General features: G+C 42.9%; 60 protein-coding genes (2 of these 60 running past the window's edge). 23 read left to right on the forward strand and 37 right to left on the reverse strand.

Going from position 1 to position 56418, the window contains the following annotated elements; genetic code table 11:
- A protein-coding gene (locus PO830_RS00545; protein ID WP_272851576.1) for an NAD-dependent succinate-semialdehyde dehydrogenase crosses the window boundary here: on the reverse strand, positions 1-59 show its 5' end (the start). The gene continues 1300 nt to the left of window position 1, outside the view; only the first 59 of its 1359 coding nucleotides appear in the window; its start codon is at positions 57-59; the stop codon falls past the left edge of the window.
- Between the two features lie 159 nt (positions 60-218).
- Here PO830_RS00545 and PO830_RS00550 point away from each other — a divergent pair, with 159 nt between their 5' ends.
- The gene (locus tag PO830_RS00550) at positions 219-626 is read left to right on the forward strand and encodes a glyoxalase (protein WP_272851577.1); all 408 of its coding nucleotides are present in this window, start codon (positions 219-221) and stop codon (positions 624-626) included.
- On the opposite strand, the gene PO830_RS00555 is transcribed toward PO830_RS00550, so the two are convergent.
- Positions 623-1300, reverse strand: a complete 678-nt coding sequence (locus PO830_RS00555) for a DUF2461 domain-containing protein (protein WP_272851578.1) — start codon at positions 1298-1300, stop codon at positions 623-625. The two genes, PO830_RS00550 and PO830_RS00555, sit on opposite strands and share 4 nt — an antisense overlap.
- Before the next feature lie 76 nt (positions 1301-1376).
- On the opposite strand from PO830_RS00555, the gene PO830_RS00560 reads away from it, so the two are divergent.
- Positions 1377-1805, forward strand: a complete 429-nt coding sequence (locus PO830_RS00560; protein WP_272851579.1) for a hypothetical protein — start codon at positions 1377-1379, stop codon at positions 1803-1805.
- Positions 1806-1812: 7 nt separating this feature from the next.
- On the opposite strand, the gene corA is transcribed toward PO830_RS00560, so the two are convergent.
- The 9 genes from corA to hisG are packed head-to-tail and all read right to left on the reverse strand — an operon-like array spanning position 1813 to position 9931.
- Positions 1813-2901, reverse strand: a complete 1089-nt coding sequence (gene corA, locus PO830_RS00565) for a magnesium/cobalt transporter CorA (RefSeq protein ID WP_272851580.1) — start codon at positions 2899-2901, stop codon at positions 1813-1815.
- A gap of 47 nt (positions 2902-2948) precedes the next feature.
- On the reverse strand, positions 2949-3551 hold the full coding sequence (gene hisIE / locus PO830_RS00570; RefSeq protein WP_272851581.1) for a bifunctional phosphoribosyl-AMP cyclohydrolase/phosphoribosyl-ATP diphosphatase HisIE: 603 nt from the start codon (positions 3549-3551) through the stop codon (positions 2949-2951).
- A gap of 9 nt (positions 3552-3560) precedes the next feature.
- Positions 3561-4316 (reverse strand): imidazole glycerol phosphate synthase subunit HisF, encoded by a 756-nt coding sequence (gene hisF, locus PO830_RS00575; protein WP_272851582.1) that lies wholly within the window; start codon positions 4314-4316, stop codon positions 3561-3563.
- Complete coding sequence (gene hisA, locus PO830_RS00580; protein WP_272851583.1) at positions 4306-5034, reverse strand: 1-(5-phosphoribosyl)-5-[(5-phosphoribosylamino)methylideneamino]imidazole-4-carboxamide isomerase; 729 nt, start codon at positions 5032-5034, stop codon at positions 4306-4308. Before hisA ends, hisF begins: the two co-directional genes overlap by 11 nt.
- On the reverse strand, positions 5031-5615 hold the full coding sequence (gene hisH, locus PO830_RS00585) for an imidazole glycerol phosphate synthase subunit HisH (protein WP_272851584.1): 585 nt from the start codon (positions 5613-5615) through the stop codon (positions 5031-5033). The genes hisA and hisH overlap by 4 nt, the downstream gene beginning before the upstream one ends.
- Positions 5612-6745 (reverse strand): bifunctional histidinol-phosphatase/imidazoleglycerol-phosphate dehydratase HisB, encoded by a 1134-nt coding sequence (gene hisB, locus PO830_RS00590; RefSeq protein ID WP_272851585.1) that lies wholly within the window; start codon positions 6743-6745, stop codon positions 5612-5614. The genes hisH and hisB overlap by 4 nt, the downstream gene beginning before the upstream one ends.
- Positions 6742-7794, reverse strand: coding sequence for a histidinol-phosphate transaminase (gene hisC / locus PO830_RS00595; protein ID WP_272851586.1), 1053 nt, complete (start codon positions 7792-7794; stop codon positions 6742-6744). Before hisC ends, hisB begins: the two co-directional genes overlap by 4 nt.
- Positions 7781-9067: a histidinol dehydrogenase gene (hisD, locus tag PO830_RS00600; protein ID WP_272851587.1), complete on the reverse strand. Its 1287-nt coding sequence runs from the start codon at positions 9065-9067 to the stop codon at positions 7781-7783. Before hisD ends, hisC begins: the two co-directional genes overlap by 14 nt.
- Before the next feature lie 9 nt (positions 9068-9076).
- Entirely contained in the window at positions 9077-9931 is an 855-nt protein-coding gene (gene hisG, locus PO830_RS00605) for an ATP phosphoribosyltransferase (RefSeq protein WP_272851588.1), read from the reverse strand.
- Positions 9932-10213: 282 nt separating this feature from the next.
- On the opposite strand from hisG, the gene PO830_RS00610 reads away from it, so the two are divergent.
- From PO830_RS00610 to PO830_RS00620, 3 genes are read left to right on the forward strand one after another with little or no spacing between them, the layout of a single operon-like run.
- Positions 10214-11170, forward strand: coding sequence for an OmpA family protein (locus PO830_RS00610; protein ID WP_272851589.1), 957 nt, complete (start codon positions 10214-10216; stop codon positions 11168-11170).
- Positions 11163-11759, forward strand: coding sequence for a hypothetical protein (locus PO830_RS00615; RefSeq protein ID WP_272851590.1), 597 nt, complete (start codon positions 11163-11165; stop codon positions 11757-11759). Before PO830_RS00610 ends, PO830_RS00615 begins: the two co-directional genes overlap by 8 nt.
- 1 nt (position 11760) lies before the next feature.
- Positions 11761-13512 carry a sodium:solute symporter family protein gene (locus tag PO830_RS00620; protein ID WP_272851591.1) on the forward strand — a complete coding sequence of 584 codons (1752 nt, stop codon included), beginning with the start codon at positions 11761-11763 and terminating at the stop codon, positions 13510-13512.
- A gap of 51 nt (positions 13513-13563) precedes the next feature.
- Here PO830_RS00620 and PO830_RS00625 read toward each other — a convergent pair whose 3' ends face one another.
- From PO830_RS00625 to PO830_RS00675, 11 genes are all read right to left on the reverse strand, one after another.
- Positions 13564-14379, reverse strand: coding sequence for a prohibitin family protein (locus PO830_RS00625; RefSeq protein ID WP_272851592.1), 816 nt, complete (start codon positions 14377-14379; stop codon positions 13564-13566).
- 16 nt (positions 14380-14395) lie between these two features.
- Positions 14396-16429: a vWA domain-containing protein gene (locus PO830_RS00630; protein ID WP_272851593.1), complete on the reverse strand. Its 2034-nt coding sequence runs from the start codon at positions 16427-16429 to the stop codon at positions 14396-14398.
- A 3-nt stretch (positions 16430-16432) separates the two neighbouring features.
- A complete protein-coding gene (gene fabG, locus PO830_RS00635) occupies positions 16433-17179 on the reverse strand; it encodes a 3-oxoacyl-[acyl-carrier-protein] reductase (RefSeq protein WP_272851594.1) in 747 nt (248 codons plus the stop codon).
- Positions 17180-17255: 76 nt separating this feature from the next.
- Positions 17256-18131 (reverse strand): succinate--CoA ligase subunit alpha, encoded by an 876-nt coding sequence (sucD, locus tag PO830_RS00640; protein WP_272851595.1) that lies wholly within the window; start codon positions 18129-18131, stop codon positions 17256-17258.
- Between the two features lie 92 nt (positions 18132-18223).
- Entirely contained in the window at positions 18224-18637 is a 414-nt protein-coding gene (locus PO830_RS00645; protein ID WP_272851596.1) for a nuclear transport factor 2 family protein, read from the reverse strand.
- On the reverse strand, positions 18630-19571 hold the full coding sequence (locus PO830_RS00650) for a UDP-3-O-(3-hydroxymyristoyl)glucosamine N-acyltransferase (RefSeq protein ID WP_272851597.1): 942 nt from the start codon (positions 19569-19571) through the stop codon (positions 18630-18632). The genes PO830_RS00645 and PO830_RS00650 overlap by 8 nt, the downstream gene beginning before the upstream one ends.
- An 88-nt stretch (positions 19572-19659) precedes the next feature.
- The gene (gene efp / locus PO830_RS00655) at positions 19660-20226 is read right to left on the reverse strand and encodes an elongation factor P (protein WP_272851598.1); all 567 of its coding nucleotides are present in this window, start codon (positions 20224-20226) and stop codon (positions 19660-19662) included.
- A 15-nt stretch (positions 20227-20241) separates the two neighbouring features.
- Positions 20242-21024: an acyl-ACP--UDP-N-acetylglucosamine O-acyltransferase gene (lpxA, locus tag PO830_RS00660; RefSeq protein WP_272851599.1), complete on the reverse strand. Its 783-nt coding sequence runs from the start codon at positions 21022-21024 to the stop codon at positions 20242-20244.
- The gene (locus PO830_RS00665; RefSeq protein ID WP_272851600.1) at positions 21025-22434 is read right to left on the reverse strand and encodes a bifunctional UDP-3-O-[3-hydroxymyristoyl] N-acetylglucosamine deacetylase/3-hydroxyacyl-ACP dehydratase; all 1410 of its coding nucleotides are present in this window, start codon (positions 22432-22434) and stop codon (positions 21025-21027) included. It abuts the gene before it with no gap.
- Positions 22427-23455, reverse strand: coding sequence for a UDP-3-O-(3-hydroxymyristoyl)glucosamine N-acyltransferase (gene lpxD, locus PO830_RS00670; protein WP_272851601.1), 1029 nt, complete (start codon positions 23453-23455; stop codon positions 22427-22429). The genes PO830_RS00665 and lpxD overlap by 8 nt, the downstream gene beginning before the upstream one ends.
- A gap of 37 nt (positions 23456-23492) precedes the next feature.
- Positions 23493-24719 (reverse strand): HD domain-containing protein, encoded by a 1227-nt coding sequence (locus tag PO830_RS00675; RefSeq protein ID WP_272851602.1) that lies wholly within the window; start codon positions 24717-24719, stop codon positions 23493-23495.
- Between the two features lie 99 nt (positions 24720-24818).
- On the opposite strand from PO830_RS00675, the gene porX reads away from it, so the two are divergent.
- The 5 genes from porX to PO830_RS00700 all read left to right on the forward strand — a co-directional run bounded on the left by porX (position 24819) and on the right by PO830_RS00700 (position 29329).
- A complete protein-coding gene (gene porX / locus PO830_RS00680; RefSeq protein WP_272851603.1) occupies positions 24819-26366 on the forward strand; it encodes a T9SS response regulator signal transducer PorX in 1548 nt (515 codons plus the stop codon).
- Positions 26367-26458: 92 nt separating this feature from the next.
- Positions 26459-26872: a tRNA (adenosine(37)-N6)-threonylcarbamoyltransferase complex ATPase subunit type 1 TsaE gene (gene tsaE, locus PO830_RS00685; RefSeq protein ID WP_272851604.1), complete on the forward strand. Its 414-nt coding sequence runs from the start codon at positions 26459-26461 to the stop codon at positions 26870-26872.
- 266 nt (positions 26873-27138) lie between these two features.
- Positions 27139-27654 carry a hypothetical protein gene (locus PO830_RS00690; protein ID WP_272851605.1) on the forward strand — a complete coding sequence of 172 codons (516 nt, stop codon included), beginning with the start codon at positions 27139-27141 and terminating at the stop codon, positions 27652-27654.
- Positions 27655-27707: 53 nt separating this feature from the next.
- On the forward strand, positions 27708-28907 hold the full coding sequence (locus PO830_RS00695) for an alanine dehydrogenase (protein ID WP_272851606.1): 1200 nt from the start codon (positions 27708-27710) through the stop codon (positions 28905-28907).
- Between the two features lie 41 nt (positions 28908-28948).
- Positions 28949-29329 carry a hypothetical protein gene (locus PO830_RS00700; RefSeq protein ID WP_272851607.1) on the forward strand — a complete coding sequence of 127 codons (381 nt, stop codon included), beginning with the start codon at positions 28949-28951 and terminating at the stop codon, positions 29327-29329.
- Here PO830_RS00700 and PO830_RS00705 read toward each other — a convergent pair.
- Entirely contained in the window at positions 29326-31032 is a 1707-nt protein-coding gene (locus PO830_RS00705) for a helix-turn-helix domain-containing protein (protein WP_272851608.1), read from the reverse strand. The genes PO830_RS00700 and PO830_RS00705 overlap by 4 nt on opposite strands.
- A 231-nt stretch (positions 31033-31263) precedes the next feature.
- Entirely contained in the window at positions 31264-32439 is a 1176-nt protein-coding gene (locus PO830_RS00710) for a proline dehydrogenase family protein (protein ID WP_272851609.1), read from the reverse strand.
- 68 nt (positions 32440-32507) lie between these two features.
- Between PO830_RS00710 and aroB the strand changes: the two genes are divergently transcribed.
- Together aroB and PO830_RS00720 are read left to right on the forward strand one after the other, a co-directional pair.
- Positions 32508-33584: a 3-dehydroquinate synthase gene (gene aroB, locus PO830_RS00715; protein ID WP_272851610.1), complete on the forward strand. Its 1077-nt coding sequence runs from the start codon at positions 32508-32510 to the stop codon at positions 33582-33584.
- A 56-nt stretch (positions 33585-33640) separates the two neighbouring features.
- Positions 33641-34000: a hypothetical protein gene (locus PO830_RS00720; RefSeq protein WP_272851611.1), complete on the forward strand. Its 360-nt coding sequence runs from the start codon at positions 33641-33643 to the stop codon at positions 33998-34000.
- Positions 34001-34049: 49 nt separating this feature from the next.
- Here PO830_RS00720 and PO830_RS00725 read toward each other — a convergent pair whose 3' ends face one another.
- The 4 genes from PO830_RS00725 to PO830_RS00740 all read right to left on the reverse strand — a co-directional run bounded on the left by PO830_RS00725 (position 34050) and on the right by PO830_RS00740 (position 36932).
- Positions 34050-34598, reverse strand: coding sequence for a type 1 glutamine amidotransferase domain-containing protein (locus PO830_RS00725; RefSeq protein ID WP_272851612.1), 549 nt, complete (start codon positions 34596-34598; stop codon positions 34050-34052).
- 123 nt (positions 34599-34721) lie between these two features.
- Complete coding sequence (locus PO830_RS00730) at positions 34722-35237, reverse strand: DinB family protein (protein WP_272851613.1); 516 nt, start codon at positions 35235-35237, stop codon at positions 34722-34724.
- A gap of 16 nt (positions 35238-35253) precedes the next feature.
- A complete protein-coding gene (locus tag PO830_RS00735) occupies positions 35254-35736 on the reverse strand; it encodes an Lrp/AsnC family transcriptional regulator (protein ID WP_272851614.1) in 483 nt (160 codons plus the stop codon).
- Positions 35737-35786: 50 nt separating this feature from the next.
- Entirely contained in the window at positions 35787-36932 is a 1146-nt protein-coding gene (locus PO830_RS00740; RefSeq protein WP_272851615.1) for a M14 family zinc carboxypeptidase, read from the reverse strand.
- Between the two features lie 280 nt (positions 36933-37212).
- Here PO830_RS00740 and PO830_RS00745 point away from each other — a divergent pair, with 280 nt between their 5' ends.
- Genes PO830_RS00745 through PO830_RS00765 form a run of 5 tightly spaced genes read left to right on the forward strand, consistent with a single transcriptional unit; the run spans position 37213 to position 40755 of the window.
- A complete protein-coding gene (locus PO830_RS00745; RefSeq protein ID WP_272851616.1) occupies positions 37213-37635 on the forward strand; it encodes a helix-turn-helix domain-containing protein in 423 nt (140 codons plus the stop codon).
- 42 nt (positions 37636-37677) lie between these two features.
- On the forward strand, positions 37678-38067 hold the full coding sequence (locus PO830_RS00750) for a DNA topoisomerase IV (protein WP_272851617.1): 390 nt from the start codon (positions 37678-37680) through the stop codon (positions 38065-38067).
- Positions 38068-38097: 30 nt separating this feature from the next.
- Positions 38098-38940 carry a TerC family protein gene (locus tag PO830_RS00755; RefSeq protein WP_272851618.1) on the forward strand — a complete coding sequence of 281 codons (843 nt, stop codon included), beginning with the start codon at positions 38098-38100 and terminating at the stop codon, positions 38938-38940.
- A 1-nt stretch (position 38941) separates the two neighbouring features.
- Entirely contained in the window at positions 38942-39142 is a 201-nt protein-coding gene (locus PO830_RS00760; RefSeq protein ID WP_272851619.1) for a hypothetical protein, read from the forward strand.
- Positions 39139-40755, forward strand: a complete 1617-nt coding sequence (locus PO830_RS00765; RefSeq protein ID WP_272851620.1) for a carboxylesterase/lipase family protein — start codon at positions 39139-39141, stop codon at positions 40753-40755. Before PO830_RS00760 ends, PO830_RS00765 begins: the two co-directional genes overlap by 4 nt.
- Positions 40756-40761: 6 nt before the next feature.
- Here the strand turns inward: PO830_RS00765 and mscL are convergent, their stop codons facing one another.
- From mscL to PO830_RS00780, 3 genes are read right to left on the reverse strand one after another with little or no spacing between them, the layout of a single operon-like run.
- The gene (gene mscL, locus PO830_RS00770) at positions 40762-41193 is read right to left on the reverse strand and encodes a large-conductance mechanosensitive channel protein MscL (RefSeq protein WP_272851621.1); all 432 of its coding nucleotides are present in this window, start codon (positions 41191-41193) and stop codon (positions 40762-40764) included.
- Positions 41194-41198: 5 nt separating this feature from the next.
- Positions 41199-43862, reverse strand: a complete 2664-nt coding sequence (locus PO830_RS00775) for a DNA gyrase/topoisomerase IV subunit A (protein ID WP_272852010.1) — start codon at positions 43860-43862, stop codon at positions 41199-41201.
- Positions 43863-43904: 42 nt separating this feature from the next.
- Positions 43905-45755, reverse strand: a complete 1851-nt coding sequence (locus PO830_RS00780) for a DNA topoisomerase IV subunit B (protein ID WP_272851622.1) — start codon at positions 45753-45755, stop codon at positions 43905-43907.
- Positions 45756-45961: 206 nt separating this feature from the next.
- On the opposite strand from PO830_RS00780, the gene PO830_RS00785 reads away from it, so the two are divergent.
- Entirely contained in the window at positions 45962-46825 is an 864-nt protein-coding gene (locus tag PO830_RS00785) for a phosphatase PAP2 family protein (protein ID WP_272851623.1), read from the forward strand.
- Here PO830_RS00785 and PO830_RS00790 read toward each other — a convergent pair.
- The 3 genes from PO830_RS00790 to ychF form a co-directional block, all read right to left on the reverse strand.
- Positions 46822-48267 (reverse strand): hypothetical protein, encoded by a 1446-nt coding sequence (locus tag PO830_RS00790; RefSeq protein WP_272851624.1) that lies wholly within the window; start codon positions 48265-48267, stop codon positions 46822-46824. The genes PO830_RS00785 and PO830_RS00790 overlap by 4 nt on opposite strands.
- A complete protein-coding gene (locus PO830_RS00795) occupies positions 48236-48991 on the reverse strand; it encodes a glycosyltransferase family 2 protein (RefSeq protein ID WP_272851625.1) in 756 nt (251 codons plus the stop codon). The genes PO830_RS00790 and PO830_RS00795 overlap by 32 nt, the downstream gene beginning before the upstream one ends.
- 77 nt (positions 48992-49068) lie before the next feature.
- Positions 49069-50163 carry a redox-regulated ATPase YchF gene (gene ychF / locus PO830_RS00800; RefSeq protein WP_272851626.1) on the reverse strand — a complete coding sequence of 365 codons (1095 nt, stop codon included), beginning with the start codon at positions 50161-50163 and terminating at the stop codon, positions 49069-49071.
- 127 nt (positions 50164-50290) lie between these two features.
- Between ychF and PO830_RS00805 the strand changes: the two genes are divergently transcribed.
- Positions 50291-50689 (forward strand): hypothetical protein, encoded by a 399-nt coding sequence (locus PO830_RS00805; RefSeq protein WP_272851627.1) that lies wholly within the window; start codon positions 50291-50293, stop codon positions 50687-50689.
- 26 nt (positions 50690-50715) lie between these two features.
- On the opposite strand, the gene PO830_RS00810 is transcribed toward PO830_RS00805, so the two are convergent.
- Positions 50716-51513: an alpha/beta hydrolase gene (locus PO830_RS00810; RefSeq protein WP_272851628.1), complete on the reverse strand. Its 798-nt coding sequence runs from the start codon at positions 51511-51513 to the stop codon at positions 50716-50718.
- Positions 51510-52373, reverse strand: a complete 864-nt coding sequence (locus PO830_RS00815) for an alpha/beta hydrolase (RefSeq protein ID WP_272851629.1) — start codon at positions 52371-52373, stop codon at positions 51510-51512. Before PO830_RS00815 ends, PO830_RS00810 begins: the two co-directional genes overlap by 4 nt.
- A 216-nt stretch (positions 52374-52589) precedes the next feature.
- Between PO830_RS00815 and PO830_RS00820 the strand changes: the two genes are divergently transcribed.
- On the forward strand, positions 52590-53138 hold the full coding sequence (locus PO830_RS00820; RefSeq protein ID WP_272851630.1) for a hypothetical protein: 549 nt from the start codon (positions 52590-52592) through the stop codon (positions 53136-53138).
- Positions 53139-53198: 60 nt separating this feature from the next.
- Here PO830_RS00820 and PO830_RS00825 read toward each other — a convergent pair whose 3' ends face one another.
- Positions 53199-53549, reverse strand: a complete 351-nt coding sequence (locus PO830_RS00825; RefSeq protein WP_272851631.1) for a 4Fe-4S dicluster domain-containing protein — start codon at positions 53547-53549, stop codon at positions 53199-53201.
- Between the two features lie 60 nt (positions 53550-53609).
- Between PO830_RS00825 and PO830_RS00830 the strand changes: the two genes are divergently transcribed.
- The 3 genes from PO830_RS00830 to PO830_RS00840 all read left to right on the forward strand — a co-directional run.
- Positions 53610-54674 (forward strand): acyl-CoA reductase, encoded by a 1065-nt coding sequence (locus tag PO830_RS00830; RefSeq protein ID WP_272851632.1) that lies wholly within the window; start codon positions 53610-53612, stop codon positions 54672-54674.
- 145 nt (positions 54675-54819) lie between these two features.
- Positions 54820-55887 carry a 3-phosphoserine/phosphohydroxythreonine transaminase gene (gene serC, locus PO830_RS00835; protein WP_272851633.1) on the forward strand — a complete coding sequence of 356 codons (1068 nt, stop codon included), beginning with the start codon at positions 54820-54822 and terminating at the stop codon, positions 55885-55887.
- A gap of 9 nt (positions 55888-55896) precedes the next feature.
- Positions 55897-56418, forward strand: partial view of a D-2-hydroxyacid dehydrogenase gene (locus tag PO830_RS00840; RefSeq protein ID WP_272851634.1) — the 5' portion only. 429 nt of this gene lie beyond the right edge of the window; the window shows 522 of its 951 coding nt (coding positions 1-522); its start codon is at positions 55897-55899; its stop codon lies off the right edge, out of view.

Consider the following 56418-nt stretch of genomic DNA (forward strand, 5'->3'; position numbering starts at 1 on the left):
AGTTTGTAGTCGGTTATTTTAGAACCGGTGTATGGATTAATGGAAGTTACGGAAGCCATAGTTGCTGTTTTCTTTTCAAAGTAATTAAAGTATAAGGAACATCGAAGCGATTAAGAATAGTTTAACGGCTGACATTGTTGATAGTCTTGTGCATAACTATCGGCATATTCGGAAGCAAGGGGTAAGCAATTTTATACCTTTAGTCAAACCCACTCATTATGGATTCCAGAGATACTGTTTTACGACAACTACGTCCCGACATTCCATCTGCACAAATTTTTGACAGCATGTCTTCTGAAGAGCGCTTTCAGAATGAAACCTTGCGCCCTATTGCCAAGCTACAAAACGATTTGTTGATAGAAGTCTTTCGGAATTATGTTCGGAAACACAAGAATGTTTTTTATGATCTTTCCATTGAAAAGCGCATGGATTACATTGAAAATGCCATACACAAGGACATGAAATTCAGAAACTCCCTCAAAGGCATCATTATTGGACAATTCACGCTCCCTGAGTATTGCAATTACATCGAAAATTCATCGGCGCTAAACAAACGCATGATGAATATTGTCAAGGAGCGGCTAAAAAGCAATGTTCAACTACTAGAATACGCTTACGCTCATTAATCTAGAAGCGATTCGCCATTGAGATTTGTGGTTAATACCATGCTCATGTAATCAAAGAAAGGTTGTAGCAACCTGAAGTATTCGACTACCCTATCTTGAAATTTTGGAGCCATTACCGCTTCGTCGGTAAACGAATGAGATACAAAGTAGCTCCGATGCCTAATAAGGTCTATGTTCGAAGCATCCTTTTGAAACCCTTTTGGTGCTGTCTTTACGGGGTCACGGGCTACAAACCCGTCAAATATTTTCGAAAAATCAGGCTGAGCAAGAATCGCTCGAATAGGAGCCGCATCCATCTCAAATTCTTTGCGAATGCGAAGCAAATCGGCTGGCTCTGGCTTAAAAAATCCGCCTGCGAGTCCGCTGTTTCCCGGTTCGATACGCAAATAGTAACTTCCTCGACGCGCTTCCCCTGCTCGTATAAAGCGAACACTTCGGTGCGCATTGTAAGGTGCCTTATTCTTACTGAAGCGAACGTCGCGATTGATTCGGAACAATTTGGTTTTCGCGATCCTATCGGTTTCATTGAGCCGTGCTTCGATTTCGGCATAGAATCGCTTTAGCAGCTTCTCGTTCGCTTTGTATTGTGACCGGTGTTCTTCCATCCAGTCGCGATGGTTGTTTTCTTTTAATTCCTTCAGAAATAGAAAGATATCAGGGGGTATCTGGGTCATGAGATATATTTGACATAAAGATACAGTTAAAAATTTTCCTTACATTTAAAACAACAACCAATCAATTCTCTTTCTTATGACCACCACAAAACCCAACACTGCTTTCTGGATTATTGCCGTAGTCGCTATTCTTTGGAATATTATGGGCATTTTTCAATACCTGGCGCCCATCCTATTACCAGAGATGGTTAATGAAGCCTATGGTACCGAAGAACTGGCCATTTACAATGCCTTGCCCTCCTGGTATCAGATCGTTTTCGCCATTGCGGTATTTTCGGGATTTTTAGGTTCGTTACTGCTCATAGCGCGAAAAAAGGCAGCCAAACCACTATTCTTATTGTCACTTGTGGCGGTACTTGTACAGATGGGATATTGGCTTTTCGCAACGGATATCATGGAATTACACGGTATTCAGGCGGCGATCATGCCCCTGATTGTGATCACCATTTCAATATTCCTCTACTTTTATAGTAAGGGAGCCCTGCAAAAAGGATGGTTGCGATAAGCGGGTATTATAACCATTTCTTTCTTTTGAAATACCAGACCAACAGCAGGAACACCAAGATCATAGCCCCCCAAAGGTAAAAGTATCCGTATTTGAGTTGAAGCTCGGGTATGTACTCGAAGTTCATACCGTAGATACCGGCCAAAAAGGTAAGTGGAATAAAGATCGTGGCCATAATGGTTAACACCTTCATCACTTCGTTCATGCGATTGCTAATGGTGGTCATGTACATATCCATCAGTCCCCAGATCATTTCGCGATAGATATCAACACTTTCAGAAACTTGAATGATATGGTCATAGAGGTCGCGAATATAGTTCTGTGTACGCGATTCAATAAGGGCTGTTTCGGTCTTTTCAATGCGATTAATGACTTCACGCAGCGGTACAATCGCTCTGCGAATACGAAGGATTTCCTTTTTCAACTCTTGGATATCCTGCGTAATATCTTCTTCTATTTTATCTTCGAAAAGCTGATCTTCGAGAAATTCTATTTTTTCGCTGAGCGTTTCGATCACACTAAAATAATTATCGACAACCGCATCCAGGATCGCAAACATCAGGTAGTCTGATCCTGCGTTTCGCACACGACCTTTTCCACTTTCAATGCGCTCTCGTAGGGAGTCGAATACATCTCCATCGGCCTCTTGAAAGGTGAGTACATAATCATGCCCCATCACCATGCTCACGTGTTCATTGATCAATTGATTGTCTTCCCCGTAATGCAACATCTTAAAGACGATGAAGAGATACGCTTCAAATTCATCCATTTTAGGACGTTGGTTGGTGGTAACAATATCTTCCTGAATAAGCGGATGCAGTTGATAATGCTCTCCCAGGGTTTCAATATTATGGGTATTGTTGAGACCGTTGACATTGATCCAGGTGACGTGATCGGTACCTTTAAATTGAAAGGCATCTTCGATCTTTTCAGAATGAACTAAATCGTATTGATCTTTTGAATAATCAATGATCTCTAAGGTGGTAACCGCATTCTCTTTCTTCCCGGTATAGGAAACCGTTCCCGGCGCCAAATTTTTGGTAGTTGTCTTTTTTTTACGCTGAAAAGGACGCGTTTTTCTTCTTCGTTTCGCCATATCGCAAATTCTCTCTTCTAAAAATAGTGAATTTTTCTTCGGAAAACTTACCGATGTCTTTCCTGTAAGGTTTTTACAACGTCTTCCAACCGCATTCCTTTGGTTTGCAATAGAATAAGGAAATGAAAAATCAGGTCGGCAGCTTCATTTAAAAAAAGTAAGTCGTTCTCATCTTTGGCTTCTATTACCAATTCTACTGCTTCTTCCCCTACTTTTTGCGCGATTTTGTTGATTCCTTTAGAAAAAAGAGAAGCGACATAAGATGAATCCGTCTTTCCTTCTTGCTTTCGAGAAGCGATCACTTCTTCCAAATCAGTCAAGAAGCCGTACGTTTGTTGATTCTTCTCATTCCAACAGGTATCGCTACCGGTATGACAGACCGGGCCGTTAGGCTGTACTTGAAGCAACAAACTGTCCTGATCGCAATCTAGCTTCATATCCAACAATCGCAAGGTATTTCCACTGGTTTCCCCCTTCGTCCAGAGGCGTTGCCTCGAGCGGCTGTAGAACGTGACCAAACCGGCCTCTTTCGTCTTTACATACGCCGCTTCATTCATATAGCCCAGCATCAGCACCTTTTTTGTGACAGCATCTTGAATAATCGCAGGAATGAGCGCATCCTTTTCCTTCTTAAAATTTAGTTGTTCCATAGTATTTTTTTAACGCCGCATGGGAATACCTTTCGTATGCAGCCTCGTTTTTAGCGTTTGTATATCTATTTCGTTAAAGTGAAAAACACTTGCCGCCAATGCAGCATCCGCCTTGCCCTCGATAAAAACCTTCTCAAAATGGGATACCGTTCCTGCTCCACCTGAAGCGATAATTGGAACGTTCACCGTTTCCGAAAGTGTCGCCAAGGCTTCATTGGCAAAACCATTTTTAGTACCGTCGTGATCCATAGATGTAAAAAGCAATTCTCCGGCGCCTCGTTGTTCTGCTTCTTTCGCCCAGGTTAGTAACTCATTTGAAGTAGGTTGCTTCCCTCCTACCAAATGCACGGTCCAGCGATCGTTCAACAACCTGGCATCAATGGCCACTACCACACATTGATTTCCGAAGGCAGAAGCGAGTTCGTTGATCAGTTCTGGCCTACGAACCGCAGCTGAATTGATCGCAACCTTGTCTGCGCCGTGCTTCAGCAATTGATACGCGTCTTCCACGCTAGAAACCCCGCCTCCTACCGTAAACGGAATGTTGATAGCGGCTGCCACCCGTTCCACCAAGGATGCTAAAGTCTTTCGTTTTTCTTCCGTAGCCGAAATATCCAGAAAGACCAATTCGTCTGCCCCCGTCGCGGCATATCGAGCAGCCAATTCCACAGGATCTCCAGCAGCGCGTAATTCTTGAAACTTTACGCCTTTAACGGTTTTTCCATCTTTGATGTCCAAACACGGAATAATTCTTTTAGTTAACATCTGTATTCCATTTTTCTACTTCTGAAAGCGTTATACTGCCCTCATAAATCGCTTTTCCTACAATGGCCGCACTACACCCAATTTGCTGTAAAAGCCTAAGGTCTGTTAGCGAGGACACGCCCCCTGAAGCGGTGAGCTGAATTTCCGGCAAGGCGCTACTAAGTTTTTCATACAATAGCCTTGCCGGTCCTTGAAGCATGCCGTCTTTGGAAATGTCGGTACAAATCACATGCTGAATTCCATGTTGTACGTACAATTCTACAAAGGCTACCACCTCTAAGGACGTAGTCTCTTGCCAACCGGAAACCGCTATATTTCCATTTTTTACATCAGCTCCCAAAATAATTCGTTCTGCTCCATAACGCCGGATCCATTCCTTCACTTTTTCCGGCTTACTGACTGCAATACTTCCGGCGGTAATTTGTTGCGCACCACAATCAAAAGCCATTGTAATATCGGTATCTGATTTCACCCCTCCTCCAAAATCGATTTGCAGTTGGGTGTGTTTGGCAATAGATTCTAGCACTTTGTGGTTCACAATATGCTTGGCCTTGGCCCCGTCTAAGTCCACCAAATGCAGTCGGGTACAGCCGGCGTCCTCAAAACATTTGGCCATTTCTGTAGGATCCTCCGCATACAGGGTTTTCTTTGAAAAATCCCCTTGCGTTAATCGTACACATTTCCCATCAATAATGTCCATGGCGGGTATAATGATCATAAGGCTAAAAAGTTTTGTAATAGGGTGGCACCCACCTCACCACTTTTCTCGGGGTGAAACTGAACGCCATAAAAATTGTCTTTATTTAGTGCCGCGCTATACGGCGCACCATAGGTTGTGGTGGCAATGGTATCTAGTTGTTGAGGAACATAATAACTGTGAACCATGTAAATGTAAGCACCCTCTTCTATCCCAGAAAATAGGGGCGATCGCATGTTGGTAAGTTGATTCCATCCCATATGAGGAATTTTCACAAGAGCAGGAAAGCGAACCACTGATTCCTCAAAAATACCAAGGCCGTTTGTGTCATTTTCTTCGGAAAACCGACACATTAGTTGCATTCCCAAACAAATTCCTAAAACCGGTTGTTTCAGTTTCGGAATGACGATATCCAGACCAGAAGATCGTAATTGTTCCATGGCCTTTCCAGCCGCACCCACTCCCGGAAAGATTACATGCGTCGCGTTTATAATTTCCGAAGTGTTGTTGCTTACTACGGAAGCAACATCCAATCGCTCCAATGCAAATTGCAAGCTCTTGATATTTCCAGCACCATAATCGATAATTGCTACTTTTTTCATAACACCCCTTTTGTTGTAGGCAGTTGTTTCGAGCTAAGATCACGTGCAATCGCTCCTTTCACCGCTCTGGCAAACGCTTTAAAAATAGCTTCAATCTTATGGTGTTCGTTTGTGCCTTCGGCTTTAATATTCAAGTTACACTGAGCAGCATCCGAAAAAGACTTGAAGAAATGCATGAACATTTCCGTAGGCATCTTCCCAATCATTTCACGGTTAAATTCTGCCTCCCAAACCAACCAGTTTCTACCCCCAAAGTCAATAGCCACCTGCGCCAAACAATCGTCCATAGGCAGGCAAAAGCCATATCGCGACAATCCCTGTTTGTTTCCGAGGGCCTGCTTGAAAGCAGCTCCTAACGCAAGCGCAGTATCTTCGATGGTGTGATGCTCGTCTACTTCTAAGTCGCCTTGAACCTCAAGTTTCAAATCCATAGTTCCATGCCGCGCCAGTTGATCGAGCATATGATCAAAAAAAGCGATGCCTGTGGAAATAGCACTTTGCCCGGTACCGTCCAGATTCAAGGTCGCCGAAATTTTCGTCTCTTTCGTATTTCGAGTAATCGTTGCGATTCTGTCGCTGGACATGAGCAAGGTATAAATGTCATCCCAATTTGACGTACGTAAGGCTATGGTCGCTTCTAAATCGGTTTCTGACGGAACTTCTTCAGCTCCCATGTCTGGGTGATCATCGATAAAAATAGCGCGAGCGCCTAAGTTTTTGGCTAGCGCCACATCGGTAAGTCGGTCTCCAATTACAAAACTATGTTCCAAATCATAGGCGTCAGAAAAATAGTGTTGCAATAAGGCTGTACCAGGCTTTCTAGTAGGCTGTTGGTCCTCAGCGAAGGTGCGATCAATCACAATATTATCGAAAATAACGCCTTCGTTTTCAAACGTAGAAACAATGAAATTATGCGTCGGCCAAAAGGTATCTTCCGGAAAAGCCTCGGTTCCTAACCCATCCTGATTCGTAACCATCACCAATTCGTAAGCGCCGTTAGCAGCGATCTTTGAAAGATTGTAGAGGGCTCTTGGATAAAATTCAAGTTTTTCCAAAGAATCCAACTGCTCGTCTTCCGGTTCCCGTACTAGCGTGCCATCGCGATCGATAAATAATACTTTTCTTTTCATAGCGTCACTTGTTTTAAAGCGGAAATCAATTGTTCGTTTTCTTCGGAAGTTCCTACGGTAATTCGCAAACATTCCTCGCAGTGAGGCAGGGAACTTCTGTTTCGAACCACGATGCCCATGGTGATCAATGCGTTGTATACCGCCGAAGCATCGGTAACCCGAACCAATAAAAAGTTCGCTTCCGAAGGAAACACTTTAGTTACATAAGAGATGCTGGCAAGGGCTTTTGCTAATTGCGCTCGTTCATTTTTTAGCGTAACGATAGCGGTATTTATTTCCCCTATGTTTTTGAGCTGTTTCTTTGCGAATTCTTGCGTGAGCGTATTCACGTTGTACGGCAATTTTATTTTGGTAAGCCACAGGATTACCTTCGGGTTGGCAATAGCCATTCCCAACCGAATTCCCGCCATGCCATAGGCCTTCGAAAAGGTTTGTAAGACCACCAAATTAGGATAGGTATCAAGCTGTCGTGCCCAACTTTCCGAATTCGAAAAATCAATATAGGCCTCATCAATTACTACCATCCCATTAAAATGTGACAAGAGTGCTTTGATGCGATCGGCGTCGATCAAATTTCCCGATGGATTGTTGGGGGAGCACACAAACAGCATTTTGGTATTGCGATCTACCGTCTGGAGGATCTCATCTACATCTGGTTGAAAATCTGCGGAAAGCGTTAATTCAATATTCCTCACACGATGTTGCTGGGCAAGCACACCGTACATGCCATAGGTTGGCGCTAGGGTAATAATGGCATCGCCCGGCTCGCAAAACACCCGAAACAGCAAGTCTAACACTTCGTCGCTGCCATTTCCCAAAAGAAGTTGGTCGGGGCTCAGGCCTTTTAGATGAGCTATTTGTTTCCGCAATGCCGTCTGATACGGATCGGGATATCGATTCACCAGTGTGGGTATGGGATGTTCATTGGCATCTAAGAAGGTATAGGAGCCTTCGTCCACCGCAAATTCATCTCGAGCCGACTGATAGGGCTCCAGTTCTAAAATCCCTGACGCAACAAGCGCACTGATGTCTTTTCTATTTTTTATCATTTCTCAATCGTATTTCGATGGCACGTTGGTGTGCAGTGAGTCCTTCAGCAGCAGCCATGCAGGCCACATGAGGGCCTAAAGCCAACAACCCCTCTTTGGTAATTTCCTGAAAAGTAATACTCTTTAAAAAGCTGTCTAGTGATACCCCACTATACTGCCGTGCAAATCCGTAGGTTGGCAAGGTATGATTGGTGCCGGAAGCGTAATCGCCTGCGCTTTCGGGAGTATAATTGCCTAAAAATACGGAGCCGGCATGCTGTACTTCTGAAGCCACTGTACGCGCATCCCGGACGGCCAAGATCAAATGTTCGGGGGCATACATATTTATCACGGAAAGCGCTTCCGTATTATTTGCTACCAGAATCGCTTTGGAATGTTGCAAGGCTTTTGTTGCGACCTCCTTTCTGGGCAGCTGTTCCACTTGTGCTGCAACCTCTAATTGAACCTGATCAAGCAATTTTTCCGAAGTACTAACCAAGATCACCTGACTATCGGCCCCGTGTTCGGCTTGACTCAATAGATCGGCTGCAACGTATTCCGGAATCGCCGTATCATCCGCAAATACCAATACTTCCGAAGGGCCGGCCGGCATATCAATCGCCACACCGTAGCGTGTAGCGACCTGCTTCGCCGCTGTTACATAACTGTTGCCGGGACCGAAGATTTTATCGACTTTAGGAAGTTGTGCGGTACCTAAGGTTAACGCGGCAATCGCTTGTATTCCGCCAACCGAAAATATCTCAGTGACACCACACAAATTGGCGGCATACAAAATTTCGGGCGCTATGGTACCCTTACTCGATGGTGGAGAGCACAAAACGATCCTTTTACAACCCGCCAATTGTGCCGGGATGGCTAGCATGAACACGGTGGAAAATAAAGGCGCTGAGCCTCCGGGAATGTAGATACCTACTGCTTCTATGGGCCGCTTCTCCTGCCAGCAAAGTACTCCCGCCTGTGTTTCTACCCTCAGCGTTTCGGTTTGCTGTGCCTCGTGAAAGGTTGAAATGTTTTGGTACGCAACCTGCATGGCCTTTCTTAACACTTCCGGCACCCCGGAAGTCGCTTTTTCAATCGCTTCCTTAGAAACGCGCATGCCATCTAGAGTAACGCCATCAAACAAGGCCGTATACTTCTGAACCGCTTGATCTCCGTTTCGCTGTACTTCTGAAAAAATACTTTCGGCCGTATTTCGCAATTGCTCTGAATCTCGCCCTGGCCGTTGCAAGAGGGTCGAATACTCGGTGGGATTCGGGTACTTATATTGTTTCATAATTATATTTTAAACGACCATTTTTTCAATAGGACACACCAATATTCCTTCGGCTCCGGCGGCTTTTAGGGCCTCAATCTTTTCCCAAAACTCGTCTTGGGGAACCACTGAATGAATGCTACTCCAGCCTTTTTCAGCTAATGGTAGTACTGTCGGACTCTTCATCCCGGGTAATATTTCAATGATCTGTTCCAGTTGTTCATCTGGAGCATTCAGCAAGACATAACGAGAAGACCTCCCCTTAAGTACCGATTCGATTCTGAATTGCAGATTTTCTAAATAGGCCTTGGCCGCTTCAGGTATTCTCGGAGAAGCCGCAAGCACGGCTTCACTTTGTAGAATGACCTCTACTTCTTTCAGATTGTTTTTGAAGAGTGTGCTCCCGCTGCTCACAATGTCGCAGATGGCATCTGCCAGTCCGATGTTCGGAGCAATCTCGACACTTCCGTTAATAATATGGAGATCGGCTTCGATGCCATGCTCTGATAAGTATTTTTGAAGGGTAACTGGATAGGAAGTGGCAATCCGTTTTCCTGCTAAATCCTGCACCGAATCGTATTCAAAAATTTTCGAAACTGCAATTGAAACGCGACATTTGGAAAATCCTAAGGGCTGCATATGCGTGATGCCATCGCCTTTTTCAACAAGTAGATTTTCGCCTACGATAGCGCAATCAACCACTCCATCTTTAAGATATTGAGGAATATCTCCGTTTCGTAAATAATAGATTTCCAGCGGAAAATTTTTGGCAGGCGCTTTCAATTGATCTTTTCCGTTGTCAATTGAAATACCACAATCCTTCAGTAGTCTAAGGGATTCATCGTGAAGTCTCCCTGATTTTTGAACTGCAATTTTTAGTTTCATAGCTCACATTGGTTAATAAAAAAACCCGTTTAAGCATCGCTCAAACGGGTTTCAGTTTATGGTTTCAAGAACACACTACTAAATCACCTCGCCGGAGCGTGGAGTGAAATAGTATGATGATGTTGCTTGTTGAATGTCATATCTGAGACAAATGTATTAAAATTTGTTCAGCACGGGGTAAAAAACATATTAAATTATTACTAAGGAACCCTCCTATTTTTATAGATTTGATAACGCATTGGCGTACGTTAGAAAACTCAATCGACTGTTTATCATTTATTAATGAAGAATTTCCTCATTGCTTTTTTAGTCTTTTTGGTATGGGCATTTTTTGCGCTGTGGTTGTATTCTTGGGTACAGCCTAAGGCAACCGCATCTTCAGTAGGGAATAAAGAGGTGGTGGAGACTAACCCAATTTCTGAAGAGGAAGAAGTAGTAGACGAAACGGACTCAACCGAAGTGATTCCTGCAGACACTTTTCAATTAGACGGACTCAAGGCGCTTAATTTGGAAGGAGACATCATTTTCTTATACCCGGAAACCATATCGATTAAGAAAAATTCGGCTGAATTAGACATTCCGAAGAGTTTATTAGACTATAAATATAAATTGAACACCTACGCGCTTCAACATCCCGATCAAGAACTTCATGTACTGTCGAAATACAGCGCCAGTGAACAAATTGAGAATCCCAATTACGGTATTCAGCGAGGCAATATCATAAAAAATGAACTTATTGAAACGGGCATCCCGCACGCCCGAATCGTGGTAAGATCTATTATTTCGGATATTTCTTTTTCGGAAAGAGACATGGCCAGAAACGGTATTTCGTTCTCTTTTAGACCTTTGGACTCGGTTCGGTACAATAAAGCGCAGCAACAGTATTACGGAGCTTCCCTTACAATTTATCCAAGATTCTCCATGAGTGGGGTGTTGGAGAATGCCGACTTGAAAAAGTTTGGGGAAGATGCCAAAATCATACTGGAAAACCATCCGGAACTTCAACTCAAAATCATTGGACACACCGATAACGTTGGCAATGCTGTCGATAATTATCAGTCCGGTTTGAAAGATGCAAGAGAGGTGCGTTGGTACCTAGTAAATAAAGCGCAAATAGATAGAAAAAAAATAGTAGCTTTGTCAGAAGGTGAGTCAAACCCGCTCACCACAAACAAAACCGAAGAGGGTAGAATACAAAACCGACGTATTGAGGCGGTATTCGAAGTAACCAATGAATAATATTTCTGAACGTATCGAACAGTTTAGCGCGCACTGGGAAATTTTTCTTCTCATGCTCAGTGCCTTTCTTATCGGATACTTTTTCGCCTGGTGGACGCAAAAATCTAAATTCGGGACGCTTACCAAACGACTCAAGGAGGAAGTGAACCAACTTCAAATTGAAAAACAAAAAATCAATAATATTGACACGATTTTTTCTGAGATAAGGCCAAAAATTGTAAAGGTGGTAAAGGAAACTCAGGAGGAAATTAACGTGTCTAAGCCAGCCCCGAAAATAGCTGCCTCCCCCGATCAAGTGGCGGCGAAAGCAAAAACGAGTTTCGTCACCTACGCTAAGAGCAAGCCCGAATTGAATTTTGATAATTTTGGATACGCAGATGCAGACGCCAAAGATGATCTCACTAAAATTAACGGGATTGGCCCTTACATTGAGCTGAAACTAAACGAGATTGGTATTTTCAATTTCGATCAAATTAGTCGGTTTGACGATAGCGATATTCGCACGATTACCGAGTTGATCGACTTCTTTCCCGGAAGGATTGATCGCGACAATTGGGTAGGGCAAGCCAAGGCGCTAAAAGTCTACTAATATGGAATTATCCACTCTCGATTGGATGCTCATCCTATCGTTTTTTGTGATCTTCTTGATTATCGGTATTTGGGTCGCAAAGCGCTCCGGAAAAAATACGCAAGAGTTCTTTTTGTCGGGTCGAAATATGCCATGGTGGTTATTGGGGATTTCCATGGTAGCAACCACGTTTTCCGCAGACACCCCGAACCTGGTTACGGATATCGTTCGGCAAAACGGAATTTCTGGAAACTGGGTGTGGTGGACCTTCTTGGTCACCGGAATGCTTACGGTTTTCGTTTACGCGAAATTGTGGCGACGCAGTCAGGTGCTTACCGATCTTCAATTTTATGAAATGCGCTATAGCGGAAAAGAAGCGGCCTTCCTTCGAGGATTTCGCGCGTTGTATCTTGGTGTTTTCTTCAATGTTATGATCATGGCTTCTGTCTGTTTGGCGGCCATAAAAATAGGAGGAATTTTATTTGATTTGGCGCCATGGGAATGCGTATTATACGCCTCCCTCGTAACGGTAGCATACAGCTCTATTGGCGGACTCCGCGGAGTGATTCTAACCGATTTTCTGCAGTTTTTGGTAGCGATGGTAGGTTCTATTTGGGCGGCCATTTACATTATCAATCTTCCGGAAGTAGGTGGCTTATCTAAGTTGCTCACCCATCCCAACGTGTCAGACAAACTTTCATTCTTACCAGACTTTAACGATACAGAGTCGCTGTTGGTATTGCTTATCATCCCGCTGGCCGTACAATGGTGGAGCGTTTGGTATCCCGGTGCTGAACCAGGAGGAGGTGGATACATCGCTCAGCGCATGCTTTCCGCAAAAAACGAAAAAAACGCAATTGGCGCAACACTGTTATTTAATATTGCCCATTATGCTCTACGGCCCTGGCCCTGGATCCTTATTGCCCTGGCCTCCTTAGTGTTGTATCCACAACTTAGTGATATAGGCGCTGAATTTCCCAACGCGGTTCTAGGACATGATTTAGGATATCCGGCTATGTTATCCCGACTTCCTTCGGGTCTCCTGGGAATTGTGGTGGCTTCTTTGATCGCTGCCTTTATGAGTACGATCTCTACGCACCTCAATTGGGGGTCATCGTACGTATCTCTTGATTTTTATAAACGATTCGTAAAACCGGAAGCCTCCGAGCGAGAGTTAGTGACCATCGGTCGATTGACCACAGTAGTGCTTATGATTATTGCAGCGCTTTTGGCCCTACTGCTGAGCAGCGCCTTGAGCACCTTCAACATCTTATTACAAATTGGAGCCGGAACGGGCCTCATTTTTATCCTACGCTGGTTTTGGTGGCGCATCAATGCCTACAGTGAGATTACCGGCATGATCGTTTCATTTTTAGTAGCGGTTGCCTTCGAGGTGTTTGATACAGGGCTGGCGGACCATGAAAAATTGGTCTTAGGGGTAGCGATAACAACCGTTAGCTGGATTGTGGTGACCTTTTTGACGCGCCCTACAAAGGCAACGACCTTAGCCTCTTTTTACAACGCCGTGACGCCTTATGGAATGGGTTGGAGTCGATTTAAGGAGCGGGCAGCAAAGCAAGGAATGGAACTTAAACAAAGTCACGATCGGTTTACCATCGACCTCGCCTCCATGCTCTTAGGGATCCTCTTTGTGTATACGGCACTCTTCGGAACAGGTTATGTGATCTACGGCAATTATTTAGGAGCTGCCATTCTCTGGGGAATAGCGATGGTAGCAGCCTTTTTGATTTTCACTCTTTGGAATAAAAAATAAACCGCTCCTTCATGGAAGGAACGGTTCTCTTAGCGTTCGCGAAGCGAATCCTTAATTATTCCCAAGAATCAAGGGAAGACCGTCATCTCCAGAACCCACTACCACTATTTTTGAGTTGGGTGATTTTGCTAATTCCAGCGTGGCTTCTATCCCTTTGTCCTGTAAAATTTTGTCGGTCAAAGATGCACTTAAAATTCGGTTGGCTTCCGCTTTACCCTGCGCTTCAATCTTAACCTTTTCAGCTTCCTTTTCAGCCGTTACGAGTCTAAATTCATACTCTAACGACTCCTGCTCCTGCTTCAACTTTCGTTCGATAGCGTCTTTAATGGTCTTCGGAAGCGTAACATCACGCACCAAGACTTCATTCAACTGTACAAATTGATTATCGAGAATTTTTTTTGTTTCGGCATAGATTTCATCCTGAATAACATCACGCTTGCTGCTGTACAATTGTTCTGGCGTATAGCGTCCTACCACGCTTCTGGCGGCACTTCTAATGGCGGGTTGAATTACCCGTTGCAAATAGCTTTCTCCCAACGTTTGGTGCAATCTTCCTAAATCTCCATATACCGGCTGAAACCAGGCAGAAGCGTCAATCTTAATTTCCAAACCATTGGAGGAAAGCACTTTCATTTGCTCGTAAAGCTCTTGTTGTCGCACCTCATAGACAATCACATCGTTCCAGGGCGCGATCAAATGAAACCCTTCTCCTAATGGGGGCTCGTCTGTCACTACACCACCACCAAAGGTTTTATACAGCACTCCCGCTTCACCAGAACCAATGGTAACAGCCGATTTAGCAAATGCAATAATCACCAAAATAGCGATGATGATAATAGGTATTCCAACTTTAGGTAATCGTTCCATAATATACTTTCAATTTTTATGTGAGTCCGTTGTACTTTCTAATAAACCATTCGGCACTAAGCGTCAATGCAATAATTAGTAGTAAATAGTACCAATCAATTAAAGGTACGGTTTTTTCGATGCTTTTCTGAATGGTTCGATATCTTTTATCCGCTAATAAATTATCTATGAGCCTGTTATACTCTGAAGCATAAAAAGATACGCCACCCGTATGGGTCGCCAAGCGCTGTAGTTTCGTTACATTGGCATTACCAAATTGTTGTTCCACTTGGAAGTCGATAATGGTAAATCGACCGCTTCTAGCAATGTTCTCCCCTTGTACCTGCACCGTATAATCATACGTTCCAGGCGCAAGGCTGTTCAAATCAACCACATAATAATTGTTGGTTAGCAACATCGGGAATGTCGTTACGCGGTTGGTTGCTTCATGGGTTACTGAAATTTGAAGGGATGCCTGCCCGTCAAACTGATAGGTATTGTCAAAGTACTGCGCAGTAAGTTGAATACGCTGATTGCTGTAATAAAAACTTTCATGAGACACTTCCAGTCTGCTTCGTCGGTTATTGGAAGCGAGGTACTGAATCATCTGCCCCATGAAGGTATCGAAAGGCTGAAACGAATCTGAATTCAAATAAGATTGTGCCCTCCATCGCCAAAAGCCTTCGCCGTCCCATAGCGCTCCTCTCCTACCGTTATCATCCCAGGTTGACAACATCGCACTGCCGGTATCAAAACCGCTCACCTGTTGTTGTAAGAGCACTTCGTGCGGTATGGTGACAGAGAGTTCTCCGAAGGTGGTTTGCAGGGGCGGGAAGTCTGAGAAACCAAGGTCCTCCACAGTAAAGGTTCCGTAATTTGGATTAAACGAACCACTTACCGTTTCGTCTTGATAGGTAGTTTCTTTCTGAAATTGGGTTTGTGTACGATTTAAAAAATTCCAGTCGGTTTCCGCCCCGGTGAGCGTCCATGTATTCTGTTTGGAGCTTTCTAGCGCTTCATACACCTCCTGAAACCTTCGGTTGGGCTGATACAGGATTACCAATTGATACTCGCCCAGAGTTGCCAGAGCTTCAGACGGACTGGCAAACGTGACACTTCGTTGTTCATTGGACGCAATTGCCTTCCGAAGCGCTCCCAGGTCGGGATGCACCAAGGTGTGGACCACCAGGATATTTGTCGCCTGATCGATGACCTCTACCGCAAATTGCTTTTGATTGTTTACTGTATTCTGTTCATTGGGCAGTGGTGCAATTTGCGCCGTATATGCCTGAATGCCTACGCGGGTTGCGGGAAGTGTAAAAGTAAGGGTCGCTGTATTCTCGGTTTCAGAAAAAGCAATCGAACGTTGAAAAACCACCGCGTTTCCTTGAGATACCGTAAAAGAATTGGTGGTTTGCCCTTCGCCATTATAGGTAATAATGGCTTCTACCGGAAAATCGTTTTTGAGAAAAGCATAGCGATTGCTATTTAATCGTTCGATTCGCAAATCAGCACTCTGAAGGGAATCGCCTAAAATTAAAGGATATACGGGTTGATTTTCTCGTACACTAATAAATTCATAATCGCTTCCCAGCGTTTGGTTTCCGTCGGATAACAGTATCGTGGGCGCGGTTTGATTTCGGAATGTTTCCTGAAGGCTTTCTAAAGCTTTCGTTATTTGGGTGTTCTCTTCGGAAAAAGATAATGAGTCTAGCGGTTCTAACGTATTTCCGAAGCGGTAGTACACCACCTCAAAACGATCGTTAAGCGCCTCATTGCGTTGAAGGTCTTGTACAAGTGTTTCCACCAGGGAGTCGTTTTCCAGATAGGCTACCGAAGAAGAATTATCTAGTAAAACCGGCAGTTTAGGCTTCTCCAGCCGAAGCTCGGTATTTTTGAAGCTGGGGTTTATAAGTAGTAAGAAAAGTGCAAAGAGGGTAAGAAATCGCAATACTCCGAAAGTCCAGGCTAACGAGGACGGGTACTTTGAACGATATCCATACATAAAAAGCGCCAGTGCCATAGAACTTACACCGGCGATCACAATATATAATACCGTCTCTGCTGTCATAGATTATGTGAGCATTCCCCCATCCACATTCAGCACTTGCCCGGTTACATATGAAGAAAGGTCACTTCCTAAGAAAATACAGGCATTCGCGATGTCTTCCGGACTTCCACCGCGTTTAAGCGGAATCGCATCTCGCCAGGATTGTACCGTAGCTTCATCTAATTTTCCTGTCATTTCGGTTTCAATAAAGCCCGGAGCAATAGCGTTGCAGCGAATGTTTCTCGAGCCAAGTTCCAGGGCTACCGATTTCGTAAACCCAATGATACCTGCTTTAGAAGCGGCATAATTAGTCTGTCCGGCATTCCCTTTGACTCCTACTACCGAGCTCATATTAATGATTGAGCCTCCTCGCTGTTTTAACATGGTGCGTTGTACGGCCTTGGTCATATTGAACACCGATTTGAGGTTCACCTCAATCACCTTATCAAAATCTTCTTCCGAAATACGCATTAAGAGATTGTCTTTGGTAATTCCTGCATTGTTGATCAAAATATCGATACGGTCAAAGTCTTTCAATACCTGCTCGATCAATGCTTGCGATTCTTCATAGCTCGCCGCATTGCTTTGATAGGCCTTGGCGGTCACTCCGTTTTTTGAAACCTCAGCAGCCAATGCTTCAGCGGCTTCTGCAGACGAATTATAGGTAAATGCCACATGAGCACCATGGCTCGCAAATGTTTCCACTATGCCTTTCCCAATACCCCGACTTCCACCGGTAATAATAGCAGTTTTTCCTTCTAATAACTTCATTGATACGACTCTTTAAGGTGATACCCAAATATAAAAAAAGCCCTGCGATTTGCAGGGCTTAACTTGTGTTTATTGTTTAGTTCGCCAATACCTCAGCGACTTTTTTGCCAATCTCTGCGGGCGAATCTACCACGTGAATACCACACTCACGCATAATTTTCTTTTTGGCTTGCGCCGTATCGTCGCTTCCTCCTACAATTGCTCCGGCATGCCCCATGGTACGTCCTGCAGGGGCAGTTTCTCCTGCGATAAACCCGATAATTGGTTTGTTGCTTCCGCTCTCTTTATACCATTTTGCGGCGTCGGCTTCCAATTGTCCTCCAATCTCTCCAATCATGACAACCGCTTCAGTTTCCTCATCATTGATTAATAATTCGACCGCTTGTTTCGTGGTGGTTCCAATAATAGGGTCTCCACCAATACCGATCGCCGTAGTAATTCCAAGACCTTGTTTTACAACCTGATCGGCCGCTTCGTACGTAAGCGTACCCGATTTTGATACCACACCTACTTTCCCTTTTTTGAAAACGAAGCCAGGCATAATACCAACTTTAGCTTCTCCCGGAGTGATAACCCCTGGACAATTGGGACCTACTAAACGACATTCCTTGTCTTTGATATAGTCGGCTGCTTTGATCATATCTGCCACGGGAATTCCTTCTGTGATGGTAATGATCACTTTAATACCGGCATGTGCTGCTTCCATGATAGCATCTGCTGCAAAAGCAGGCGGTACGAAAATAATGGATACATCGGCGCCTGTTTCATTGACGGCTTCTTTAACCGTATTAAAGACCGGCTTATCTAAATGAGTTTGACCTCCCTTTCCTGGAGTTACCCCACCAACCACGTTGGTTCCGTATTCGATCATTTGTTCGGCGTGAAATGTTCCTTCGCTACCGGTAAATCCTTGTACTATGATTTTTGAATTTTTATTTACTAAAACACTCATGGAGATGATTACTTTTTTATCTAAAAACTAGTTTTCTTTCGTTCTGAATTGAGGCACAAAATTAACGTATTTCCTTCGTTTTAAAAAGCAATTTACACTTTTACACGATGGTATGATTTGTTGGTATCGTCTTTATCGGTGGCAGGCTGACTAATTTGATAGCCGCGGTATAATTTTCCGTCTTTCACCTCCCAAATCGCGATAAAATGGGCGATCCCCAATTCTTCCTCGGGATTCTCAATAGTTCGAATATAGTATTTATATCGAATGGTAACATGATTTCCATCTTCCAGGACATGACTCACTTCTATCCGAAGGTCGTTATAGGTACGTTTAATCTCAGCAAAAAACTCTGAAATGTCATCGTAATGCATGATGGTGAGTCCATCGGTACTGTTCCAGATCAAAACAAGTTCGGGATGAATGAATGTTTCCAATACCCCGTCATCGGTAACCAAATTGGATTTGTAAAAATTCTTTACGATGTCTTTTGCACTATTACTCATGAAGTTTATCTAATTTTTCTATAATATCTGGTATCAACCGAATCGAGGCGATCTCCTTGTATTTTTTCCGAAAGTCGTCTGCCGGTGTCCCAAAATAGGATTTATGACCCGGAAGCGACTTACTAACGCCACTTTGAGCCGAAATAATAGCCTTTTCACCTATGGTCACACCACTGGTGATACCCACCTGCCCCCAGATGGTCACTTGATCTTCGATCAAAACACAGCCAGCGATACCAACTTGTGAGGCGATTAAACAGCGCTTTCCAATAATGGAATCGTGTCCCACATGTACTTGATTGTCTAGCTTTGAACCTTCTCCAATGATAGTGGATGCTGTTACCCCTCGATCGATGGTACATAGACCGCCAATATCGACATGGTCTTGAACCACTACGTTACCGCCACTTTTAAGTTTGTCGAAACCTTCTGGTCTATTTTTATAATAAAAAGCGTCCGCACCTAAAACGGTTCCGGCATGAATCGTCACATTGTTCCCAATCACCGTATGATCGTATATGGTGACATTCGGATGGATGATGCAATCATCGCCAATGGTAACGTGGTTTCCAATAAAAACATTGGGTTGGATAATGGTATGTTTCCCTATGGTTGCTGTTTCAGCAATCACAGCACGCGCGGGTTCAAACGGTTTGAAATGTTTGGTCAAAACGTTGAAATCTCGAAACGGATCATCCGATATCAGCAAGGCCTTCCCCTTAGGGCAGGCAACTTTCTTATTGATTAAAATAATCGTAGCAGGCGACTCCAGTGCCTTGTCATAATACTTAGGGTGGTCCACAAATACAATATCCCCGGGCTGAACCACATGTATTTCATTCATACCCAAAACAGGGAAATTTGCATCTCCATCGAAGTCGCAATCGAGGATGGCAGCGATTCCTGCCAAGGTTTGTTGTGGATTAAATTTCATCTGAAATTAACTAAGGCTACCAAATATAAAAAATCCCGCTTCAATACAATTGAAAACGGGCATTTTTATACGATGGTTATGCGTCTAACTATTCTTTGATGCGCTCTTGGTATTGACCTTTTTCGGTGTCTACACGAATTTTGTCGCCTTCGTCAATGAACAGCGGCACCTGGATCTCGGCTCCAGTCTCTACGGTGGCCGGTTTGGTGGCGTTGGTTGCTGTATTACCTTTGACTCCGGGTTCTGTGGCGGTAACTTCAAGAATCACGTGAGGAGGCATTTCAACGGAAAGAGGCGCATTGTCTTCCGTGTTAATGATTACCGTTACCACTTCACCTTCTTTCATTAATTCGGGCGTATCTAGCGCTTCCCGAAGCAAGCGGATTTGGGTGTAGTCTTCAGTATTCATAAAGTGATAGAACTCTCCTTCACTGTACAAATATTGGAACTTATGAGTTTCTACCCGCACATCCTCGATCTTGTGTCCGGCTGAAAATGTATTATCAATAACTTTTCCCGTAGTAACACTTTTTAGTTTCGTACGAACGAATGCCGGACCTTTTCCAGGTTTCACGTGTAAAAATTCAATGATTTTATAAATATCGTGGTTGTATCGAATACAAAGTCCTTTTCTAATGTCTGATGTCGTTGCCATTGGCTGTTTATGTTTTTAATTCTGAAAATATCCCTTCATGATTCCACGTTTTGAGTTCTTGATGAACTGCAAAATTTCGTCGCGTTCGGGGGTGGCTTCCATTTCGGCTTCGATAATTTCGGAAGCCTGGGTGTTATTATACGCTTTTTGATAGAGAATTCTATAGATGTTTTGGATTTCCCGAATCTTTTCTGAATCATACCCCCTTCTTCGGAGTCCGATGGAATTAATCCCAACATACGACAAGGGTTCCCGCGCCGCCTTCACATACGGTGGCACATCTTTACGCACCAAAGAACCTCCCGTAACAAAAGCATGGTTTCCAATCATACAGAATTGATGTACTGCCGTCATTCCTGCAAGTACCACATGATCTCCCACGGTAATATGGCCCGCCAAGGTGCTGTTATTTGAAAAAATACAATTGTTCCCTACGATACAATCATGAGCGATGTGGCAATACGCCATGATAAGACAATTATTTCCTACCACGGTCTTTCCACGGTCGATGGTACCTCGGTTGATCGTAACATACTCGCGAATGGTGGTATTATCGCCAATCTCTGCTGTGGTTTCTTCATCTTGGAACTTTAGGTCTTGAGGGATGGCAGAGATTACTGCGCCCGGAAAAATATTGCAATTCTTTCCAATACGCGCTCCTTCCATGATCGTAACATTACTACCAATCCATGTACCCTCACCAATTACCACATTATTATGAATGGTAGTAAAAGGCTCAATTACCACGTTTTTGGCAATTTTGGCTCCGGGATGGACGTAAGCTAAAGGCTGATTCATCTAGTTGTTTTTAGTTTTCACGATTTGCGCCATTAGTTCGGCTTCCGTCACCAATTTATCATTGGCATAGGCATTTCCACTCATATGAACAATACCGCGACGGATAGGTGTGATAAGATCCAACTTAAAAAATAGGGTATCCCCGGGATTTACTTGTTGTTTGAATTTCACATTATTGATTTTCATGAAATACGTTAAATAGTTCTCGGGATCAGGTACCGTGCTTAACGCTAAGATCCCGCCGGTTTGAGCCATGGCTTCAACGATAAGTACTCCCGGCATGACCGGAGCTCCGGGAAAATGCCCAACGAAGAACGGTTCGTTCATGGTGACATTCTTTAATCCCACAACGTGTTCATCAGACAGCTCTAGTATTTTATCTACCAGCAAGAATGGTGGACGGTGCGGAAGCATCGCCATAATTTCATTCACATCCTTCACCGGGGTGGTATTGACGTTAAACTTAGGGATTTTGTTTCGCTTCTCAATCTTGATGAGTTTGGCTAGCTTTTTAGCAAACTGCGTGTTAATGTAATGGCCGGGTTTATTCGCAATCACTTTTCCGCGAATGCGCGTTCCCACTAAGGCCAGGTCCCCTACTACATCGAGCAACTTATGTCGCGCCGCCTCATTGGGATAATGTAAGGTAAGGTTATCGAGGATTCCGTTGGGTTTCACTGAAATCTTATCTTTTTTGAACGCATGCCGCAGTTTTTCCATGGTTTCTGGAGACAACTCTTTATCTACATACACTATGGCATTGTTTAGATCTCCCCCTTTTATGAGTCCGTGTTCCAACAACATTTCAATTTCATGGAGGAAGCTAAACGTTCTCGCGTCGGAAATCTCATCTTTAAACTCGGAGATGTGTTTAAGCGAAGCGTTTTGCGTTCCCAAGACTTTAGTTCCAAAATCGACCATGGTAGTAATCTGGTACTCATCGGCTGGTATAACCGTAATTTCGCTTCCGCTTTCTTCGTCCATAAAAGAAATGACTTCTTCTACCACGTATTCTTCTCTGGGAGCTTCCTGTTCTACGATGCCCGCCTTTTCAATAGCCTCCACAAAATATTTAGAAGAGCCATCCATGATGGGAGGTTCAGAAGCATTTAATTCGATACTACAATTATCCACTTCCATCCCAACCAGGGCAGCGAGTACGTGTTCGGAGGTTTGAATTTTAACCCCTCGTTTTTCGAGATTCGTTCCACGCTGGGTATTTACCACATAATTCGCATCTGCTTCGATGACCGGACTCCCTTCCAAATCAACACGCGTAAACGCGTATCCGTAGTTCTCTGGAGCCGGTTTAAAGGTAATTGTTACCTCTTTCCCCGTGTGCAATCCTACACCGGTAAGAGAGACCTCTTTGCCAATGGTACGTTGTTTCGCCATGCTACAATTAGTCATTATTTTGATTTTTTTCTAACGTATTAAAACGCTCAATAATCTTGGGTAAATTCTTAAAATGGACATAGCTTTTGTTGTAATCTCCGTAATTCAGTGCTGGAGAACCTTGTAAAGTTTCATTATCCTTGACATTGCGGCCTATTCCGCTTTGCGCCTGAATGCGAACATTGTTTCCGATGGTTATGTGTCCTACAATTCCTACCTGTCCGCCGATCATACAGTTGCTTCCTATTTTTGTGGAGCCCGCGATTCCGGTTTGTGCGGCAATAACGGTGTTTTCGCCAATTTCCACATTATGTGCAATCTGAATTTGATTATCTAATTTGACTCCTTTGCGAATCACGGTAGCGCCGAGAGTGGCTCTATCGATGGTGGTTCCAGCCCCAATATCTACATGGTCTTCAATGATAACGTTCCCCGTTTGCGGAACTTTTTTATACTCTCCTTTTTCATTAGGCGTAAAACCAAATCCGTCTGCTCCTACTATGGCGCCGCTATGGATCACACAGTGATTTCCTATAACGGATTCTGAATAAATCTTCGCTCCTGCAAACACAGTAACGTTGTTTCCTAGAGTGACGTTATCGCCAATATACACATTGGGATAGATCTTTACGTTCTCACCGATGGTCACATTCTCTCCTACATAGGAGAACGCGCCAAGGTATAAGGAGCTTTCTTCGTAGGTGGCTGAATCAGAAATAAACACCGGCTGCTCGATGCCGGTTTTATTCATCTTTACCTGATTGTAATATTCCAATAACTGGGAAAAAGCTTTGTACGCATCATCTACGCGTATTAAGGTGGTATTGATATCGTGTTCCGCTTGGAAGTCCTTCCCTACAATGGTTATGGAAGCTTCCGTAGAATAAATATACGAAGTGTATTTAGGGTTGGCTAGAAAGGTGAGACTTCCTTTCGTGCCTTCTTCAATCTTTGAAAGTTGCGACACTTGTACCTCGGAATCACCGTCAACCTCTCCGTTCAAAATTCCCGCTATCTGGGTGGCTGTAAATTTCATCTGTTGTTTTCGGTGTTGCAAATATAAAAAATGATCGTTAAAGACTTTTCGGGTAACACAGATAATATTTGATGACGGTCTTGGACAGCGCCTCAATATTTAACTGATCGCTTGCTTTGGCGACATCAATCATTTTACCATTCTTCTTTAGAAGATGAATCGCGTTGTGATCCATACGATAAGCCAGATTTGAAATTTCCCCTTGAAAGACAAAATAGGACGCTTCGGCTTCGGAAAGATGGTCCCGCTGCATCAACGCCCGTTTTTTAGAGTGCATTCGCGCCACGGTAACCGGATTTTTTTTCAGTTTTACCTTCAGTAAATCTCTATTCAATAGCATTTTGGCAATTGTTCTAAGCACTGTATCTTCTGCCGACACCCACATTTTAATGGCGGAAACGATATCGTAATCATCCAATTTTGAAAATTGTTCTAACACTTCCGAAGAAAAAGTACGCTTCGTAATGGTGGTCGTTAAAAAGAACTGTAAGGCCGGAGTAGCCGGAAGTGTAGCGCCAGCCTGAGTTACCTCCTTCGCTCTTTTTAGCAGGCGAAGCAACAATTGTTCTGCCACCAGACTGGTTTTGTGCAAGTACACCTGCCAGTACATGAGTCGGCGTGCCACAATAAATTTCTCCACAGAATAGATCCCCTTCTCCTCTACCACTAAAGTATCGTCATGCACATTGAGCATGGTGATGAGGCGTTCGGTATTGACGGCCCCTTCGGAAACACCCGTATAAAAACTATCTCGGCGCAAATAATCCAGACGATCCATATCCAATTGTCCGGACACCAGCTGATGCATGAACTTTCGAGGGTAACGGTTGGTAAAAATAGCAATGGCCGTATCGAGCGCCCCGTTACATTCCTCATTTAATTTTTTCATAAAGGCCAGAGAGAGGTATTCGTGATCTACATCTTCTACTATGCTGTGTTCCATAGCGTGTGAAAATGGACCATGACCGATATCATGTAGCAAAATAGCGACGAGTAGTGCCTCGTGTTCCGCTTCAGAAATTTGGATTCCTTTGGTTCGCAGCGCATAGACCGCCTTCTGCATGAGAAACATAGCGCCCAAGGCATGTTGAAACCTTGTATGGTGGGCTCCTGGATACACGATATACGACATTCCCATTTGGGAAATACGACGCAGACGTTGAAAATACCGATGTTCGATAAGTTGAAAGAGGAGTTCGCCCGGGAGCGTGATAAATCCGTATATCGGATCGTTGATGATTTTCAGTTTGTTTGTGGGCTTCAAACTTTAACGATTAATTATGACAACAAAGTCGTTCTGCGGATACTTCAGAATTAAATTTGAAGTTATCGTAATAGGTAGAACTGAAACAAAGATACATATATGAGTGATATAAAAGTATTATGGGTGGACGATGAAATCGATTTGTTGAAGCCTCACATATTATTTCTAGAAAACAAAAATTACAAGGTTACCACGGCCCAAAGTGGTACCGAAGCCTTAGAGGAAATAAAAAAAGACGCGTTCGACATCGTTTTCCTTGACGAAAACATGCCTGGACTGACAGGTTTGGAGACCCTTTCTGAAATTAAAGAGCAGCAGGCTTCGCTTCCCGTGGTAATGATCACGAAAAGTGAGGAAGAGTATATTATGGAGGAAGCGATAGGTTCGAAGATTGCCGATTATCTGATCAAGCCCGTAAATCCCAATCAGATATTGTTGAGTTTAAAAAAGAACTTAGACCACTCACGCTTAGTTTCAGAAAAAACCACCTCAAATTATCAGCAAGAGTTTCGGAAGATCGCGATGGATATGTCGATGATCAATACCTATGAAGGCTGGGTAGAGTTATATCAAAAATTGGTGTACTGGGAGTTAGAATTAGAAGCTATTGAGGACACGGGAATGTTCGAGATCCTGGAGTCTCAAAAAACAGAAGCCAACACGCAGTTTTGCAAGTTTATCGATAAGGAATATCCGAAATGGTTTGATGACGCCGATGCGCCTACAATGTCTCATACGCTGTTCAGGGAAAAGGTAGCGCCAGAATTAAAAACGGGTCAACCCACCTTGCTCGTAGTTATTGACAACTTGCGTTATGACCAATGGAAGGCTTTTGAACCGTTTGTCTCGAATGCCTATAAAAAAATTAAAGAAGAAATGTTTTGCAGCATTCTTCCTACCGCCACACAATATGCTCGTAATGCCATATTTTCGGGCCTGATGCCTAGTGACATGGAGAAATTACATCCAGATTTGTGGTTAAATGATACCGATGAAGGCGGAAAAAACATGAATGAAGAAGCGTTTTTAGCGGCGCAATTAAAACGTTTGGGAATGCAGTTAGAATGGAGCTATCACAAAATCTCTAGTTTAAAACAAGGAAAAAGGTTGGTTGATAATTTCAAACAGCACAAGGAAGAAGACCTCACGGTAGTAGTTTATAATTTTGTAGATATGCTTTCCCATTCCAAAACTGAAATGGAGGTTATCAAAGAGTTGGCGTCAACCGATAAATCGTATCGCTCCTTAACACAGAGTTGGTTCAAGAACTCACCCCTGATGGAAATCGTTCAACAGGCGGCTCATTTAGGGTTTAAGTTGATCATTACGACCGACCACGGGACCATCAATGTAAAGAATCCTTCAAAAGTGATTGGCGACAAGAATACAAGTCTTAATTTAAGATATAAGACTGGTAAAAGTCTTACCTACGAAGACAAAGATGTGTTAGCCGCCAAACAACCTAAATCGATTCACCTTCCATCGATAAACATGAGTAGTTCATTCATTTTTGCGAAGGGAGATCTATTTTTTGCATATCCAAACAACTATAATCATTATGTAAGCTACTACAGAAATACCTATCAACACGGAGGAGTATCTTTAGAAGAAATGATCATTCCTTTTGCAGTATTAGATCCAAAATAAACATTATGTAAGATTTTTCTTCATTTTATGTAGTTCATCGAATTTTTTAACCCCTAGTCGTATTTTTTTTATATTTGCTGACGTCTGAATGTATGGAAAGAACCTTTACTGTAAACGAAGTTCCCGAAATAGCGCAAGAATTATTAGCGAATACGGCAACGAGGTGCTTCTTTTTTTATGGTGAAATGGGTGTGGGAAAAACCACTCTTATAAAGCAAATGATTAGGCTGCTGGGAGTACAAGACACGGTAAGCAGTCCGACCTACTCCATCATCAATGAATACAGGATTGGTGAAGAGGTCATTAATCATTTCGATTTTTATCGCATTCAGTCCGTAGAAGAAGTTCTTGATATGGGAATAGAAGAGTATTTTGAGTCTGACAACTGGCTATTTTTAGAATGGCCTGAAAAAATAAAGTCGATTTTGCCTGACAGCGGCATTGAGATTCATCTACATAAGAAAAATGAGACAATACGAACGTTAAAAACAACGCCCGTGAAATAAATAATTTCGCTTCAATATTTTGATTTACTGATAGTTAACGCGCTTTCAGCGAATTTTAAACTAGGCGTCTGAGAACTCAAAATTTCAGAAAAGAATAACCTAATAAAATACGCTGAAACTAATTGTAATACTTGTTTTTTTTCGTGATAGGTTTGTAGTATAAACCTCACAAAAAACTAGTATTATGAAAGTTAAAAACTACCTTTTTATCGTCGCAATTTTTGGAGCCACTTTATTTGTTTCTTGCACTCCAGAAAGTATTGAAGATGACCAAACCGAACAGCAAATCGACAAAGCAGACATCATCGTCCCTAGTAAGGGGTAGTGTTATAGCTTTAGTTATTGCTCTAACACCATATTTATTTTATACCTATGAAAGTTTCCCACAAACTAAAGTGTGGGAAACTTTCTTATTCACCTACGAATCTAATTGGTATCAAAAAGTTCATGTTTCGGTATGGACTATGATGGGTAAGTTCATTCCTCTTCTTTTACTTTTCCTTTGGTTTTTTACTTGCAAGCATTGGTGGTTTCATGTTATATTAATTCCCATCGGCATGTTTACATTTCAACTAATTAGTGTGATCAATGATGACGTCTCATTTGTTGACGAGGTTGAAATCTGGTGGTTGCTACCAATCATGCTTACCGTGGTTCCATTCGTTTACTTAATTAGAGCAAAGCTTTTTGCTAAAATTAGAGGTACTGATTTAAAAGACTTTGAAAAGGAGCTACAGCAAAAAAGATCTTTCTGGGAACAATTAAAAGATCTGTTTCGCTAAGTATCGTTGCGGTACAATTTTAATTATGTACTTTAGTTCTTCAGTGCATCGATATGTCAAAACCAACATCTCCCTTTAGCAAAGCAGAGTTAATTCCTCAAGAGGAAATGCTAGAAGTGAGTCGGCGAAAAGGCGACCTTCATATTGGCATCCCCACCGAAAACCATTTTCAGGAAAAAAGAATATGCCTAACCCCCGATGCCGTTGCCGCCATAGTAGCGAACGGTCATAAAATACTTATCGAAAAAGGCGCTGGTATTCAAGCAGGGTTTACCGATCAAGATTACAGCGAAGCGGGTGCTCATCTTACCGATGATAAGAAGAAGGTCTTTGGATGTCCACTTCTTCTAAAAGTGGAACCTCCTACCCCTGATGAACTTAAATTAATTAACCCAAAAACGGTTCTTGTTTCTGCCCTGCAGTTAAAAACTCAAGATGAGCACTACTTTGAAACGCTGGCCAAAAAGAAAATAACTGCCCTGGCTTTCGAGTTTATGAAGGAGGCTGATGGCAGCTATCCCGTCGTCAATGCGCTTAGTGAGATAGCAGGAACGGCTTCAATCTTGATTGCATCCGAATTGATGGTGAATGCACCCAAAGGAAATGGTTTATTATTTGGTAACATCAGTGGGGTACCTCCTGTGGAAGTGGTAGTTATTGGTGCCGGTACTGTAGGTCAATATGCTATTCGTGCCGCGCTTGGGCTGGGCGCCAACGTAAAAGTGTTTGATAGTTCTATTGCCAAACTAAGAAGAGTTCAAACCAAAATTGGTCGCCCGATAGCTACTTCCACGATTCAACCAAAAAATCTTCTTAAAGCGCTCCGCCGATGTGATGTTGCTATTGGTGCGGTTCGGGGAAAAAATCGGGCTCCCGTGATCGTAACGAACGAAATGGTCGAGAAAATGAAACGAGGAGCGGTCATTATTGATGTGAGTATTGATATGGGGGGCTGTTTTGAAACTACGGAAATGACCACGCACGACAAGCCCACGGAAATTAAAAATGGTGTTATCCACTATGGAGTGCCTAATATTCCGGCGCGTTATCCCAAAACCGCCTCAGTGTCGCTCAGTAATATCCTAACTCCCTACCTTTTGGAGATGGCGGAGTGTGGCGGACTCGAAGAGTCGATCCGTTTTGACCCGGGATTGAGAAATGGAATTTATTGTTATCGCGGAATTCTAACACAAAAAGCCATAGCTGATTGGTTCGACATGAACTACAGTGACATCAACCTTCTGATCTTTTAGATAACGCTTGTTTACAACGTTAAACGCTGTATCTTCGCACCATGAAATTAATTCATCGTTTGGGCTATTATATGGGAGGGTTTGTCATAGGAATTCTCTTACTATTCTTCTTCCTAGGGGGAAAACGAGCATCCTGTGATTATGGCCCGAATGCCAGAACGCTCAAAAACATACGCTCAAAGTCCAGAGTTTATTCAGAACAGGCCTTGCAGGATGCAAGAAATTTACGGATAGATACGCATCTAATTGAAAAAGTGTTGCAGTCTGGGGATGTCTTATTTTCAGAAAGCATTACAAATCGAGACTCTTGCAATATTTATCTCGTACAGTATCGAATATCTTCGGAACGCGGCGTCATTTTTAAAATTGAAAACTGCTCCAAAGCTGCCCACATTTTACACGTTAAGAAGGACCATAACTAGTTATGATTTCTTTTTTCTATTTTTCTAATAAAATAGGACGGATAGATGCCATTAATCTTATAAAACGCTTTCGAAAATGACTCGGCACTGGAGTATCCACATTCTTGAGCAATGGCCTTGATGGTATATTTTCTAAATTTTGTATCCTCGACAATGCGCTTGGTTGCATAGGATATTCGCAAATCGTGTAAATATTGTGAAAAGTTTTTTTCTTTTTTCAGATTAATTACTCGAGATAGATAATTCGAGTTAGTGTCAAAGTTTTTTGCCAATCTATTTAATGTTAATTTCGTATTTAAATACCCCCTTTCCCCTTCAAACCTTTTTAAGCTTTCTAAGATGCTTGTTATATTCTCTTCAGAAATATTCTTTATTGAAACACTTTTCCTTTCATCTCGAATGGATTTAAAAAGCTTCGTAAATCGACGCTTATAAGTCATTCGGAGTTGGTAATAATAAAGAAGAATCAAAACTAACATTATAGTTAGGCTGACTAGGATTAATTGATTCCTTGTGATAATCTCATTCAATGACTCAATCTGACTCTCCTTCTCTTCAATTCTATCTGGAGTTCTTATTTTAATCTGGTGCTCCCTTTCAAAAAACTTATAATTTATTTTAAAAATACTGTCTATTAAGATCAACTTTTGATAGTATTTTATACGTGCTTGACTGTCTAATAATTCTTCCATCTTAGCTAAATTGGAATAAAGATCTCTATGATAGGGGTCAATCATTAGGTTATTTTTTTGCACCAATGAATCTGCAATTACGAAGTGGTAAAGAGCTTTTGAGTTATAACCTAAATTATCGCTTGCAACCCCTAAATAATAGTGAATATCAAACTGGAGTGGCACACTAAATGTGGACACAGATTGTAAAACTTCATTTGATTTTTCATATAATGACGAATAACATTTCCGCTTTCTCAATAGTTCTAACTCAATCCAAAGTGATCTTTCTAAATAATAGTTTAAGTAAGTCCCATTATATTCAAGTAATAATTCATTTAATTTTTGAAAATATTCTTCAGTCTTTTGAAATTCATTCAGGTTCAGATAACAATAAGCGTAAGTAAAGACTGAGTTAATCTGTTCAGTCAAAAGTATCTCGGGAGCCTTTTCAATCACCTCATTGCGAATAGAATTCTTAATTTTTTCTAATGCTTCTTCTTCAAAAATGAGTTCATGCCTTTTAGTTTGAAGTTGCAAAGCTTCATTCTTATCCCCCCATGTAGATTTTATGATTATTAGTTGGTGAAGAGCATAGATATAGTGTGAAAAATTATCATTTAATTTAGCATCTTCGTAAAGATTGAATAGATTGTTTGAGGCATTAATTAAATCGTTTAGAGCAAGGTATTCATAACTTTTAATCATATACCCCAACGCCGGATACGTCTTGTGCTGTAAATTCTTAGTTAAGAATATGATACTATCTGCGAAAGCAATATTTTTCTCATGATGAAATATTCGGGCCAAACGGTCGTAACCTCTGGCCATCTTTATCGTATCGCCTGCACGTCGCGCGCGCTCTAAGTAAGTTCTTGCGATTTGTTCTTGTTGGATGGAATCCCCGTGAAAAGTGTTAAATAATTCAAGCAGCTCTTCATCTTCCAGCATACTTAGCCGTGTCGAAAAAGAATTCTGCGCCATGCAACATGGCAACATAAAGAAAAGGATACACTGTAAAATAAACTTCATCTCCCCATGAAATTTAATGGTTACACCGAAAGGTATTTAAAAAAATATAGTTCCTCGATTAAATAGCTCCGGTTTACTCGAAATTCAAGAATTTACGGTCGAAATTTTTGAAACCCGCGAGCACTGGCTTGCAGCACTTACAATTTTATTTCACCTTTGAAACAGTAGACCTTGATAAGCCCGGATCTTTTTTAATAACTGGGGAGTTGTTCGGATTACGGGCTTATCTTTTTACTTTAAACCTCTTCGCTTCTTTTCTTTTTGTAGTAATCCTAATTCTCTACTCGTCTGTCCTGCAACGGACGTATTCTCTTCGGCACGACGAATCAAATACGGCATAACGTCCTTGACCGGTCCAAAGGGAATGTACTTACACACATTATATCCCAAAGCTGCCAGATTATAAGATATATGGTCACTCATCCCGTACAGTTGTCCAAACCAAATGCGAGCTTCGTTATTTGGCAGTTGATGTTCTTGCATATGTAATAACGCTTTGTAACAACTATTCTCATTGTGCGTTCCCAAAAATAAATGGACGGTATCTAAATGTGCTAATATGTAGGAGATAGCTTTGTCGTATAGTGTATCTGTGGCTAACTTATTTTCACAAATGGGGGACTCATATCCCTTTTCAGCTGCGCGTTCACGTTCCTTTTCCATGTAGGCTCCTCGAACTACTTTAAAACCTAGCTTATAACCATTCTCTACTGCTCTCTCATGGCACGCCACCAAATACTCGTAACGGTCCGATCGATAACATTGTAAGGTATTATACACCACTACCTTATCACGGTTATATTTTTTCATCATCTGCTCGCAAAGCTTGTCAGCCGCAGCTTGCATCCAACTTTCTTCAGCGTCTATCAATAATGAAATACTGCATTCACTCGCTACGCTGCAAATTTGATCATAACGGTTGACAATAGCCTCCCACTCTGCTTCTTCTCGATCACTTAATTTTTCATCTGCAGATTTTTTTCTCCATATTTCGAAACGCCCTAAACCCGTGGGCTTAAAGACCGAAAAAGGCATAGAACGGTTATCCTTGGCGAAACGCGTTAAGAAAATCACTTTCTCCATCGTCGCGTCAAACTGAGCCTGAGTATCCTTCCCTTCTACCGAAAAATCCAAAACGGAATACACTCCGGCCGATTTCAGTGCTTCCACGGTAGGCATGCAATCCTGCTCGTTAATACCCCCGCAAAAATGATCGAACACGGTAGAGCGTACTAATCCCTCTACCGGAAGTCGCGCATGTAACGCAAACTTGGTGACAGCAGCCCCTATTTTTACCAGTGGCTCCATGGAAATCATTTTAAACAGGAAGTAGGCGCGCTCCAATTCTGAATCGGACTTAAGGGCGAAGGCGGTTTCCGTATTGTCGAAGAGTGATTTTGATATCATTTACACAAGTTATTCTGAACAAATATAACTAGATTTGACACGCTTTGTAACGTACATTTTAAAGAAAAATGCAAAAGATTTCTAAAGAAAATGGGAGTGTTTTTTGTGGAAAAGAAGCTTGGGCAACATTTAATTCCAAATTAAGTGAGTTAGACCCTAGTAAGGTATTTGTTATCACGGATACGCACACAAAGCAACATTGCACCTCAAATTTTCAAAAAAACTATTCTTATTCTATAACCCCTTGTTTCCTAGAGATGCCTGCGGGAGAATCCAATAAAACTATTGAACAGTGCATTCCCCTCTGGGAATCATTGTCGGAATTGGGCGCCGATAGACACTCTGTGTGTATTAACCTTGGAGGAGGCGTTGTAACCGATCTAGGCGGGTTCGTAGCCAGTACCTTTAAACGTGGCATTGCTTTTATCAATATCCCTACCTCCCTACTCGCTATGGTAGATGCCGCTGTGGGCGGAAAAAACGGTGTGGATCTCGGCTATCTCAAAAATCAGGTGGGTGTCATTCGTGACCCGTTGTTCACATTAGTTGATATTGAATTCCTCACTACCCTACCCGAACAAGAGCTGATTTCAGGCTATGCGGAAGTTTTAAAGCATGGCCTTATTCATTCCAAAGAATATTGGGAAGAAGCGATTGAAATCGACTTTTCGAATGAGGTCCTGATGGAACGCCTGGTGTGGGGGTCCATTAAGATAAAAAATCAAGTCGTTACCAAAGACCCGCTGGAAAAGGGACTTCGGAAAACATTGAATTTTGGACATACCTTAGGCCATGCCATTGAATCGTTTTGTCTGCAGCACGAGGGTCGGAAAGCATTACTTCATGGAGAAGCCGTCGCCATAGGTATTATTTTAGCCTGCTATTTATCCGCAGAACGGCATCAGTACCCGAAATCGCTATTGAGAGAAGTTTGTGAGACCATTCAGAAACACTTTGCCACACCAACCTTCTCGAAGAGCGAAATCCAGGAAATTATCGACCTGCTAGCGTTTGATAAAAAGAACGATAGAGGAAACGTATGTTTTGTTTTTCTGAGTGATTTTGGGAATCACATCATAGATTGTAAAGTTCCTACGGAAGAAATATGGAACGCCTTTGAATTTTACAATAAATTAAAATCATAACCCTTGGTGACTGATTTTTTTTATTAGATTTACCCCATAACCTAGCCAACATACTTATGAAACGTATCATAGTCGACTACAAAAAATTAACTCCAGAGATTTTAAGTCTTTTGGTCGAAAAATATCCCGATGGATATGATGATGATCACATCATCGTATTTAAAAATGCCAAAAATGAAACGGTCGAAGCTGTCGAAGTTCGCACCGAAGACACAGTGTATCTGGTAAAGGTTAGCTCTCGATTAGAATCTACCATGGCTAACTTTGATGAGGATGATTACGATAGCGACGATTATAATGAGCCTATCAGTGATATCATGGACAAAGACGACCTTGATACAGATGACGAAGATCTCGATACTCTTGACGACGACCTGGATGACGGTGATGATGCTGAGGAAGAGGAAGACGAATAAAAAAAAAGCGGTGATTAAATCACCGCTTTTTTCTGCTCTTTATTCTTTATTAGGCATGTTGCAATTCATGCTTTCCTTCTTTTACCTCTTCTACCACTTTTGCATTAAAGGCCGGAAGGTCTTTCGGATTTCTACTCGTCACAAACCCTTCGTCTACCACCACTTCTTCATCGGTCCATTCCGCTCCAGCATTAATCAAGTCGTCTTTAATAGAGGCGAAAGAGGTCAATCTTCTACCTTTAACAACGTCTGCCGAAATTAGAATTTGGGGTGCATGGCATATCGCAGCAACCGGTTTCTTTTCTTTAAAGAAATCGCGAACGAAGGTCAATGCCTCATCATTGCGACGTAGTTTATCAGGATTGATTACTCCCCCTGGTAGCACAAGCGCGTTGTAGTCGCTTGATGTTACTTCGGAAAGCGTCTTATCGACCTTGTATTCATTACTCCAATTTCCGTTGTCCCAAGCACGAATGGCTCCGGAGGCCTCACTTACGATTTCTACCTCAAACCCTTCCGCTTCCATAGCGTCTTTAGGAGATTTTAATTCTGATTCTTCAAATCCGTTGGTTGCCAAAATGGCTACTCGCTTTTTCATAATTTTTCTTTTTATTCGTAATTAATTCAACACTAAAATACTAGTAAACACAGGCGTTCACAAGGAATCGTTCCTAAGGTTTTACTAATCTTTGTTAAGAAAAAAGAAAGGTGCTGTCGCTTGCTATAAATAGCGTTCGTGAATAACCTTCAAGTGCGACAATTCGTGACCTGAAATTAAATATCCCGCTGCACGGACAGATAAGGGGGCTCCACTTGCCTGACCCAACTGTTGTAATTGATCTTGAGAAAAGGAAGTAAAAAGTCGGGTTGTTTCTGCTCTCACTCCTTCATATTCGGAAAGCAGTGAGGCCGTGGTGCGCGCTTCCACGTTACTATGCGTAACAAAAGTATCCTGATCGAATCCTGGTAAGGGAGTAGCAGGATCTCGTGAAATCCAAAAGGCCCGAAAGGCAAATACGCGTTCGGTTTCAATGAGATGCATCATCATCTCTTTTAAAGACCACTTCCCGACCGCGTACCGATGTTCCCATTCTTCAGCAGTGAGCGAAGCAAATAGCGAGTATATTTTATCCCTACTCTGTTCCAACTCAAACACAATCGTTCCTGCGCCCGTTAACTCAAAATAAGATTGATAAAATGCCCCATATTCGTTAGAAGAGACTTGATTTTTTCTCATACGCCTAACCGAGTTATTATTTGAAATCATTAAAAATGGAATGCATCAAGCGCTTTTTGTCATTAATGCTCTCTTCCAATGAAATCATGGTTTCTGTACGGGTAACTCCCTCAATATCATCAATCAAGTAGATAATATCCTTGGCGTGACTGGTATCTCTTGCGCGAATTTTGCAATAGACATTAAATTTTCCAGTGGTGACATGCGCTACCGTAACAAAAGGTATTTCATTGATTCGCTCCAACACGAATTGTGTTTGAGAGGTTTTATTTAAAAAGATCCCTACATAAGCGATAAAGGAGTATCCCAGCTTTTTATAGTCCAGTGTTAGCGAAGAGCCGGTAATAATTCCTGCCTCTTCCATTTTTTTTACACGAACATGCACAGTTCCTGCGGAAATTCCTAAGCGTTTTGCAATATCAGTAAAGGGAGTTCGTGTATTCTCTATCAACATATCGAGAATCTGATGATCTGTATCGTCTAACTTAAACTTTGCCATAACATGAAATTATTCGATACAAAAATAATTAGTTTGTTTAAATCAATAAGTTAAAATGATAAAAAATCTTCAATAGAACCTCCATTTTTATAGGTTAACGTTACGATTTCTTCATTAACGAAAACGTTTTCGTGAGAATTTATCAATATCTGCTGACCCGCTATATCAATTTCTTTATGCCCTATTAATGGCAAGTCAGGTCCTAAAGCATCCAAATACGGCACCCAGCGTAACGTCTCTTGATGCAATTCTTCTTTATATTGAATCGCCAGGGAAATCGGGCGCTCATTATTTGAAACCAACGCGTTGCGCAACACCACATCTCTATACATTTTATTATTTTCCGGAATATCGAAATAGGCTCGATAGTCAAGATTAGTTGTAACAGAAATCTGAAACAAGGCCAGAAACGCGAAGAATACATATTTACGGGTTTCTTCTCGCTGGTAGTCGTTAGGATAATGCCCAGCTTCAAAGAGGATCGTAGGAACGCCTAGCCGCTGAAACGTATCCCCCACACAATATTCGTTAAAGGTATCATCATAGCGCCCAATATGTCCTGCCAGGCCTTCAGATAGTGTAGCAGCAATGGTCGCGATGTATTGCATAGATTGTTTCCTAGACGCAGTGAGCGACCTTTTTTTATTTGCGGCTGGCGCCAGAAAAGACAGCGTAGCCGATTTTGGCCCCGGTAGCCCATAGATGGTACGTTGATCGTGAAGGTTTAAACACAAATCAGGTTTAAATCGCTCGAAAACCGATCGTAACACCTGGCTTTCAGGCTGTGAACGTTTCTTAGCGTCTCTATTCAAATCTATTTGATTCGCGTTCTCACGTGTATATGTTTCAGCCCCATCTGGATTTAACATGGGCAACACGAGTAAGGTATTTTTTTCTAAGAACGAATCAACTGCTGCTTTTAAATTGCCCGGCGAGTCCAGAAAAGCAAAGAGATCGAAGAGTGCTTTCGTTGTGGTCGATTCATTTCCGTGCATTTGAGACCAGGCTAAAATCTTATTTGGACCGCTTCCCCAACGTACACTATACAAATTGGCTCCCAATACGGAATGTCCCTCGACCGTCATGGCACAAGTTGCTGACAGTTTTTCTAAGATAGGAAAGAGGTCAGATAGGGTAATATATCGCCCCGATAAAGAGTTGTTTTTAATGGTGTCGTAAAGATGCTGTAGTTTCATATGGTAGTAACTGTTTACAAAGTTAAACAAGTCAATGTTTACAAATGTACACACACAAATTGTAAAGTATTGGTGCTTGATGTAAACAAGCGAAAAGACTGACGCTGCGAAAACGTTCTATTCAATACATATATCATATATATTATTATTTTTCAGTTAGTTAAATTATCTTAATTAAAGCTTTAATTTTAATAAAAGTAGGGCGTTTTTAGGTTTATTTGTGGGTGTTTTCAATTTATGTTACATTTGTAATGCCCTTATCAAGCAATGTTGTGTTACAATGGTAAACAGTAAAGAATTTGCGAGTCGGATTGAAAAAATACTAGAGTTTTACGGACTTTCAGCAACCGCATTTAGTGATGCGATCGACTTCAATCGTTCCACCATATCTCATATTCTCTCAGGAAGAAATAAGCCTAGTTTAGATTTTGTGATGAAGGTGGTTCAGGAGTTTCCCGAAGTGGAATTGTATTGGCTTCTGAAAGGAAAAGGTACTTTCCCTCCTTCTGAAATGACAGCTACCCCTTCTCAACCTGAAACCAATTCAGAAACAAACCCTCCGGATGCCGCTACAACTAACGCTCCTCTTTCGGAGATCGTTAACTCCGCAACAACTGCTGATGCCCCCGCTGCTACTTCCGAAGCCATCGAAAGAATTGTAGTCTTCTATAAAAACGGCCAATTTAAATCCTACCACCCCTAGCGTATTCCTCAATTTTTTCGACCTTTGAAAAAAAAATCGACCATGCCGCGCTGGTTCCTCTTGCTTACGTTCGCCTTATGTATCGGTTGTTATCAGCCTGAACGCGATTGCAATTCCTTTCGAACAGGCACCTTCGAGTTCAAAGCAATGGTGGGCACCACTCTCGAAACAACCCGATTTGTTCGAAACGACTCCCTGGAAATCGATTACTTCCGTGGTAGCGCAGACACGTCGAGCATCCGCTGGATCAATTCATGCGAATACATCGTTACCAAATTGCATCCAAAAGGTCGTTCCGAAGAAAAAGCGATCCACATGAAGATTCTCACTACCGATGGGGACACCTATCAATTTGAATACAATATTGTTGGTGAGGATCGAAAGGAAAAAGGCATTGCTACCAAAATAAGTGCTAAGGAACTTTACCAATAACTTAGTACCTTAGTGTTTCAAATTGTAACTATGTTTGAAATACTAACCTCTCCTGATGCCATCGTCGCATTGCTCACCCTTACCTTCCTTGAGATCGTTCTGGGCATCGACAACATTATTTTTATATCCCTGGCGTCTAGCAAACTAAAGCCGGAACATCAGAAGAAAGCGGTGAATATCGGACTTCTAATGGCGATGGTCATTCGAATTGTGTTGCTCTTCGGAATCTCCTGGCTGGTGGCAATGGAAGCACCGTTTTGGTCCCTTCACCTCTCTTGGCTCGATGTAGGAGTTAGCGGTCAAGGACTTATCCTCTTTGCGGGCGGACTCTTTCTTCTCTATAAAAGTACTTCTGAAATACACGAAAAGGTAGAAGATAAAGGGCATGACGAACGCGAAGTGAAAAAAGCCAGGACGAGTTCACTTACCCGTGCCATCCTTCAAATTTGCTTAATAAACATTGTCTTCTCCTTCGACTCCATTCTAACGGCGGTTGGAATGACAAACGGTATCGGAAATACGCCTGAAGATGCGCTGATCATTATGGTTATCGCCGTTGTGGTATCGGTCATTATCATGATGGTGTTCGCTAATCCTGTGGGCCGCTTTGTGAACAAACACCCCACAGTGCAATTACTCGGACTCGCCTTTTTGATCCTTATAGGATTTATGTTAATCGCTGAAGCAGCTCATCTTTCGCACTTGGTTATCTTTGATCAAGAAGTGGGAACGATTCCAAAAGGCTATTTGTACTTTACGATCGCTTTTTCGCTCTTCATAGAGTTTATAAATATGCGGTACCGAAAAAAAACAAGCGATATTGTAACCACGGTTCCCGAAGAAGAAATAACTACCCACACCAAACCATCATAATATGCAAGACAAACAAACGGCAATGCGTAACGCGAAACTCATGTTGATCGCCGGGATCGTATTTCTTATTTTGGGAATTTACTTTTTAGTGAGTGATGCCGAAGGCGGTGCCCCGAATTGGTACTATTGGATCGGACTCATACTGCTGGGAGATTTATTCATAATATTCGGAATTAGAGGGTTAAAGAAAACAAAGAGATGAAGCGTCTTAAAAAAGAATATATCAGCACCTTAATAGTATTAATGGGAGTCATTTTTACCACTGAAATATCCAAGGGATATTCACAATCGCAGTACGGTTTCAATGTACAAACCACAGTTGATAAAGGTACCCTTGAAGGTACCTACGATACCCAGACCAATATTCAGAAATACTTGGGCGTTCCTTACGCGAAGCCTCCGGTAGATGAATTGCGCTGGAAGGCTCCGCAACCACTTGAATCATGGGAAGGAGTGAAAGAGGCAAAGGCATTCGGCCCTAGAGCGATTCAAGCCCCGGTGTTCGACGACATGCGTTTCCGATCGGATGGCATGTCTGAAGATTGTCTGTACCTTAACATTTGGACCCCGACAACCAAAACTAGCTCCCCATTACCCGTGCTCGTCTATTTTTATGGTGGTGGTTATGTGGCAGGCGATGGCTCAGAATACCGCTACGATGGGGAAAATATGGCGAAGGAAGGAATTGTTGTAGTGACTGTGAATTACCGACTCAATATATACGGATTTTTTGCGCACCCGCAACTCAGTTCGGAGTCTCCCAACAAGGCCTCTGGAAATTATGGGTTAATCGATCAACACGCCGCATTGCAGTGGGTTCAACAAAATATAGCTGCCTTTGGAGGGGATCCTTCTAAGGTGACGATTGCTGGGGAATCGGCCGGAAGTATTTCAGTAAGCTACCAAATGGCTTCTCCGCTGTCTAAAGACCTTATTGCCGGTGCTATTGGAGAAAGCGGTGCTGGCATTCACCCTACACTAGCCCCTGTTTCCTTGTCTGATGCCGAACAAATGGGCGTGCAATTTGTGGCCAACGCCGGTTATGAAGATTTCGATGAATTTCGAAAGGCGTCAACCAAAGAGATTTATGAGGCCTATCTTGCTTCCAAGCGCTTCGGATTTCCGGTCGTATTAGATAACTATTTTCTGCATGCTACTCTTCCGGAGATTTTTCAGAATAGAGATCAGGCGCAGATACCCTTGTTGCTGGGATGGAACTCTGCCGAAATCCCAGGCATGGGAGTGATGCAAGGCATGCCGTATACTGCGGAAAATTATTTGCAACGCCTTCAAGATTTATATCCTGAAAAATACAAGGAAGTCTTGAATTTATATCCCACCGGCACCAAGGACGTCATAGAACGCTCGGCCACTGCCCTAGCCTCCGATCGATTTATTGCGTATAGCACCTGGAAATGGTTCGATCTGCATCGAAAACACAGCGATGCCCCGGTATTCCGATATTTGTATAGTAAAAAATTGCCAACCCAAAGTGCTGAAAACACCTTTGGTTTTCAACCTATTGGCGCCCCTCACGCGTGTGAAATTCCGTATGCTATGGGAAATCTGGCAATAGATGATTCGCATCAATGGACCGAAGAAGACTATCAAGTGTCTAACACCATGCAAACCTATTTTGCCAATTTTATCAAAAATGGAGACCCGAATGGCGAAGGGGTACCTACGTGGCCTGCTTCTGAAGCAACCAGTATCAGTCCAAAAATCATGAATATTAATACGGTTTCAAAGTCAGAGAATGCCAAAAATGATGATCGGTATCGCTTTTTGGACGCCCAATACGGCAACAAAAAGTAATCTAACCTATTTATCTTTCTTCTGAAGAAGTTGATTCTGTTGCTCAAGTAGTTGTTCTATATTAGACAGCAGCTCTATATTCTTGGGAGTTTCAACGGCTTTGTTTTTAGGATCTTCTGCCTTTTGTTTAAAGCGATTCATAAATTTGATCACAATAAAAATGGTGAGGGCAATGATCAAAAAGTCGATAAGCACACTAATCAATTCGCCGTAGCCAATGGCTACCTCATCAGCAGCTTCGGAAGCCGCGCGTAGTACGTATTTACGATCAACGAAGTTAACCCCGTCGGTGAGCAAACTCAAGGGAGGCATAACCACCTTTTTCACCAAGGTATTTACCACATTATTGAACGCCGTACCGATGATGATCCCCACCGCCATGTCGACCACATTGCCTTTGATGGCAAAATCTTTAAATTCCTGAATAAATGATCGCATGGGCCTTAAAATAAACTGGTTTGTCCTTCTCCCTCATCATGCCTAGCGGTACCTCCCCCATCTGATGAAGCCTCAGAAGAAGTTCCTTCCTGAGCATTGTTTTCAGCCTCAACCGATTCCTCATCAACGACGTCTATTTCTTCAGCAGGAACAGGTTCGGGAGCCTCATAGGGTAAGGGAGAAAGAGCGTTGATCTCAAGTACTTTATCTTTGGTCAATTGATTGCCCATGGCCGTGATTCCTTTTACCGCAATAAATTCCTCTAAGTTCACCTCCAAATTATCTTTTCGATCTTTGTTGCGTTCTTTCACGAATACTACCTCAGCCATAGGGCGGTGATCGGTAAACACACGCTCCAGATACGAATCGGTGTGCTCTGTGAGGATATTCTCTTCCCGATCTGGGTTCTCAATTAAAAAGCGTTTTACATAAAACAGCTCTTTCTCTCCTTCCCAATAAATAGCAGAAATAGGTTTTTTAGGCTCCCATTTTTCCAGAACAATGATGTCATCTTCATCAAAACGAAGCGTAAGTTCCGGGATGATAGTTTTTACGGTTCCATCTTGTTTAATGATCAACAATCGATCTTCACTGGTAAATTCTCCCATCAGCTCTCCGCGATTGTCCACATTAAGTCGCTGTACGGTATCATCAAACCATATTTTTCGAGGCTTGAGAGTGGACAGCCCTTTTTCTTTCAGTTCGATACGTTTTACGGCATACTTGGTCACGATATTTCCTTTAGAACGCCGTCCTTTCACCAGAATATCGGCAAAGTCTAGGTCCCATTTAAGCTTTTTAATGCTTCCGGATTGCCGCAAATGAACGGTCACGATCTCAGCTTCCCCATTAGTGTTTGCCGTGAAATACCACACCTTCGAGCCTTTACTACCGTTGGTCATGTCGTATTCTCGGTCGCGGGTCACCGAAGTGACGGCAAAGCGCTTGACATAGGTCGCGCCACGTGCTCCATCCCTATAGATCATGTTGTAGATGGTGCGTTTGTCCTTCTTCTTAAAGATCGCTACGTGTATGATGTTCTTACCGACGAAGGTTTTAGTATCTACTTTGGTGACCATCATCTTCCCGTCTTCTGTGAACACAATCACATCGTCTATATCGCTACAATCGGTTACATACTCATCCTTTCGTAAACTCGTACCCACAAAACCTTCTTCGCGATTAACGTAAAGCTTGGTGTTTCGAATGACTACCTTCGACTTTTGGATTTCGTCAAAAATGCGAATCTCTGCTTTCCGCTCTTTGCCCGCTCCGTACTCTTTCTTCAAACGCTTAAAGTAGTCAATAGCAAATTCGATCAAATGAGCCAAGTGATGTTTTACTTCAGCAATCTGCGCTTCAAGCGCTTCAATTTTTTGTTGTGCCTTATCAATATCGAATTTAGAGATCCGTTTAATGCGAATTTCTGTCAAACGAACAATATCCTCTTCGGTCACCTCACGTTTCAAGTGCTTGATATGCGGCTGAAGGCCGTTGTCAATAGCCGCAATAACCCCTTCCCAGGTTTCTTCTTCCTCGATATCCCGATAGATTCTATTTTCGATGAAGATGCGCTCTAAGGAAGCGAAATGCCACTGTTCCTCCAGTTCATTCAGCTTGATGTCCAGCTCCTGCTTCAGTAATTCTACCGTAAGATCGGTAGAGCGACGGAGCATTTCAGAAACTCCGATAAACAACGGCTTATTGTCTTCAATAACACAGCCCAACGGAGAAATAGACGTCTCGCAATTGGTAAAAGCATAAAGCGCGTCTATGGTCTTATCGGGTGATATTCCGCTAGGAATATGCACCAGAATTTCTACCTCCGCTGCCGTGTTATCTTCAATTCTTTTAATTTTAATTTTTCCCTTATCGTTCGCCTTTAGAATCGAATCGATTAGGCTACTCGTGGTGGTTCCAAAAGGAATTTCAGTAATCACCAGCGTATTTTTATCCTGCTGAAGGATTCTTGCCCTGCTTCTTATCTTCCCTCCTCTTAATCCATCGTTGTAATTGGTGGCATCCATAATGCCACCGGTAGGAAAATCAGGTACTAGTTGAAAGCGCTTCCCTTGCAAGTGCTTGATGGACGCTTCGATCAATTCCAAGAAATTGTGCGGAAGCACTTTTGTCGAAAGCCCTACGGCAATTCCCTCGGCCCCTTGCGCTAACAATAACGGGAATTTCACCGGCAGATTGATCGGCTCCTTTTTTCGGCCATCGTAGGACGCTTGCCACTCGGTTACCTTTGGGTTAAAAACTACATCGAGCGCAAACTTAGATAATCTGGCTTCAATGTAACGCGAAGCGGCGGCACTATCTCCCGTATAGACATTACCCCAGTTTCCCTGGGTATCGATCAATAGGTCCTTTTGCCCAATTTGCACCATCGCATCAGCAATACTCGCATCTCCGTGTGGGTGGTATTGCATGGTATGCCCAACGATATTCGCCACTTTATTATAGCGACCGTCATCCAGATCCTTCATAGAATGCATAATGCGCCGCTGTACAGGTTTAAACCCGTCTTCTATCGCCGGTACGGCGCGTTCCAGAATTACGTAACTGGCGTAATCCAAGAACCACTCACGGTACATGCCGGTGACTCGGGTAATTGTTTCTTCGGTAGACGGGTCTTCTTCTAACCCTTCTTGTTCTTTGGGGTCCATATCCGGATCCAATGGCTCGTTCGTGTTTTCGTCGCTCATGAGTTACGCTTCGACCTTATCCAGTTCAACTTTCAAATTCTCAATAATAAACTCCTGCCTGTCGGGTGTGTTTTTACCCATATAGAACTTCAGGAGCTCTTCTATACTCATTGCCTTGTCTAACATCACCGGATCCAGACGGATGTCGTCTCCAATAAAATGTTGGAATTCGTCAGGAGAGATTTCCCCCAACCCTTTAAATCGCGTGATCTCAGGCTTCGGCTTTAATTTTTCGATGGCGTCGATACGCTCCTGTTCTGAATAGCAATAAATGGTTTCCTTTTTGTTGCGCACGCGAAAGAGCGGCGTTTGTAAAATATATAAATGCCCCTCTTTGATGACCTCCGGAAAGAATTGCAGAAAGAAGGTGATCAATAATAACCGAATGTGCATTCCATCTACATCCGCATCCGTGGCGATTACAATATTATTATATCGTAAGTCTTCAATAGAGTCTTCAATATTTAATGCCGCCTGAAGTAAATTGAATTCTTCATTCTCATATACGATCTTTTTAGAAAGACCATAGCTGTTCAGTGGCTTTCCTTTCAGACTAAAAACGGCTTGGGTGTTGACATTCCGACTCTTAGTGATACTCCCACTCGCAGAATCTCCCTCGGTAATAAATAAGGTAGTATCCAACCGGTTATCCTTCTTCATGTCGCCTAAATGCACACGGCAATCGCGTAGTTTTTTGTTGTGCAAACTCGCTTTTTTGGCACGGTCGCGCGCTAGCTTTCGGATACCGCTCAGTTCTTTGCGCTCTTTCTCTGCTTGCACGATCTTCTTCTGAATCTTTTCAGCAACCCCCGGATTCTTATGTAAAAAGTTATCCAGCTGTGTCTTGACGAAGTCGTTGACATACGTTCGAACGGTAGGCAATTCTCCGCCCATATCGGTAGAGCCCAACTTGGTTTTCGTCTGACTCTCAAACACGGGTTCCATCACTTTGATGCTAATCGCTGCGACAATTGATTTACGAATATCGCTGGCATCGTAATTCTTTCCGTAGAAATCACGTAAGGTCTTCACGATCGCCTCGCGGAAAGCCGACTGATGGGTTCCTCCTTGCGTGGTATTCTGACCATTCACAAAACTGTGGTATTCTTCGCTATACTGACTCTTGTGATGCGTGATGGCCGTTTCGATGTCATCCCCCTTCAAATGCACAATGGGATATAACATATCTTCTTTGGCCATGTTGTCTTCCAGCAGATCTTTGAGTCCGTTTTCAGAATAAAACTTCTCTCCATTAAAATCAATGGTCAAGCCGGGATTCAAGTACACATAATTCCGAAGCATCTTTTCGACGTATTCTTTTCGGAACTTGTAATTCTTGAAAATACTTTCATCGGGAATAAATATTACCCGCGTGCCCTTGCGCTTGGAAGTCTCTTCAATCTCAGGATTCTCCTTTAATTCTCCCAATTCGAAGGAAGCGCGTTTTAGTTGGCCATCCCGAACCGATTCTACCTTGAAGGAGGCCGATAACGCGTTTACTGCCTTGGTACCCACTCCATTAAGTCCAACCGATTTCTTAAAGGCTCGGGTATCATACTTTCCTCCGGTATTCATTTTGGAAACTACGTCTACCACCTTTCCTAGCGGGATACCGCGACCGTAGTCTCGCACCTTCACTTCTTTATCTTTGATGCGAATCTCGATCGTTTTCCCAGCCCCCATCACAAACTCATCGATACAGTTATCGATTACTTCTTTCAATAGAATATAGATCCCGTCGTCGGCGGAAGAACCATCTCCCAGTTTCCCGATATACATTCCGGGACGCATGCGAATATGCTCTTTCCAATCGAGGGAGCGAATGTTCTCTTCGGTATATTGTGATGTTGACATAAAAACCTGTGAATAGGCGTTAAATATAGGGTTTCGGCTAAAAAATAGAAACTATACGAGGGGAAAGTAATTAACAATTCCTACGCCGATATTGTTAGTAATTATTGGGGTTCGCCTAAGGGTACAATCCTTTACAATTCGCTAAAATTCAATTAACGGAATGTTAAATCAAATCTGCACATCTCGCCTTATAGTATCTTTAGCACATGAGAAAATTGACTTTACTTGCCAGCTTACTGCTACTTACCCTCCAACCGCTTATGGCTCAGACCGAAAGCGATAACACCTCGCATCCCTCCCCCTACGAATGGAGTTGGGTGCGTGACGGAATTTGGACAGGTGCCGCCATTGGTGGCGCTGCCGGAGGTTTTCTTCTAATTCAAAATAAAGACGACATCGATCCCGAAGAGTTCGCACGAATTGAAAACGACTTAGACGGTGCTATTGATGACATCAATTTTATAGATCGTTGGGCGGCCGGAAACCACGATGAAGATGCGAACAAGATCAGCGATATTCCATTTGCTATTTCCTTTGCGGCTCCATTCGCGATGCTTTTTGACGACGAGATTAATGATCATACGGGGCAATATATTGGTTTGTACATTGAAAGTTTAGCGACCACCGCTGCCATGTACACCATTACTGCCGGACTCGTTGACCGAAGCAGACCTTATGTGTACGATGATTCAGGAGTGACAGGGCGCGATAGACGTATGAGCAATAATGGACAACGATCTTTCTATTCGGGGCACGTGGCTGCTACCGCGACGGCTACCTTTTTTATGGCCAAAGCGTATAGCGATTTTAACCCTGATGCTACTGGGAAGTTCTGGGTATGGACAGGTGCTGCCGTCCTTCCGGCCAGTGTGGGATATTTCCGCATTCAGGCGGGACAGCATTTTCTTACGGATGTCCTTTTAGGATACACCTTGGGTGCAGCTACCGGAATTCTAGTGCCCGAATTACACAAAAAGAAGAATACCGATCTTTCCTTTTATCCGGTACGTGGAATCCATAGGTTTTCAGGCGACGAGTATCAGGCCATGGCGTTAAAGTATAGCTTCTAAGGGCGATTTCTGCTGTAAATTGCCACCCATACGCCACGGGCTTCAAAGCGTTTGACTTCAGAATAATCTGCTTCTAACCATCGCCATTCTTCATCCGTCAGATTGAAGACATTTGAGTAAAATACGTAGTGCTGATTTCCATCGAACTTCTGAAACCGTCCCGGTTTTTCATTCAGGTCTATAGCGGAAAATGGCGCAATATTCGGAAAGAAGGATGCAGTTTCTTCAGAAGAAATATCCGCTACCTCCAAATACTCCAAAGCTTCCAAACGAAGCGAGTAATACGGCTGATGTGCCAGTGACGCATCCCATCCCTGTGCCACTTTCGGTGGGTATATCCAACCATTTCCTGACAATAAAAGGAGTCCGATGCCTATAGCAGCCGCAGTTCGCAACTTCTTCGGAATGCCTTCGGAAGCCAACGAAAAAAGTACCACACACGCCACCAAGAGATACATAGGAAGTAAGTATCGGTGCCCTAGCAAACCTTTCGCCCAAAGCATATTCAAAGGAAGCAAGCAACAAACCACGAGCGCAAGCCATAGCAAAGGCTTCATTTTTTTCTGAAAGAGCTGTTTTTGGTACTTCACTAGCAGAATTCCCAAGACCAACCAAATTCCAATTCTTCCAAAATCAATGAGGCGCCATCCCAAGATGCCAATATTCCGAAGAAACCCAGTCCAACCCACACGCGCAAAACTTTCGGCCCAGGGTGAATCAGCGTGAAAACCAACCCAACCTTTAACGGCATAGTGATAGCCAAAATAGGTCAGAAAAATAAAGACCGCTGGAAGGTACGCGAGACTTTTTCTGAAAAGGTTTTTAACAATGGATTTTTTAGCATCTTTAAGAGATATCGTCAGGAATATGTCCAGAAGCAATACGCAAAAAGCGATCATCATTCCGCGCATGCTAATTAAGAACAAGAGCGCGACACTCACAGCAATGCCTTTGCGGGAATTGCTTAATACCGAATTGACCAACCATAGAAACGCGAACACCAACGGTATATCGGGGGTTACTAGGGTCAACTGACTCGAAAGTGTGGGATCCAATAGTATGAGAAACGTGACAACTCCCGCCCAGGGAGCCGAAATAAACCGCTGCGAAAGTCGCTGTAATTGGTACACGATGCCAATCCCAAACGGAAGCATCAGTAAATGGCCTATCCAAAGCGTTTTTCCGAAGAGCTTCCAAAACACGGCCAAGACCCAGCCAAAAGTCGGAATATGACCGCTATCCAAATGTGTGGGAAGCAACACAGAACCAAAATTCGTATCGAAAAAGAAGAGTGCATGTTTGGAGGCGAGCTGCACCGTGTCCCAGAAGAAAAAATTGGACAGACTGCTTAACACCAGCACCAATACGTAGCTGTAGGAACCTCCTAGGAACAGTTTAGAGATAGTTGTATTATTGAGCCGCATCCTGCTCAAAGATAGCATACTTTACCCGAAGGGTTTTCGAGAGGAAATATCGAAACGAAGTGTAGAGAACACCCAGTCCGTATACCGTACTTCGCTTCAGGTTGATGGAGGAAGCCTCTTCAAAATATTTGGTAGGACAGGTTATTTCGGCAATGGCATGCCCTTGATGGCAGATTTGCGCCAGCATTTGATTATCAAAAACAAAATCATCTGAGTTTCTTTCGAAAGCGATACTCCGCAATACTTCAGAAGAGAACGCCCGATATCCGGTATGATATTCAGACAGCTTTTGATTCATTAAAATATTCTGCGTAAGTGTTAAGAAGCGATTGGCAACATACTTATACAACGGCATGCCCCCTTGCAACGCTCCTTTTCCCAAAATTCGCGACCCCAACACCACCGGATATACCTCATGAGCAATCAAGTAACACATGGAGTGGATCAGTTTTGGAGTGTATTGGTAATCAGGATGCAACATCACGACAATATCGGCACCAAGCTCGAGCGCCTTTCGGTAGCAGGATTTTTGATTTCCGCCATAGCCTTTGTTTGACTCGTGTTTGATGACATGCGTTACCCCTATTTTTTGTGCCAGTTCGTAGGTGTTATCGGTACTAAAGTCATCGACCAAGATTACCTCATCTACGATATCGAACGGTATTTCCCGATACGTTTGTTCTAAGGTACGCGCTGCGTTATAGGCAGGTAAAACGACCGCTACTTTTTTATTCTTGATCATGGTAAGCTGCGTTGTGCAACAAAAATAGTATTGTTTGGTAACTGAGCAGCCGAATTAAGAAAAATCTTCTTAGTGTCTTATACATTAAAACGGAAATGCATCACATCGCCGTCCTTCACCACGTATTCTTTTCCTTCGACACCTAACTTTCCGGCTTCGCGAACTTTGGCCTCGCTGCCATAGGTTACGTAGTCATCGTATTTAATCACTTCAGCGCGAATGAACCCTTTTTCGAAATCGGTATGAATGACACCGGCTGCTTGTGGTGCGGTTGCTCCCACCGGGATGGTCCAGGCGCGTACTTCTTTCTCGCCGGCCGTAAAATAGGTTTGTAGGTCTAGAAGTTGATAAGCCCCGCGAATTAGTTTAGAAGCACCTGCTTCTTCGAGCCCCAGATCCTCTAAAAACAATTGACGCTCTTCGAAGGTGTCTAATTCGGTAATATCGGCTTCGGTTCCCACCGCAAGCACGAGCACCTCTGCATGCTCATCGGCTACTGCTGCCTTCACCCGTTCCACATACTCGTTTCCGCTAGCCGCTGCATTTTCGTCCACATTACAAACATACATGACGGGTTTGGAGGTGATCAGTTGCATCGGCTTGACGTAGGTTTCGCGTTGTTCTTCGGAAACCTGAATGGCGCGAACCGAAACACCTGATTCTAACCCTTTTTTGATCGTTTCCAATACGTCCTGTTCCTTCTTCGCTTCCTTATCTCCTGTACGTGCCGCGCGGAACACTTTTTCAATTCGTTTTTCAACCGTTTCCAAATCCTTCAACTGAAGCTCCATATCGATGGTTTCCTTATCGCGAATAGGGTCTACGCTTCCATCAACATGTATCACATTGTCATTATCAAAACAGCGAAGCACGTGCAGAATAGCATCGGTCTCCCGAATATTTCCTAAAAACTGATTGCCAAGTCCCTCTCCTTTGCTAGCCCCTTTTACAAGACCCGCAATATCAACAATCTCAACGGTTGCCGGCACTACGCGCTCGGGCTGAACCAGCGACTCCAATTTCTCTAGTCGCGGATCGGGCACGTTAACAACACCGATATTGGGTTCGATGGTACAGAACGGAAAATTAGCGCTCTGCGCCTTTGCGTTCGAGAGACAGTTAAATAAAGTCGATTTTCCAACATTAGGGAGGCCTACAATTCCAGCTTTCATAAGGTGTTTTTTAGCGGCTGCAAATATACGGTTTCGATTTCTAATTTGTGTGAAAAAAGAAATTCTAATAGCCATCAAACCGTCTTTTTTGTATCTTACGCCACGTTAACTTTAATATTTACAATTGATGAAAAAGATAGGACTTGTCGCTTTTTTCTTTATCGCCGGAGGATTCCTCATGCAGGCGCAGGAAGTTGAAGTACAGCAAAACACCAAGCAAACAATAGAAACAGAGTCGGAAGTAGAAAAAGAGGTAGCTGAAGAAGCGGAAGAAGATGAGTTACTGCTGAAAAAACTAACGCCAGAACAGCAAAAAGCGGCTGCAAAATTAAATACCAACGCCGGACGACAAAAAATGCTTGCCAAGAAAGAGAAGCAAAAAGTAAAGCGGAAGGTGAAAAAGGAGAAGATAACCAAGGAGCAGATGAAGAAACGAGAGCAGCTCCGCAAAGAAGGGAAGTTAGAAACCGACGCAGATATCAAGGCGGAAAAACAGAAAAAGAAAGATTCAGATCCCGATCAATAAAAAAAGCTCCCAACCGGGAGCTTTTTTTAGGGTAATAATGCTTTCATGAGAGGTTCGTATTGTGGGTGCTTTCGAACACGCATATGCCCAACTTCTGGTAATTCGTGAAAGCTTCCCAGGCCTTTCGGAATACTATCAAAGAGACGTCTACCACTACTAATAGGAACGATGGGATCTTCGGTGCCATGAAAAATAGTTACGGGGCAGGCCACCTCACGCATAAAGGCATAGGTAGGCATATGAAATTTGAGCAAACTTCCCACTGGTATGATCGGAAATCTTCGCTTTGCGACGTCTTCAATGCTAAAAAACGGAGCTTCGAGAATAAGCTGCCTGGGTTGGTTCTTACTCGCTACAAACGTTGCGAATGTAGTGCCTAACGATCTACCATAGACGGTAATTTCTTCTTCGGAAAAATACCTCTTGGCTACATCGTATATTTTTTGGGCATCAAGATAAAACTTGGTTTCGTCGATACTGCCAGAACTCTTTCCATACGAACGGTAATCGTATACCAACACATCATAACCATACGCGATATAATCTTGCATCACACGTCCCCAGCGAGAAAGATCGCCCGCATTGCCGTGATAATAGACCAGTATCCCCTTGGGGTTTTCCGAAGAAAAATGCAGCGCATTTAAAGTGACGCTATCGTCTACTTCCACATTAATTTCTTCAAAGGCAGTTGCAAAGCAGTACTGAAAATCACTCGGAAGCGGATCGGGAAGAAAGAGCATTTTTTCTTGAGAAACGTAGAGGAACGCCACCAATAACACATAGAAGCAGCCAAGGCCAATAAGGAATCTTCGCAGGTATTTCATTTGGCGTCCGTAATGGATTTTTTGGGGTGACTGGTTGTATTCAAATCGATAGCCGCTTTTTTATAATGAATGATATCATTGAGGATATGATGGTACGATTCAAAGGTATTTAAATTTTTGTGCCCCCCTCCTACCACGGGCCACAAACGGGTCATTTTAGGTCTGATTTTAGACAACTTCACGCTGCTCTTGAAAGGAATAAGGCCGTCTTGTGTTCCATGAATGATATGAATGGGGCAGCCTACTTCCTTGATCCATTTATACGTTGGCATCGGAAACTTGATGATGAGGGATAGCGGCATGAAGGGCATGTAACGCGTCGCTACCTGTGTCAAGCTATAATATGGGGCGTCTAAGATGAGCATTTTAGGATGGTTCATAGACGCCAATTTTGTGGCGAAGCCCGAACCCAAAGAGCGCCCATACAAGATAATATACGACTGTGAGACACGCTCCCTAATTTTATTATAGACGTATTGGAGATCGGCTGCAATATTTTCTTGTGTACGTCTTCCGGTGCTTTTTCCGAAGCCACGATAATCAACCATGATCACGTCGTACTGGTGACGCGTAAAATCGACTGCAAACTTTCCCCAACCACGAATACTCTTGGAATTTCCCTTCAAATAGAGGACAACACCTTTTGGATTTTCGGTTTTGAAATGCAATCCGTTAATCGTGGCTCCGTCTTTGGTCGTCAAATTGTATTCATCTACCTCTTGATTTTCGTAAATAAATTGGTAGGAGGCAGGTAGTTTTTCAGGTTTAAAAAAGAAATAATCCTGTAAGTAATACAAGAGAATGCTTACGATCACATAAATGACCAAGGTCCACAATACGATATGAAGGAAGACCACCATAAAACGAAGGTACTAAAAAACGGGAGTTGAAGCCTAGTGAATGTTGCAACTGGCTGACTATCAAGAACACTTACCGGGTCTGTTTTAAGGGATTTTATGATAAATAGTGTTAAACACCAGAAATTTTAGCACACTCTTATTACCGCCTTATCTGTTTTTAACGGCTACGCAAGCTACATTTGAATTGTAATAATCATAAACCTAAAACTGATATTTATGAAGAAGATACTGATCGTAGTTGCATTTGCTGCTTTTGCAGGAGCGTATGCACAGGAAACCAAAAACGAAAATAAGACGACCGTTACGACAAAAACACAAACGCGTGTTACCGATAATAGCGGTGTGAATGTAACGACCAAAGAAACCAAGAAAACAGCAACCCAAGAATTGGCCCTGCGTGGTTTTGATGGAACGCACAATTTTAACGCAGTAATGACTCCTAGCAATGTTAATACAGACGTAGATTATTCTTATGGTGGAGATACCTACCGTTTTCAAACAGCGGATACTGGATATACTATCATGACCGGAGAAAATGGGGAAACGAATTACGCGCGTATCCGTCCATCATCTCAAAAGGGATACTATATCGTTACCCAGGATGGAAACAATTCTATGGGGTATTTTAATAGTGATGGTGACTTCGTAGTGGAAAGCTACGACCCTGATAACGACGGAGTGATGAACTACGTTTACAAGATTGAGTATAATGACGATATGAAGATGAAGAAGAACAAAATGAAGAAAGATAAGATGGAGAAATAATTCATCTGTAGACCAAAAAAAAGCGAGGCTGTGCCTCGCTTTTTTTGTTTATATAGATTTCTAATCGTTGTGCATAAACGCCTGTTTCTGTAGCAAGACGTCTTCGCTTTCTACGTGATCTTCATCGGGAACACAGCAGTCCACAGGACATACGGCTGCACATTGTGGTTCTTCGTGAAATCCTTTACACTCAGTACACTTATCGGGTACAATATAATAGATTTCGTCACTCACAGGTTCTTGTGCTTCATTGGCATTGGCGGCCTTTCCATTCGGTAATACTATATTTCCTTCTAGATCGGTACCGTCTGCATAACGCCAATCATCTGCTCCTTCATATATTGCCGTATTTGGACACTCAGGTTCGCAAGCACCGCAATTAATACATTCATCTGTTATTACAATAGCCATAGCATTTCTTTTTCTAACTTTGCGCAAATTTAATGCCTAGAAAGGGCAACTCCAAACATTATGCAATTAGAAGGGCGAATTGATGCGTTTACAAAACTGGGAGCTTTCTTAAAGCGGTTCGCTTCGGAAACCCCCGAAGAATCCACTTCAGGATCTGATACGGATTCCTTTATACAGCGCATGCCTGAGGTCCTCTTACAGGCGCAGCAGCATAATGGTTGGTTTACGCTGCCCTATGTGAGAATGGCCTTAAAACAATGGTCGGAAGCCCTTTCCGAAGACCAACTAAAAAAATGGGTTGCAAACTATTCGATACGCACACCCAAAACTCCAAAAACCATCGGCATCGTGATGGCGGGAAATATTCCGCTGGTAGGTTTTCACGATTTTCTATGCGTACTGCTTTGCGGTCATAAGGTGCTCGCTAAGTTATCTTCTAACGATACGATACTTCTGCCATTTATTGCCTCTTATCTACACCACATAGACCCGTATTTTAAGGATGTTATTCAATTTACGGAAAATCGACTCACCAATTTCGATGCGGTGATTGCTACAGGAAGTAATAACACGGCGCGGTATTTCGAGCAATACTTCGGAAAATACCCTAACATCATTCGAAAAAATCGCAATGGAGTGGCGGTACTTACCGGAACCGAATCTCAAGAAGATTTGGTGAAGCTTTCAGATGATATCTTTCGCTATTTCGGCTTAGGATGCCGCAATGTCTCTAAACTATTCGTTCCGAAGGATTATGCATTCGATCATTTCTTTGCTGCCATTTACGAGCAGCGCGATTGTATCAACCATCATAAGTACATGAATAATTACGACTATAACAAGGCGGTCTATTTAATGGGAGAGGTTGCGTTACTGGACAATGAGTTTATGCTGCTGAAAGAAGATCAGAGCATCGCCTCCCCTATTGCGGTGATGTTCTACGAATGCTATGAGAATCTTACGGAACTAGAGCAGAAACTGCGTGACGCGGCGGAAGACATTCAGGTAATTGTAGGAGAAGGACTCCCCTTTGAGACCGTTTCCTTCGGAAATGCCCAAGCACCACAACTCTGGGATTATGCCGACGGTGTTGATACCGTAAAATTTCTACTTGATCTTGACTAAATTTTAGCAGTTTGTTAATCAATCGACCGCATTTTTACACTTTTTGTAAATGTGCGATATTGTTGACATTGTCTTAATAATTTATCGAATTTTTAAGCGGGAAGCCCTTCAGAATTACAATCTTTGTACTCTCTAAGTTAGCACCATGAAAAAACATAATTTTAGCGCAGGCCCCTGCATTTTACCTTCCGAAGTTTTTCAACAATCAGCTGAGGCGGTTCTTAATTTTCAGGGGATGAACCTATCCATTCTTGAAATCTCGCACCGCAGTGCCGAATTTGTCGCGGTGATGGAAGAGGCTCGAGCCTTGGCATTATCCTTACTCGGACTTCAGGACAAAGGATATAAAGCACTCTTCCTCCAAGGAGGTGCCAGCACCCAGTTTTTAATGGCAGCCTATAATCTTTTAGAGCGGAAGGCGGGCTATCTGAATACGGGAACCTGGTCGACCAAAGCGATCAAAGAAGCAAAGTTATTCGGAGAAGTAGTAGAGATTGCGTCTTCTAAAGATCAAAACTTCAACTACATCCCAAAAAACTACGAGATCCCCAAAGGGCTGGATTATGTGCATTGTACGAGCAATAATACCATCTTCGGGACACAAATTAAACAGTTCCCTGCCACTGACGCCCCGCTGGTGTGCGACATGAGCAGTGATATATTTTCACGCGACTTAGATTTTTCAGCCTTCGACCTGATCTATGCCGGTGCTCAAAAAAATATGGGGCCTGCTGGAGCCACCTTGGTGGTTGTGAAGGAAGCTATTCTTGGGAAGGTCTCTCGTGCTATTCCTTCGATGTTAGACTATACGGTTCACCTCACAAAAGATAGCATGTTCAATACCCCGCCGGTATTTTCAGTATATGTTTCCTTGCTTACCCTAAAATGGTTACAAGACAAAGGAGGGATCAAAGCCCAAGAAAAAGTAAATACTGAAAAAGCAGCGCTCATTTACAACGAGATTGATCGCAATCCGCTCTTTACCGGTTTTGTCGAGAACAAGGAAGATCGCTCTACCATGAACGCAACCTTCAATCTTACCGACACCTCGCTTCAGACCAGGTTTAATACCCTGTGGAAGGAAGCCGGGATTAACGGTCTCAATGGGCATCGCAGCGTAGGTGGCTATCGCGCCTCCATGTATAACGCGCTTCCCAAAGAGAGCGTTGAGGTACTCGTGGACGTCATGCAACAATTAGAAAAACAAGCTTAAAACCCTATTATGAAAGTACTCGCGAACGACGGAATCTCTCAAAGTGGCATCGACGCATTGGAACATGCCGGTTTTGAGGTTATTACCGTGAAAGTTGCCCAAGAACAACTGCAATCCTATATTAACGAACATGAGGTTACGGTACTTCTGGTACGCAGCGCAACCCAGGTTCGGAAAGACTTGATAGACCAGTGCCCTTCTTTAAAAGTTATTGGCCGCGGTGGCGTTGGAATGGACAACATTGATGTTCAATATGCCCGAGACAAAGGACTTAAGGTAATCAACACTCCTGCTGCTTCTTCTGCTTCGGTGGCCGAATTGGTTTTTGCCCATCTTTTTGGGGGTGTGCGTTATTTATACGACGCCAATAGAAACATGCCGTTAGAGGGAGAAAGTAGTTTCAAACAATTAAAAAAAGCCTATGCTTCCGGTCGGGAACTTCGCGGTAAAACTCTAGGTATTATTGGCTTGGGTCGTATCGGTCAAGAAGTTGCGAAAATCGCTATTGGCTGCGGAATGAAGGTTATTGCA

The sequence above is a fragment of the Altibacter sp. HG106 genome, from assembly GCF_028561755.1.
Taxonomy (GTDB): domain Bacteria; phylum Bacteroidota; class Bacteroidia; order Flavobacteriales; family Flavobacteriaceae; genus DFVG01.

Coding starts and splice junctions, on each gene's coding strand:
- PO830_RS00550 (WP_272851577.1), top strand. CDS start 219: ATGGATTCCAGAGATACTGTTTTACGACAACTACGTCCCGACATTCCA.
- PO830_RS00555 (WP_272851578.1), bottom strand. CDS start 1,300: ATGACCCAGATACCCCCTGATATCTTTCTATTTCTGAAGGAATTAAAA.
- PO830_RS00560 (WP_272851579.1), top strand. CDS start 1,377: ATGACCACCACAAAACCCAACACTGCTTTCTGGATTATTGCCGTAGTC.
- corA (WP_272851580.1), bottom strand. CDS start 2,901: ATGGCGAAACGAAGAAGAAAAACGCGTCCTTTTCAGCGTAAAAAAAAG.
- hisIE (WP_272851581.1), bottom strand. CDS start 3,551: ATGGAACAACTAAATTTTAAGAAGGAAAAGGATGCGCTCATTCCTGCG.
- hisF (WP_272851582.1), bottom strand. CDS start 4,316: ATGTTAACTAAAAGAATTATTCCGTGTTTGGACATCAAAGATGGAAAA.
- hisA (WP_272851583.1), bottom strand. CDS start 5,034: ATGATCATTATACCCGCCATGGACATTATTGATGGGAAATGTGTACGA.
- hisH (WP_272851584.1), bottom strand. CDS start 5,615: ATGAAAAAAGTAGCAATTATCGATTATGGTGCTGGAAATATCAAGAGC.
- hisB (WP_272851585.1), bottom strand. CDS start 6,745: ATGAAAAGAAAAGTATTATTTATCGATCGCGATGGCACGCTAGTACGG.
- hisC (WP_272851586.1), bottom strand. CDS start 7,794: ATGATAAAAAATAGAAAAGACATCAGTGCGCTTGTTGCGTCAGGGATT.
- hisD (WP_272851587.1), bottom strand. CDS start 9,067: ATGAAACAATATAAGTACCCGAATCCCACCGAGTATTCGACCCTCTTG.
- hisG (WP_272851588.1), bottom strand. CDS start 9,931: ATGAAACTAAAAATTGCAGTTCAAAAATCAGGGAGACTTCACGATGAA.
- PO830_RS00610 (WP_272851589.1), top strand. CDS start 10,214: ATGAAGAATTTCCTCATTGCTTTTTTAGTCTTTTTGGTATGGGCATTT.
- PO830_RS00615 (WP_272851590.1), top strand. CDS start 11,163: ATGAATAATATTTCTGAACGTATCGAACAGTTTAGCGCGCACTGGGAA.
- PO830_RS00620 (WP_272851591.1), top strand. CDS start 11,761: ATGGAATTATCCACTCTCGATTGGATGCTCATCCTATCGTTTTTTGTG.
- PO830_RS00625 (WP_272851592.1), bottom strand. CDS start 14,379: ATGGAACGATTACCTAAAGTTGGAATACCTATTATCATCATCGCTATT.
- PO830_RS00630 (WP_272851593.1), bottom strand. CDS start 16,429: ATGACAGCAGAGACGGTATTATATATTGTGATCGCCGGTGTAAGTTCT.
- fabG (WP_272851594.1), bottom strand. CDS start 17,179: ATGAAGTTATTAGAAGGAAAAACTGCTATTATTACCGGTGGAAGTCGG.
- sucD (WP_272851595.1), bottom strand. CDS start 18,131: ATGAGTGTTTTAGTAAATAAAAATTCAAAAATCATAGTACAAGGATTT.
- PO830_RS00645 (WP_272851596.1), bottom strand. CDS start 18,637: ATGAGTAATAGTGCAAAAGACATCGTAAAGAATTTTTACAAATCCAAT.
- PO830_RS00650 (WP_272851597.1), bottom strand. CDS start 19,571: ATGAAATTTAATCCACAACAAACCTTGGCAGGAATCGCTGCCATCCTC.
- efp (WP_272851598.1), bottom strand. CDS start 20,226: ATGGCAACGACATCAGACATTAGAAAAGGACTTTGTATTCGATACAAC.
- lpxA (WP_272851599.1), bottom strand. CDS start 21,024: ATGAATCAGCCTTTAGCTTACGTCCATCCCGGAGCCAAAATTGCCAAA.
- PO830_RS00665 (WP_272851600.1), bottom strand. CDS start 22,434: ATGACTAATTGTAGCATGGCGAAACAACGTACCATTGGCAAAGAGGTC.
- lpxD (WP_272851601.1), bottom strand. CDS start 23,455: ATGAAATTTACAGCCACCCAGATAGCGGGAATTTTGAACGGAGAGGTT.
- porX (WP_272851603.1), top strand. CDS start 24,819: ATGAGTGATATAAAAGTATTATGGGTGGACGATGAAATCGATTTGTTG.
- tsaE (WP_272851604.1), top strand. CDS start 26,459: ATGGAAAGAACCTTTACTGTAAACGAAGTTCCCGAAATAGCGCAAGAA.
- PO830_RS00690 (WP_272851605.1), top strand. CDS start 27,139: ATGACCAAACCGAACAGCAAATCGACAAAGCAGACATCATCGTCCCTA.
- PO830_RS00695 (WP_272851606.1), top strand. CDS start 27,708: ATGTCAAAACCAACATCTCCCTTTAGCAAAGCAGAGTTAATTCCTCAA.
- PO830_RS00700 (WP_272851607.1), top strand. CDS start 28,949: ATGAAATTAATTCATCGTTTGGGCTATTATATGGGAGGGTTTGTCATA.
- PO830_RS00705 (WP_272851608.1), bottom strand. CDS start 31,032: ATGAAGTTTATTTTACAGTGTATCCTTTTCTTTATGTTGCCATGTTGC.
- PO830_RS00710 (WP_272851609.1), bottom strand. CDS start 32,439: ATGATATCAAAATCACTCTTCGACAATACGGAAACCGCCTTCGCCCTT.
- aroB (WP_272851610.1), top strand. CDS start 32,508: ATGCAAAAGATTTCTAAAGAAAATGGGAGTGTTTTTTGTGGAAAAGAA.
- PO830_RS00720 (WP_272851611.1), top strand. CDS start 33,641: ATGAAACGTATCATAGTCGACTACAAAAAATTAACTCCAGAGATTTTA.
- PO830_RS00725 (WP_272851612.1), bottom strand. CDS start 34,598: ATGAAAAAGCGAGTAGCCATTTTGGCAACCAACGGATTTGAAGAATCA.
- PO830_RS00730 (WP_272851613.1), bottom strand. CDS start 35,237: ATGAGAAAAAATCAAGTCTCTTCTAACGAATATGGGGCATTTTATCAA.
- PO830_RS00735 (WP_272851614.1), bottom strand. CDS start 35,736: ATGGCAAAGTTTAAGTTAGACGATACAGATCATCAGATTCTCGATATG.
- PO830_RS00740 (WP_272851615.1), bottom strand. CDS start 36,932: ATGAAACTACAGCATCTTTACGACACCATTAAAAACAACTCTTTATCG.
- PO830_RS00745 (WP_272851616.1), top strand. CDS start 37,213: ATGGTAAACAGTAAAGAATTTGCGAGTCGGATTGAAAAAATACTAGAG.
- PO830_RS00750 (WP_272851617.1), top strand. CDS start 37,678: ATGCCGCGCTGGTTCCTCTTGCTTACGTTCGCCTTATGTATCGGTTGT.
- PO830_RS00755 (WP_272851618.1), top strand. CDS start 38,098: ATGTTTGAAATACTAACCTCTCCTGATGCCATCGTCGCATTGCTCACC.
- PO830_RS00760 (WP_272851619.1), top strand. CDS start 38,942: ATGCAAGACAAACAAACGGCAATGCGTAACGCGAAACTCATGTTGATC.
- PO830_RS00765 (WP_272851620.1), top strand. CDS start 39,139: ATGAAGCGTCTTAAAAAAGAATATATCAGCACCTTAATAGTATTAATG.
- mscL (WP_272851621.1), bottom strand. CDS start 41,193: ATGCGATCATTTATTCAGGAATTTAAAGATTTTGCCATCAAAGGCAAT.
- PO830_RS00775 (WP_272852010.1), bottom strand. CDS start 43,862: ATGGACCCCAAAGAACAAGAAGGGTTAGAAGAAGACCCGTCTACCGAA.
- PO830_RS00780 (WP_272851622.1), bottom strand. CDS start 45,755: ATGTCAACATCACAATATACCGAAGAGAACATTCGCTCCCTCGATTGG.
- PO830_RS00785 (WP_272851623.1), top strand. CDS start 45,962: ATGAGAAAATTGACTTTACTTGCCAGCTTACTGCTACTTACCCTCCAA.
- PO830_RS00790 (WP_272851624.1), bottom strand. CDS start 48,267: ATGCTATCTTTGAGCAGGATGCGGCTCAATAATACAACTATCTCTAAA.
- PO830_RS00795 (WP_272851625.1), bottom strand. CDS start 48,991: ATGATCAAGAATAAAAAAGTAGCGGTCGTTTTACCTGCCTATAACGCA.
- ychF (WP_272851626.1), bottom strand. CDS start 50,163: ATGAAAGCTGGAATTGTAGGCCTCCCTAATGTTGGAAAATCGACTTTA.
- PO830_RS00805 (WP_272851627.1), top strand. CDS start 50,291: ATGAAAAAGATAGGACTTGTCGCTTTTTTCTTTATCGCCGGAGGATTC.
- PO830_RS00810 (WP_272851628.1), bottom strand. CDS start 51,513: ATGAAATACCTGCGAAGATTCCTTATTGGCCTTGGCTGCTTCTATGTG.
- PO830_RS00815 (WP_272851629.1), bottom strand. CDS start 52,373: ATGGTGGTCTTCCTTCATATCGTATTGTGGACCTTGGTCATTTATGTG.
- PO830_RS00820 (WP_272851630.1), top strand. CDS start 52,590: ATGAAGAAGATACTGATCGTAGTTGCATTTGCTGCTTTTGCAGGAGCG.
- PO830_RS00825 (WP_272851631.1), bottom strand. CDS start 53,549: ATGGCTATTGTAATAACAGATGAATGTATTAATTGCGGTGCTTGCGAA.
- PO830_RS00830 (WP_272851632.1), top strand. CDS start 53,610: ATGCAATTAGAAGGGCGAATTGATGCGTTTACAAAACTGGGAGCTTTC.
- serC (WP_272851633.1), top strand. CDS start 54,820: ATGAAAAAACATAATTTTAGCGCAGGCCCCTGCATTTTACCTTCCGAA.